The 47,309-nt window shown below is 35.4% G+C and carries 39 protein-coding genes (1 of these 39 cut by a window edge); 30 read left to right on the forward strand and 9 right to left on the reverse strand.

Annotation, left to right across the window (positions count from 1 at the left end):
* Positions 1-678: the 3' end of a formate dehydrogenase subunit alpha gene (gene fdhF, locus BW929_RS05090; protein WP_076544295.1), read on the forward strand. It extends 2,031 nt beyond the left edge of the window; 678 of the gene's 2,709 nt are visible here — the last part of the coding sequence; its start codon lies beyond the left edge, outside the window; it ends in the stop codon at positions 676-678.
* A 62-nt stretch (positions 679-740) separates the two neighbouring features.
* Here the strand turns inward: fdhF and BW929_RS05095 are convergent, their stop codons facing one another.
* Positions 741-1,520, reverse strand: a complete 780-nt coding sequence (locus BW929_RS05095) for an HD domain-containing phosphohydrolase (RefSeq protein ID WP_076544296.1) — start codon at positions 1,518-1,520, stop codon at positions 741-743.
* A 239-nt stretch (positions 1,521-1,759) separates the two neighbouring features.
* Here BW929_RS05095 and BW929_RS05100 point away from each other — a divergent pair, with 239 nt between their 5' ends.
* On the forward strand, positions 1,760-3,034 hold the full coding sequence (locus BW929_RS05100; protein ID WP_076544297.1) for a methyl-accepting chemotaxis protein: 1,275 nt from the start codon (positions 1,760-1,762) through the stop codon (positions 3,032-3,034).
* Positions 3,035-3,210: 176 nt separating this feature from the next.
* Here the strand turns inward: BW929_RS05100 and glgP are convergent, their stop codons facing one another.
* From glgP to BW929_RS05115, 3 genes are all read right to left on the reverse strand, one after another.
* The gene (gene glgP, locus BW929_RS05105; protein ID WP_076544298.1) at positions 3,211-4,821 is read right to left on the reverse strand and encodes an alpha-glucan family phosphorylase; all 1,611 of its coding nucleotides are present in this window, start codon (positions 4,819-4,821) and stop codon (positions 3,211-3,213) included.
* 100 nt (positions 4,822-4,921) lie between these two features.
* Positions 4,922-6,406 (reverse strand): glycosyltransferase, encoded by a 1,485-nt coding sequence (locus BW929_RS05110; protein ID WP_076544299.1) that lies wholly within the window; start codon positions 6,404-6,406, stop codon positions 4,922-4,924.
* On the reverse strand, positions 6,399-7,391 hold the full coding sequence (locus BW929_RS05115) for a carbohydrate kinase family protein (protein WP_076544300.1): 993 nt from the start codon (positions 7,389-7,391) through the stop codon (positions 6,399-6,401). Before BW929_RS05115 ends, BW929_RS05110 begins: the two co-directional genes overlap by 8 nt.
* Before the next feature lie 226 nt (positions 7,392-7,617).
* Here BW929_RS05115 and pulA point away from each other — a divergent pair, with 226 nt between their 5' ends.
* From pulA to BW929_RS05135, 4 genes are all read left to right on the forward strand, one after another.
* Positions 7,618-9,537 (forward strand): type I pullulanase, encoded by a 1,920-nt coding sequence (pulA, locus tag BW929_RS05120; protein ID WP_076544301.1) that lies wholly within the window; start codon positions 7,618-7,620, stop codon positions 9,535-9,537.
* 142 nt (positions 9,538-9,679) lie between these two features.
* Complete coding sequence (locus BW929_RS05125) at positions 9,680-11,581, forward strand: DUF4914 family protein (protein WP_076544302.1); 1,902 nt, start codon at positions 9,680-9,682, stop codon at positions 11,579-11,581.
* A 171-nt stretch (positions 11,582-11,752) separates the two neighbouring features.
* Positions 11,753-13,204 carry a sucrose phosphorylase gene (gene gtfA / locus BW929_RS05130; protein ID WP_143414014.1) on the forward strand — a complete coding sequence of 484 codons (1,452 nt, stop codon included), beginning with the start codon at positions 11,753-11,755 and terminating at the stop codon, positions 13,202-13,204.
* Between the two features lie 124 nt (positions 13,205-13,328).
* Positions 13,329-14,303, forward strand: a complete 975-nt coding sequence (locus BW929_RS05135) for a LacI family DNA-binding transcriptional regulator (protein ID WP_076544303.1) — start codon at positions 13,329-13,331, stop codon at positions 14,301-14,303.
* Positions 14,304-14,369: 66 nt separating this feature from the next.
* On the opposite strand, the gene glgD is transcribed toward BW929_RS05135, so the two are convergent.
* The 3 genes from glgD to glgB are packed head-to-tail and all read right to left on the reverse strand — an operon-like array spanning position 14,370 to position 18,733.
* Positions 14,370-15,524, reverse strand: a complete 1,155-nt coding sequence (glgD, locus tag BW929_RS05140) for a glucose-1-phosphate adenylyltransferase subunit GlgD (RefSeq protein ID WP_233493791.1) — start codon at positions 15,522-15,524, stop codon at positions 14,370-14,372.
* Positions 15,525-16,715, reverse strand: coding sequence for a glucose-1-phosphate adenylyltransferase (locus tag BW929_RS05145; RefSeq protein ID WP_076544304.1), 1,191 nt, complete (start codon positions 16,713-16,715; stop codon positions 15,525-15,527). It abuts the gene before it with no gap.
* Between the two features lie 32 nt (positions 16,716-16,747).
* On the reverse strand, positions 16,748-18,733 hold the full coding sequence (gene glgB / locus BW929_RS05150; RefSeq protein ID WP_076544305.1) for a 1,4-alpha-glucan branching protein GlgB: 1,986 nt from the start codon (positions 18,731-18,733) through the stop codon (positions 16,748-16,750).
* Positions 18,734-19,000: 267 nt separating this feature from the next.
* Here glgB and glgA point away from each other — a divergent pair, with 267 nt between their 5' ends.
* The 22 genes from glgA (at position 19,001) to ric (ending at position 42,540) form a co-directional block, all read left to right on the forward strand.
* Complete coding sequence (gene glgA / locus BW929_RS05155) at positions 19,001-20,782, forward strand: glycogen synthase GlgA (protein ID WP_076544306.1); 1,782 nt, start codon at positions 19,001-19,003, stop codon at positions 20,780-20,782.
* A gap of 196 nt (positions 20,783-20,978) precedes the next feature.
* Positions 20,979-22,202: an L-arabinose isomerase family protein gene (locus BW929_RS05160; protein WP_076544307.1), complete on the forward strand. Its 1,224-nt coding sequence runs from the start codon at positions 20,979-20,981 to the stop codon at positions 22,200-22,202.
* Between the two features lie 25 nt (positions 22,203-22,227).
* Positions 22,228-22,977, forward strand: a complete 750-nt coding sequence (locus BW929_RS05165) for an ABC transporter ATP-binding protein (protein ID WP_076544308.1) — start codon at positions 22,228-22,230, stop codon at positions 22,975-22,977.
* Entirely contained in the window at positions 22,977-23,915 is a 939-nt protein-coding gene (locus BW929_RS05170) for a SufD family Fe-S cluster assembly protein (RefSeq protein WP_076544309.1), read from the forward strand. Before BW929_RS05165 ends, BW929_RS05170 begins: the two co-directional genes overlap by 1 nt.
* Before the next feature lie 147 nt (positions 23,916-24,062).
* Positions 24,063-25,013, forward strand: coding sequence for an ABC transporter substrate-binding protein (locus tag BW929_RS05175; RefSeq protein ID WP_076544310.1), 951 nt, complete (start codon positions 24,063-24,065; stop codon positions 25,011-25,013).
* On the forward strand, positions 24,994-25,746 hold the full coding sequence (locus BW929_RS05180) for an ABC transporter permease (RefSeq protein ID WP_076544311.1): 753 nt from the start codon (positions 24,994-24,996) through the stop codon (positions 25,744-25,746). Before BW929_RS05175 ends, BW929_RS05180 begins: the two co-directional genes overlap by 20 nt.
* Positions 25,739-26,509 carry an ABC transporter ATP-binding protein gene (locus BW929_RS05185; RefSeq protein WP_076544312.1) on the forward strand — a complete coding sequence of 257 codons (771 nt, stop codon included), beginning with the start codon at positions 25,739-25,741 and terminating at the stop codon, positions 26,507-26,509. The genes BW929_RS05180 and BW929_RS05185 overlap by 8 nt, the downstream gene beginning before the upstream one ends.
* Positions 26,510-26,563: 54 nt before the next feature.
* A complete protein-coding gene (locus tag BW929_RS05190) occupies positions 26,564-27,313 on the forward strand; it encodes a patatin-like phospholipase family protein (protein ID WP_076544313.1) in 750 nt (249 codons plus the stop codon).
* Positions 27,314-27,340: 27 nt separating this feature from the next.
* Entirely contained in the window at positions 27,341-28,543 is a 1,203-nt protein-coding gene (locus tag BW929_RS05195; RefSeq protein ID WP_076544314.1) for an SAM-dependent methyltransferase, read from the forward strand.
* A 62-nt stretch (positions 28,544-28,605) separates the two neighbouring features.
* Entirely contained in the window at positions 28,606-30,003 is a 1,398-nt protein-coding gene (lpdA, locus tag BW929_RS05200) for a dihydrolipoyl dehydrogenase (protein WP_076544315.1), read from the forward strand.
* Between the two features lie 180 nt (positions 30,004-30,183).
* Positions 30,184-30,558, forward strand: coding sequence for an encapsulin-associated ferritin-like protein (locus tag BW929_RS05205; RefSeq protein WP_076544316.1), 375 nt, complete (start codon positions 30,184-30,186; stop codon positions 30,556-30,558).
* Positions 30,559-31,359 (forward strand): family 1 encapsulin nanocompartment shell protein, encoded by an 801-nt coding sequence (locus BW929_RS05210; protein ID WP_076544317.1) that lies wholly within the window; start codon positions 30,559-30,561, stop codon positions 31,357-31,359.
* Positions 31,360-31,515: 156 nt separating this feature from the next.
* The gene (locus tag BW929_RS05215) at positions 31,516-32,787 is read left to right on the forward strand and encodes a putative DNA modification/repair radical SAM protein (RefSeq protein WP_076544318.1); all 1,272 of its coding nucleotides are present in this window, start codon (positions 31,516-31,518) and stop codon (positions 32,785-32,787) included.
* A gap of 25 nt (positions 32,788-32,812) precedes the next feature.
* Positions 32,813-33,604 carry a TIGR03915 family putative DNA repair protein gene (locus BW929_RS05220; protein ID WP_076544319.1) on the forward strand — a complete coding sequence of 264 codons (792 nt, stop codon included), beginning with the start codon at positions 32,813-32,815 and terminating at the stop codon, positions 33,602-33,604.
* Between the two features lie 137 nt (positions 33,605-33,741).
* Positions 33,742-34,221 (forward strand): DUF6530 family protein, encoded by a 480-nt coding sequence (locus BW929_RS05225; RefSeq protein ID WP_076544320.1) that lies wholly within the window; start codon positions 33,742-33,744, stop codon positions 34,219-34,221.
* Between the two features lie 10 nt (positions 34,222-34,231).
* Entirely contained in the window at positions 34,232-35,383 is a 1,152-nt protein-coding gene (gene wecB / locus BW929_RS05230) for a non-hydrolyzing UDP-N-acetylglucosamine 2-epimerase (protein ID WP_076544321.1), read from the forward strand.
* 261 nt (positions 35,384-35,644) lie between these two features.
* Positions 35,645-37,321, forward strand: coding sequence for a 2-oxoacid:acceptor oxidoreductase subunit alpha (locus BW929_RS05235; RefSeq protein WP_076544322.1), 1,677 nt, complete (start codon positions 35,645-35,647; stop codon positions 37,319-37,321).
* Positions 37,321-38,172 (forward strand): thiamine pyrophosphate-dependent enzyme, encoded by an 852-nt coding sequence (locus BW929_RS05240; protein WP_076544323.1) that lies wholly within the window; start codon positions 37,321-37,323, stop codon positions 38,170-38,172. Before BW929_RS05235 ends, BW929_RS05240 begins: the two co-directional genes overlap by 1 nt.
* Before the next feature lie 92 nt (positions 38,173-38,264).
* Entirely contained in the window at positions 38,265-38,756 is a 492-nt protein-coding gene (locus tag BW929_RS05245; RefSeq protein WP_076544324.1) for a ferritin-like domain-containing protein, read from the forward strand.
* A gap of 369 nt (positions 38,757-39,125) precedes the next feature.
* Positions 39,126-40,790, forward strand: a complete 1,665-nt coding sequence (hcp, locus tag BW929_RS05250; RefSeq protein WP_407645363.1) for a hydroxylamine reductase — start codon at positions 39,126-39,128, stop codon at positions 40,788-40,790.
* A gap of 258 nt (positions 40,791-41,048) precedes the next feature.
* Entirely contained in the window at positions 41,049-41,819 is a 771-nt protein-coding gene (locus tag BW929_RS05255) for a DUF438 domain-containing protein (RefSeq protein ID WP_076544326.1), read from the forward strand.
* Positions 41,820-41,835: 16 nt separating this feature from the next.
* Positions 41,836-42,540: an iron-sulfur cluster repair di-iron protein gene (gene ric / locus BW929_RS05260; protein WP_084566103.1), complete on the forward strand. Its 705-nt coding sequence runs from the start codon at positions 41,836-41,838 to the stop codon at positions 42,538-42,540.
* 110 nt (positions 42,541-42,650) lie between these two features.
* Here ric and BW929_RS05265 read toward each other — a convergent pair whose 3' ends face one another.
* Positions 42,651-44,279, reverse strand: a complete 1,629-nt coding sequence (locus tag BW929_RS05265; RefSeq protein WP_084566100.1) for a methyl-accepting chemotaxis protein — start codon at positions 44,277-44,279, stop codon at positions 42,651-42,653.
* Positions 44,280-44,429: 150 nt separating this feature from the next.
* Here BW929_RS05265 and BW929_RS05270 point away from each other — a divergent pair, with 150 nt between their 5' ends.
* Positions 44,430-45,272 carry a methyl-accepting chemotaxis protein gene (locus BW929_RS05270; protein WP_076544327.1) on the forward strand — a complete coding sequence of 281 codons (843 nt, stop codon included), beginning with the start codon at positions 44,430-44,432 and terminating at the stop codon, positions 45,270-45,272.
* Between the two features lie 27 nt (positions 45,273-45,299).
* Positions 45,300-45,791 carry an inorganic diphosphatase gene (locus tag BW929_RS05275; RefSeq protein ID WP_076544328.1) on the forward strand — a complete coding sequence of 164 codons (492 nt, stop codon included), beginning with the start codon at positions 45,300-45,302 and terminating at the stop codon, positions 45,789-45,791.
* Positions 45,792-46,152: 361 nt separating this feature from the next.
* Here the strand turns inward: BW929_RS05275 and BW929_RS05280 are convergent, their stop codons facing one another.
* Complete coding sequence (locus BW929_RS05280) at positions 46,153-46,821, reverse strand: Crp/Fnr family transcriptional regulator (RefSeq protein WP_076544329.1); 669 nt, start codon at positions 46,819-46,821, stop codon at positions 46,153-46,155.
* Positions 46,822-47,309: the final 488 nt, after the last annotated feature.

Genomic DNA, 47,309 nt, shown 5'->3' on the forward strand with positions numbered 1-47,309 from the left:
CAAAAGGTTAATCAGGCAATTGAACCTCCTGGAGAGGCCAGAGCTGACTGGAAGATTATTTCCGAAATTTCAACTAGAATGGGTTACCAGATGAATTATGATTCTCCAGCAGAAATTATGGCAGAAATTGCAGAAGTAACTCCGATTTATGGCGGAATCTATGCTGATCGACTGGGAGATAAAGGTCTGCAGTGGCCCTGTAAAGACAGGGAGGATCCTGGAACTAAATTTTTACATCAGGGAGAATTTGCTCGGGGTAAGGGTAAATTTCATCCTGTAACTTATATCCCACCTGCTGAAGAGGTAGATGAAGAATATGATTTTATCATGATGACCGGGAGAATGCTTTATCACTTCCATACTGGAACAATGACCAGAAATTCAGAACCAATTGATAAACATGAACCCGATGCCTATCTGGAAATCAATGAAAAAGATGCTAAAAAGTTAAGAATTAAGGAGGGGGACCGAGTCAGAGTGACTTCTCGCCGGGGTGAGGTAGAAACCAATGTCAGAATAGGAGAAAGAGTTCAGCCGGGCCAAATTTTTATGCCCTTCCATTATGCAGAAAGTCCGGCCAACAGACTGACAAATCCTGTTTTAGATCAGGATGCCAAAATACCGGAACTTAAAGTAACTGCGGTTAAGATTGAGAAAGTAAAAAGCAATAAAATTTGATAAGAAGAAAAATGCCACGCCAATAATACTGGTGTGGCATTTTATTTATAATAATTAAAAGATTAGTTTTTAAATAGCTCAACACAGACTTCAACGATCTCTGGATCATATCTGCGTTCCTTATTTTCAACCAAAATTCTTAAAGCTTCTTTTTGGCTGAAGGCTTTGCGATATGGTCTTTCAGAAAGCATTGCTGTAATTGAATCTGCAGCAGCAATAATTTTTGCTTCTTTTAAAATTTCTTTTTCTTTTAAGCCTGCTGGATAACCAGAACCATCTGGCCTTTCGTGATGCTGTAGAATGATTTCTTTTATTTTGGAATTAAATTTTACATCAGATATAAGCTCATAACTTAATCTGGGGTGGTTTTCAATCAATTTAAACTCAACCGCTGTCAGTTTTTCATTTTTATTAATGATCTCTAAAGGTAAATATATCTCACCAATATCATGCAGTAGAGCAGCAGTATTTAGTAATTCTAAATTCTGAGCAGAAAAAGATAAAAATTTTCCAATCTCAGAAGCTAAAGCTGCTACATTTTGAGAAAAATTTTTCTTATAATAAAATTTTTTTGAATGTATTTTGCTTAGAGCCTGAATTAAAGACTCACTTAAATTATTATTGCTTTTAGCAAAATCGAGATGTGTTAATCCCATTAAATAATCCATTGATACTTCAAAAAAGTTGGCTACTTCAATTAAAAAATTGTTGGAGGGTGTTCTAACCCCTCTTTCATATTGAGCAATTGTTGATCGGGAATAATTAAGCTTAGTGGCTAACTTATCCTGAGTTAAGTTCATTTCTTTTCTTAAAGTCCTTAACCGGTCTTTAAAATCATTCATTTAGATACCTCTCTCCAAATTATACTTTTACTATTTTATAGTAAAATCTCAGTTAATTCAATGCTTAAAATAAATCAAACAAAGAATGTAACAAATTCAATTATACTCTGTTTAGATAGCATAATATGTAATTATTGTAACAATTTTTTAATAAAAATTAATGTAATTAAATTTAAAATATAATATACTATTAATTGCTGTGCAATTATTTTTTAAAAGCTAAAGGGGAGATTAAATAAGTGAAAAAGAAAAGAAAGTTTAGGATAGATGAACTATCTTTAAAAAAACAAATTAAGTTTTCATATCTGATAATGCTGGCTCTGGTATTGTTAATTAGTGCCTATTCAATTTATAATATTTATCGGACTTCTTTAGATACTGCCTTATTAACAGTGCCCATTTCACTGGCCATTATTGCCGTAGTTATTTCATTGGTAGTTATTAAACTGGTTACAAATCAAATCAATTATCGACTTAGTGAAATCAAAGAGGCAACCGGTAACAGCAAGCTGGCCCTGGAAGATATAGCGGCTGCTTCTGAAGAAATTGCTGCCAGCAATGAAGATTTAGATGAGCAATTATCAAAAAGTATTAAATCGGTTAAAAGGGTAAATAAGGCAAATAATCAGACCAGTATTGAATTTAAAGATATTTATAATAATTTAAGTGAGACAACCACAGCAGTAGAAGAAATAGCAAAAGCAAATGAAGAATTAACAGAAGTAATTGAAAATTTAGCTGAAAATTCGCTTGGAATTCGAGATGAAGCTGCCAGAAGCAGGAATGAAATGAAAGAAACAAATCAGTTAATTCATCAGGGTAATTTGATTTTAAAGAAAACGCTTGCAGCTACTGAAACTTTACAGGAGAAAATTGATGATATAGATTCTATTTCAGATACTATTCTTGAAATTTCTAACCAGACCAATCTTTTAGCATTAAATGCTGCTATTGAAGCAGCAAGAGCAGGAGAAGCCGGCAGAGGCTTTTCAGTTGTGGCAGAAGAGATACGACAGCTTGCCGAAAAAAGTAATGGAGCTACAACTGAGGTTCAAAATATTCTGGATGAAATAACTGTTAATGCCAATCAAGTTAAGAGTTTTCTGCGAGTTGATAAAAATAAACAGAATAAAAACAAAAAGGAAACTGTAGAATTTGTTTTCAATGAGGTAACAGAAAATGCTGCTGAAGTATATAAGGCTATGGATTCAATGTATCAGTTATCTGAAGAACAGGCAGCAGCAACAGAAGAAGCAGGAGCTTCAATTCAGGAAGTTTCAGCTAATTCAGAAGAGGTATCAGCGCAAAATGAAGAAGTGTTAAATAGTTTCGAAATAGCTTCAGATAAATTCGATATTAACATTGAGGAAAGTAATAAACTGGATATTATTCTTGATGAGATAGAAGAAGCAAGCAGGGATTTTGCCGCTGGAGTAGAAGAACAGGCCGGTGGGACTGAAGAAGTTTTAGCAATGTTAGAAGATTTGGTAGAGCAGAGTAACTATTTTGGTTAAAAATATCTCCAAATAAATATAAATAAAAAAAGAATTGGCACTTTAACCGGAGCAGACTTGAATATAAATAATAAGCGATCGCAGTTTCCATGTCTGACTGAAAGGAGTTAGAAACTGCAGCTTATTATTTATTAATGAAAGTCGTCGTGCAGGTTATGGCCAATTCTTTTTATTATTTATTTATTATACATTTCCCCATAATATCTCTCCAGCATTTTCTTAGCGGAGAATCTTTCATAGGTAGTATCAATACTTTCTGCCATCATATCTTTCCAGCGATCCTTGTTACCATAAAAAGTTGGAACAACTTCGTTGAATAGAACTCTGTAGAGGGCATAAAGATCACTTTCATCCTGACCTTCACCTACATAGCCATCTCCAAACTGCCAGCCATTGATTCCGTGTTCACAACCTTCAACCCACCAGCCGTCAAGAATACTCAAGTTTAAACCACCATTCATGGCAGCTTTCATACCGGAAGTACCACTGGCTTCAAGTGGTTTGCGGGGATTGTTTAACCAGATATCAACACCACGAGTCATATAACGGGCAATTTCCATATTGTAGTCTTCTAAGAAAACTACACTGTTAGGAAATTCTTTCGCTTTTTTAACCAGATTGGCCACAATTTCTTTGCCATTGTCATCAGTTGGATGTGCTTTGCCGGAGAAGACCAGCTGAATCTCTCCAGATTCTAAATAAGGATCAATAATATCTGATTTTTTGAAAATTAAATTAGGTCTCTTATAAGCTGTTGCCCTGCGAGCAAAGCCAATAATTAACTTATCAGGATCAAGTTCTGCCCCATTTCTTTCTTTGACAAAGTCAACAAGTTCTTGTTTCATTGTCTGATGAGTACTATAAATTCCTTCTTGATCTCCCATATTTTCAATAATTCTATCATCTACCCAGGTACCTCTGTGGACTCCATTAGTGATTGAAATGATAGGTGATTTACCGGCAACATCTTTCCACATTTCGCGAGATGTCTGTCCGTGTAGTTTAGCAACTCCATTAGAAATTCTAGCCAGACGTAAACCAGCCACTGTCATACTAAAGGGGCTGTCACCAATTTCTTTCATTTGTTCTCTACTTAGTCCATTAAAAGCACTCATTTTCTTGAGGCTGTCAAGACTGTGAGATTCATTTCCTTCCTTAACTGGGGTGTGAGTGGTAAAGACAATATCATCTTTAACATCATCCCAGGCTGTATGGAAGTCCATACCTGTTTCCATTTTTTCTTTAATCAATTCTGTTCCTGCTAAGGCTGCATGTCCTTCATTAAAATGATAAATATCAATATTTAAGCCGAGTTTTCGAATTGCTTTAACTCCACCAATACCGAGTGCTATTTCCTGAGCAATTCTTCTCTCGTTAAAACCATCGTAAAGACCATCAGTAATTGTCTGATACTTTCTGTTTTCAGGTAGATTTGCATCAAGTAGATAAAGAGTAGCATTATCAAATCTATCCAGTTTCCAGATTTTTAAAGTTACCTCCTGATCTCTAATTGTGACGGTAACAGTTTCTCCAGTATCTTCAGCGTAATCATAAATTTCTTTATTTACAGGATGCTGATCCTCAGGTCTACCTTCATCATTTATTACCTGTTTTGAATAACCTTTGCGCCATAAAAGTCCAATTCCTGTTACAGGATAAGAAAATTCCTTTGCTGCTTTTAGAATGTCTCCTGCTAAAATTCCAAGTCCACCTGCATAGATCCGCATGTTTTCATCTAAACCGTATTCCATACAGAAATAAGCTGTGTGCGGCTTATTATTGTTCATTAATAAATCACTCCCTATTAATAATTGCTCAAACGATTGCACAAATTTTATAATAATATCTATTCCTATTTGTTCATTATATCAAATTTTCAGCAAATGTCTATTTTTTAAATACTTTTTCTTTAAACTCTTCCAGCAGTTTATGTTCATTATCACTATCAGGTAAAAAATAATAGGCTGGAATTTCGCTGTGGATTACAGGTATTTCATAGCTTAATCCTTTTTCCATGGCTTTTAGATATCTTTTAGCAGTCTGTTCCCAGGTATAAGTTGTCTCAACTCTTTCGCGTGCTTTAAGCTGATAATCACGCCAGACTCCATGTCGGCCAACAATTTTATTAAGGCCCCGGGCAATATCCTGGGGATCTTCAGGATCAATTAGAATTCCAAATTCGTCATCTGCCATAATTTCACTCTGACCTCCATTTTTAGTAACAACGGCTGGTAATCCGGCTGCCATTGCCTCAACTGGAGCCAGACCAAATGGCTCATAAAATGAGGTTAGAGAGAAGACGGACTCTTTTTCTGACAAATAACCATAGCATTCTGCCAGTTCTTTTTGACTGCTTAGAGGAAACATTGAAACCTTACCCTGAAGCTTATTATTTTTAATAACATTCATTATTTGATCTAAAATTTCTTTTTCTTCTCCAGCAGCAGAGCTGTAATCTTCAAATGGATTTTCAATTCCGCGGAGAGTAATAACCAGATTAGATTTTTTTTGTAATTCCTGATCTCCGGCAAAGGCTTTGACTAAAGCGAGATGATTTTTCTTCTGATCAAGACGGCTGGCACAGATAATAGCCGGTTTATCAACTCTATTTGCTTCCAAATCTCGCTCAAGGTACTGATCTATCATCCTGGCAGTAGCTTCAGAATAACTGCCATCAAAAACATCAGTATTTACTCCAGGAGGAATAACCGAAAACTTTTTATCGTTTTCTATGTTCACAGCTCCCTGATAATAGGAGTGGGAATATTGTTCCATTCTTTCCTGTGAGGTACTTACAATAATTTGATTGGAAAATTTCATGGATAGTCTCTCAGCAATAATTCGACTGTGAAATTTAAAGCGCTCAATTAATTCTTCGCAGTTTTCTTTTGTAAAATTAAGTTTATCCATTTTTTGAGCTCCTAGTGAGTGACCGGTGAAGGAAAATGGAGTTTCCATTTTTTCTTTCAGCAGCACACCAGCCAGCCCTCCATCACCATAATGGGTTGTAAAAAAATCGGGAAAGGCACCTTCTTCATCATAAAATTCGGCGATAGCATCGACATATTTTTTTAAATGTGGCCACAATTTTTCCTTGGCCAGAAATTTATCTCCGCCAAAAGGAAGTCTAATTATTCTTAAATTTTCACAACCCGGATAGCTGTCATAGAGTTTGCTAAATTCAGGCCATTCTGGATCATTAATCTGACGAGTAATTATATCTACTTTAACCCCCATATTAGCAAGGGCCATACTTACTTCTTTAACATAAACAAGCTGACCTCCAAAATCAGGATGTTCTGTCCAGTAACTGTCATTTTGATCGAAATTACCCTGAGGGTTTAAAAATGCTACATGTTTAATTTCACTCATTAAAATTACCTCCTTCAATTGGCTGAATATCGTAAAAAGATATTATTTCTCTTAATGGTGGAACTGAAGAAAGAGCACCTACTCCCTGAATTTTAAATGCGGCCACTGCATTTCCAAGTCTGGCTGATTCTTTAACTGGCAGGCCTTTAAGAATACCGGTCAAAAATCCTGCCCAAAATGAGTCTCCAGCACCTGTAACATCTATAACTTTTTCGGAAAAAACAGGTATATGGAGAGCTTTATTACTTCCATCTGAAAGAATTACTCCATCTTTACCCAGACTTAAAATGACAATCTTTGCTCCATCATTGTGGTATTTTTTTATATAGTTTTCTGGATGGTCTTGACCATAAAGGTGATAGGCGTCGTCTAGAGATGGTTTGATTACATCAGCTTGAGCAATTAATTCTCTGATGATTTTACTTCCTTTGCTTCCTTCCGGCCAGAGGTTAGCCCTGAAACTGGGATCAAAGGCAAAAAATTTATCTTTTTTTATAGCATATTCAATAGCTTTAATAGCAGTTGAACGAGCCGGATTTTTAGAGAGAATAAAACTGCCTGTAAAAAAGATTGAAGAGTTGTTAATTTTGTTATATATGCTGTCACTTATCTGTAGATTAATATCTGCTCCTCGATAAGCAAGCCAGGAAGGAGTTTCCTTACTTTTATTAACAAATATGATTGGTGTACCCTCTTCCTGATCATACTGCATACAGTCCAGATTGATGCCTTCATTTTCTAAAATTTCTGTCAAATATTCGCCAAACTCATCTTTACCAATACGACTAATAAAAGCAGTTCTATTTTCGAGGCGCTGCATATTTACTAATACATTGGCCGGGGAACCACCAAAGTAACGAGTAAAATTAACACATTCTTTAAGCGGTGCTTCTTCCCTGGATATCATATCCAGCAAAACCTCTCCATAAGCAGTTATATCAAAGTCATTTTCTGCAAAACTTAAACTGTCATGAATTGTTAACAATCGCCTCACCTCACATTTTTAATTTTAAAGCTACTCTTAAATATTATTTCTACATAAATTTTAAATAACCTGTTTTTTATAATAATTAATCTCAGCTGAGAGCAGGAATAGTAATAAAGATAAAGAATTATAATTAATACAGAGAACTATTTTGTCTGACATTAATTGATCAATAATCTTAATGCTATCTGATAAAAATACCTTATTAGTAGTGGAGTTGATTTTTATGTTTAATCAAAATTTAAATATTAAACCAGCTAAATTATACTATGCTGGAGATGATCTGGGCTTAACGTTTTCTCAGGACAGTATAAATTATAAGATCTGGTCTCCTCCTGCTCAGTCAGCTGTAATAGAAATTTATGCTGATGACAGGGGCTTAAATAAAATGGCTGAATATAAAATGCAGCCTGCCCTCAGTGATACCTGGGAAACTAAATTGCCTCATAAATTTTATGGAAAATATTATCAGCTGCGGCTAAAAGTTCACCGCAGAGAATATAATTTTGTTGATCCCTGGGCGAAAGCAGTTGGAACCAACAGTGAGTATGGACTGATAGTTGATCCTTCCCGAGTTTATCCTCCAACCTGGACTCATGACAAAAAAGTGGAGTTGGAAGACCCTGTTGATGCGGTTATTTATGAACTTCATGTTAAAGATTTTTCAGCTTCAAAAGAAAGTGGTATCAGACACCAGGGTAAATATACTGCTTTTACTGAAAGACACAGTATTAATCGAGAAGGAATGCTGACCGGAATCGCTCATCTCAAGGAACTTGGAGTTACTCATGTACATTTACTGCCTGTGTATGATTTTGCATCTGTAGATGATACAGACCCTGATGATTATAACTGGGGTTATGATCCTTTATATTATATGGTGCCAGAAGGTTCCTATGCTTCTGATCCTGCCAATGAAAGTCGAATTTATGAATTTAAAAAGATGGTCAAAACCCTTCATTCTTATGGAATTGGAGTGGTAATGGATGTAGTCTATAATCATACCTATCATACCCAAAATTCTCCTTTTCAAAAGATTTTTCCTAACTATTTTTACAGGTTTACAGAGGATGGTAAATTTGCTAATGCATCAGGATGTGGAAATGAGATTGCTACTGAACGGGAAATGATGCGTAAATATATAGTTGATTCTTTGTTATACTGGAGCCGGGAATATCATATTGACGGCTTTCGCTTTGATCTGATGTCATCGATCGATCGAGAAACAATGCTGCTGGCAGAACATAAGCTGCGCAAAGAAAATCCGTCAGTTTTAATCTATGGAGAACCCTGGACAGCTCTGGAACCACAGCTGCAGCGCTATCAACAAATTCGCAAGGGGGATCAGCGGGGAACAGGGATTTCAGTTTTTAATGACAATTTCCGCAATGCTCTTAAAGGTGATAGTGATGGCACTGGCAGGGGTTTTATTCAGGGTGAGATTGGTCTGGAAAGAGAAATTGACGAAGGCGTTATTGGAGCAATTGGTTTGGAAGAAAGACGTTTATATGGTTTTACACTGCAGCCGGGAGAAAGCATTAATTATCTTGATTCTCATGATAATTTAACTCTCTGGGATAAATTGGCCCGTTCCTGTCCAGGGGCTAACGAAGAACAGCGACAAAAGATGCATAAACTGGGACAGGTAATCTTGTTAACATCACAGGGAGTGCCTTTTATGCAGGCGGGAACCGAATTTTTACGGACTAAATTTGGAGACAAAAATAGTTTTAATTCTGGAATTGAGATTAATGAATTAAAATGGGAAAGGAAAACAACTTATCGAGATCATTTTAATTATGTTAAGGGTCTGATTAATCTGCGCAGCCACCACCCGGCTTTTAGAATTCGTAATAGAACAGAAATTAAAGAAAAACTGCATTTTATTGATTCTCCATTTGCTACAGTTGGTTATGGTATCTTTAATAATGCTAATGAAGATGCCTGGAGTACAATTCTGGTTTTGTTAAATCCTTCTCATGAATGGAAGCAGTTTTATTTGCCAGAAGACAGGACCTGGGCAATTGTAGTTGATGATAAGGAAGCTGGAACAGAGCCAATAAGATTTTTTTATTCTCATGAAGTAATGGTACCTCCAATTACAGGAATGGTAATCTATGCAGCAGATTTAGTTACAGGTTATTAAATGCTTGTAGCTTTTCTCTTCTTGTGATAAAATTAGTACTAAGTATTTGAGTAGGGAAGTGTTTGCACTAAATTGTGGCAAATTTTACTTATTTACAAAATTTAAAAAATTTATTACAAAGAAGGGAGTATTAGAGTAAAGAATGATTAAAGATGAGAATTTAAAGAACGTTGAGTTACCAAAAGAAGTTGAGGAACTACTGGAGGCCTGTCCTAAATACACAGTTGCTCATAATGAACAGCAGCTGGTCGAGTTGTCAGTTAGAGATGCTAAAAATGGCTGTCAGGAAGTAAAGTATGATATACCTGATCAGGGTGAGGTGGTGGAGGCTGTAGTTTGTAAGGTCCGAAATGGTATTTCCGCCAATTATCCTGAACCTTATATGCGCCGTCGTGATCCTAACTGTATGCTGATTGCGGATGATAAACCAACAGATAAAGAAAGATATGAAAATCGATATGGAGAAAGTTTTGAAAAGAATATGCGCGGAGAGACTTTTGAGTGGTTGAAGACACAGGAGTTAGCTTTATTCTTTTTTGAAACAGGACCTAATGGACTGGGTGTGAAGGCACTGGCACTGGTGCCAGCAAATGCCGGTTTTTTTGCGTTTGGTCTTTCATTGCTGCAGGGAATTGTTGATACCCGTGAGTTAGAGGAAGTATTTAAGCCTACCTCTCATATCTATGTTGCACCACCGTTTAGACATACTCATTTTGACGGTGAACAGGTTGTTGTACATCGTAGATTGGACAGTAAATACGAAATGTTTGCCTATAATCTTTATCCCGGACCCAGTGCTAAAAAGGGAGTTTATGGTATGCTGATCAATCAGGGAGAAAAAGAAGAATGGGTAACTTTACACTGCTCTGCAGTTCAGGTTGTGACTCCATATGGTAATACTGTCAATATTTCTCACGAAGGTGCCAGTGGTGGTGGTAAAAGTGAGATGCTGGAAGATATGCACCGTGAAAGAAGCGGACGTCTGCTCTTTGGTCAAAACTTAATGACAGATGAGAAATTCCACATTACTCTACCACAGGGTTGTGGTTTAAGACCAATGACTGATGATATGGCAATCTGTCACAATTCACTGCAAAAAGATAATGGTAAATTAACTTTAATGGATGCAGAAAATTCCTGGTTTGTAAGAGTTGACCATATTGATAAATATGGTACTGAACCTAACCTGGAAGCAATTAGTGCTAATCCAGATAAACCATTATTATTTTTAAATATTGATGCTGCGCCAAATAGTACTGCTTTAATCTGGGAGCATATAGAAGATGAACCGGGTAAATCATGTCCTAACCCAAGGGTAACAATACCGCGTGATATTATCCCGGATGTTTTAAAAGAACCACTTTCTATTGATGTCCGCAGTTTTGGGGTGAGAGTTCCTCCCTGTACTAAGGAAAATCCTACTTATGGAATTATGGGCTTATTTCATGTTCTTCCACCAGCACTTGCCTGGTTATGGAGATTAGTTGCTCCAAGGGGACACGGAAACCCAAGTATTATTACAGGTGATGGAATGAGTTCCGAAGGTGTAGGTTCTTACTGGCCATTTGCTACCGGTAAAAAAGTAGATCAGGCTAATTTGTTACTGGAGCAGATTATGGACACTCCAAAAGTAAAATATATATTAATACCTAATCAGCATATTGGAGCCTGGAAAGTAGGATTTATGCCAGAATGGATAACTAGAGAGTATTTAGCCCGTCGTGGAGGAGCCTGGTTTACTGAAGATCAATTGAAACTGGCCAGAATGCCGCTTTTGGGTTATTCTCTGCAGGAATTACTGGTCGAAGGGCAGCATATAGAAAAAGAATTTTTACAGGTTCATCGTCAGCCTGAAGTTGGCGAAAAAGCTTATGATATTGGAGGAAAAATTCTTTCTGATTTCTTTAAAAAGTGTATTAAACAGTATCTAGAACCCGGACTGGATCCAGTTGGTAGAAAAATCATTGAGACAGCTCTTAATGATGGTGGGGTAGAAGACTACTGTGATTTAATTGAAGGTGAACCAATAATCAGGCAAATTTAGAAATATTATTTATAGTTTTCTATTTAATCAAGATTAAAAAAGCTTAAAAATATAGAGGGAGGGACTACCTCCTTCTTTTTTTATAAAATATGTTAAGCGCTTGACATATAAATTGAGAGATAATAAAATATAAATATAATTTATAAACAAAAAATTTCTGGAGGGATTAAATTGGCAACCAAAAATGAAATAATGTTAATTACATATGCAGATAGTATGGGCAAAAATTTAAAAGATTTAAAAGAAGTTCTTGATAAACATTTTCAGGAGGCAGTTGGAGGAGTTCATATTTTACCTTTTTTTCCGTCCTCTGCAGATAGAGGTTTTGCACCTCTTACTTACAGGGAAGTTGATCCTGACTTTGGTGATTGGAATGATATTAAAGCTCTGTCAGAAGATTATTATCTAATGTTTGATTTTATGGTTAATCATATTTCAAAACAGTCTGAGTACTTTAAAGATTTTCAGCAGTATAAGGATGACTCTAAATATGCTGATTTTTTTATTCGTTATCAGGATTTCTGGGAAGATGGTGAGCCAACAGAGGAAGAAGTTGATTTAATTTATAAACGTAAACCCCGTGCTCCCTATATTGATGTTGAGTTTGCAGATGGTACAGAAGAAAAAATCTGGTGTACATTTGCGGAAGAACAGCTGGATTTAAATATGGAATCTGATGTAGTTAAGGAATTTATCAAAAATAGTCTGGAGTTTTTAGCTGCTCAAGGTGCTTCAATTATTAGACTGGATGCTTTTGCTTATGCAGTTAAAAAGGCTGGTACAAGCTGTTTTTTTATTGAACCTGATATCTGGGAAATCTTGGACTACTGTAAAGATATCCTGGCTGAAAAAGATGTTGAGATTTTGCCTGAAATTCACGAACATCATTCGATTCAGCTTAAAATTGCAGAAAAAGGCCATCCAGTTTATGATTTTTCTCTACCAATGCTATTACTACATTCAATTTATAGTTCGACTTCCAAAAGACTAAAAGAGTGGCTTAAAAAATCACCGGACAATCAATATACCACTCTGGATACACATGATGGTATAGGTGTAGTTGATGTTAAGGATTTAATGACAGATCAGGAAATAGAAGCAACCAGAGAGATGCTTTATAAACAGGGATCTAATGTTAAAAAGGTTTATAGCAGTGAGGCCTATGATAATCTGGATATTTATCAGATTAATTGTAGTTATTACTCAGCTCTGGGCAATAATGATGATGCATATCTTTTAGCAAGAGCAGTACAGTTTTTCGCTCCCGGTATTCCCCAGGTATATTATGTAGGAATGCTGGCTGGCAAAAATGATATTGAACTTCTGGAAGAAACAAAGGTAGGTCGGAATATCAATCGTCATTATTATTCAAAAGCAGAAATTGAAAATGAAGTTAAAAGACCTGTAGTGGAAAAGCTGATTAGTTTGATGGAATTTAGGAACTCCTATCCAGCTTTTAATGGAAATTATACTATCCATAATTCTGAATCGGAAGAAGAATTAAAAATTAGCTGGCAGAAGGAAGAAGCGAAAGCAATTTTAAATGTAGATTTTAGCAGCAATAGTTTTGAAATAGACTATTTTAATCCTCAAAAAGATAAAATGGAAAGCTTAAAGCTATAAATATATACCTTTGATCTTTAATTTAAAGAGTTTAAAATTAAATGATTGGAATTTGACTGTTTAAAAATTTAAATTAATAAAGAATATTTATTTTTGATTTTTTAAATCCAGGAGGTATTAAACTATGACTACACAAAAAGATGTGGCGGAAAAAGCTGGTGTAACAGTGACCACAGTCTCCCGGGTTATTAATAATCGTGGCTATATAGCAGATGAGACTCGAGAAAAAGTTTATCAGGTAATGGAGGAATTAAATTACAGACCTAACGCAGTAGCCAGGTCACTTTCAAAAAGGAAATCTGATATTTTGGGAGTGATTCTGCCGGCAGTTTATCATCCTTTTTTTAGTAGCCTATTGTCATATTTAGAAAATTATGCCCACCAAAATGGTTATAAAATAATGCTTTGTAACTCTCAAATGGAGGCCGAAAAAGAAAAAAATTATATAAATATGCTGCGAGCTCAGCAGGTTGATGGTATTTTTCTGGCAAGTCATACTTTAGATATTGCTAAAGAAATTAAGGTAGACTTACCTGTGCTAACTTTTGACCGGCAGATCGAAGGAATTCCCTATATCTGTTCGGATAATTTTAAAGGAGGCAGACTGGCAGCAGAACATTTGCTGGCAGAGGGGGCTGAAGAATTAGTTTATATTGGAGGTAGTTTGGAACTGGACTTACTTTCCAACCAGCGTTTTAAGGGCTTTAAAGAAACAGTAAACAGAAAAGGCCTAAAAGTAAAAAAGTATCAGTGTCAGTTAAATAGTTTTGATCGTCAGGAGTATAAAAAGTTAGCAAGAGAAATTTTTAGAAATAAAAGAAAAATTGATGGTATTTTTGCCAGCAGTGATTTGATTGCTGCAGCAGTAATCAAAGAGGCTGAAAATAATGGGATCAGGGTGCCTGATGATTTAAAAGTTATTGGTTATGATGATCTTGAGCTGGCCCGGCTGTTCAGGCCAGAAATCACAACCATCCGGCAGCCTACAGCGGCTATTGCTCGCAGAGGTATAGAACTGCTATTAAAGGCAGTAGAAGGTGAGGAAGTAGAAACAGAAAATATTCTGGATGTCGAGTTAATTAAAAGGGAGTCAGCCTAAATGATATTAAACAGGCAGGGAATTAGCTAATTCCCTGCCTTAATATAATTTATAGATATAATAAGCTTAGACTATGGTGTTTTTCGCAATTATCATGGGCAAGTTAGTATCGCCTTTAAGAGATTTGTCAGCAGTTATCTGAACACCTTTATCTAAAATCACATTTTCCAGATAAGCATTTTCGCCAATCTCTGATTTCTGCATAATAATAGAGTTTTTAATAACTGCACCTGGATGAACTTTAACTCCTCTAAATAAAACGCTATTTTTAACTTCACCTTTAATTGAGCAGCCATTTGCAGCCAGAATATTCCGGGCGTTGACACCATTTTTATAGCCAGTGGGAGCCTCATCTTTAGGTTTGGTATAGATTGGCCCATTTTTAAGGAAAAGATCCTGCCAGACATTTGGTTTTAAAAGTTCCAGATTACTTTTATAGTAACCATTGATTGAGTTAATTACAGCTGCGTAGGAACGGAAAGGATAGCCATAGACTTTTAAATTGTTTAAGTTGCCTATTATTGCATTTTTGACAAAATCCCATTCTCCCTTAGAAATACATTCGTCAATTATATCAAGCAGTAGTTCTTTTTTCATAATATAGCGTTGTAAGGATATTTTTTTATAGAAATTTTTTTTGGGATTAACCTTCATGTCAATTATACGATCATTATCATCAGTATTGATTACTGTATAAGTTGTATCCCGACGGAAAACTTCAAGCTGACGATAGATTATTGTAATATCATTATCATTTTCTATATGATATTTAAAAGCGTCTCTGTAGTCAATATTGGCAACTACATTGGGACTTCCTATAATAACATATTCCTGATTGCTGCGCTTAATATAATCAATGTTACTGGCAAAATTCTGCAGGTCACCTTTATAGGCCCGGTTAGCCTGATAAATATGCGCAGGAGGTAGGATAAAGAGACCATTTCTTTTGCGGTCTAAATCCCAGGCTTTGCCAAAACCAATATGGTCCATTAGAGAACGATATTTAGTCTGCAAAAGCAGCCCAACATTGGTAATCCCCGAATTAACCATATTTGACAAAGGGAAATCAATTAATCGGTAGCGGGCTCCAAAAGGAACAGAAGCCAGAGAACGATGTCCAGTTAACTTATCCAGAAAAGATTCATCAAGTGCGTTATTAATAATTGCCATTACATTATTCATATTTGCTCCGCCTTTTTTATAGATCGGTGTCATCATCATTTATCCCACCACCATTCCTGCTTTTATATTTGAAGCTTCCGGGATGACCTCATCATCACCAATAACTGTTATTTTTAGTTCATTACTTTTTTTATCATCTGTTTCCAGGCCAATTTTTGAATTTTTTTCGACAATTACATTTCGACCTACGATTGAATTTTTAATTTTAGCACCACTTCGGATTCTGGTATTGGGTAGAATAACTGAATCTTCAACTACAGCATCCTGAGCCACTTTAACTCCGAAAAAGAGAACCGAGTTTTTAACTGTACCCATAATCTGAGTTCCTTTGTTAATCATTGAATTATCTACTTCAGCATCTTCGGATAGATATTGTGGAGGACGATTGGGATTAACACTGTAAATAATCCAGTTGCGATCCTGAAGATCCAGAATTGGCTTTTCTCCTAAAAGATCCATATGAGCCTGCCAGTAACTTTCAATGGTTCCTACATCTTTCCAGTAACCTTTAAAAGTATAGGCGTAGAAATTGAGATTGTCAGCCATCATTTTTGGGATAATATTATGACCAAAATCGCCGGCTGAATCATCATTTTCTTCGGCTTCCTCAATTAAATACTTTCGCAAATATTCCCAGTTAAAAATATAGATTCCCATAGAGGCCAGATTGTTTTTAGCGTTTTCTGGTTTTTCCTGAAATTCAATTATTTTTTGATCTTCATTGGTATTCATTATTCCAAAGCGATGGGTTTCTTCCCAGGGAACCTCCAGAACTCCTATTGAAACATCAGCATTTTTTGTTTTATGATAGTTTAACATTTCTGCATAATCCATTTTGTAGATATGGTCTCCGGAGAGGATTAGTACATATTCTGGATCATAAATATCTATAAATTCTATATTCTGATAAATTGCATCTGCAGTCCCCTTATACCAGGAACCACCGCCTTCCTTAACATAAGGAGGAAGTACAGTAACTCCACCATTGTGACGATCAAGATCCCAGGAACTCCCACTGCCGATATAACTGTTTAAAACCAGTGGTTTATACTGGGTCAAAACACCGACAGTAGTTATTCCAGAATTGGTACAATTACTAAGAGGAAAGTCGATTAATCTATATTCAGCACCAAAGGGTACAGCAGGTTTGGCAATGTTTTTTGTTAACACTCCGAGTCTGGTCCCTTTGCCACCGGCAAGCAGCATGGCCAGCATTTCTTCTTTTGGCATATTGATTACCTCCTTTAAAAATTGAAAATAAACTATTCCTGTGTGGCTTTTTCTATTCTGGAACCCTTACTATTTTCTGTTGATTTTTTAAGACTTTTAGTTTTCTTATTTTTGTTCTTTTTGTTTTCTTCTTTGTATTTTAAGTAAATTCCAGCCAGAGGTGGCAGATTAATGCTGATTGAATAATCAAAACCATGAAAAGGAATTTCTTCAGTTTTAACTCTAGCTGCAGTTTCATAATCCGAACCACCAAAAACTTTTTGATCACTATTTAAAAGTAATTCATATTCACCGGGACCCGGAACTCCTATTCGATAATTATCTCTGGGCACAGGAGTAAAGTTCAGGACAATCACCAGCTGTTGAGTTTCGTTTTCAGCGCTTCTGATAAAACTGATTACACTCTGTTCATAATCATCTGCCTCAATCCAGCGAAAACCTTCATGTTCATGGTCAAGTTCCCAGAGCGCCTTTTCTTTACGATAAACCTGATTTAACTCCTGCATAAACTCCTGAGTTAACTGATGTTTTTCATAGTCCAGCAGCAGCCAGTCCAGGCTTTGTTTATAATTCCATTCAATAAACTGACCAAATTCCCCACCCATAAAGAGAAGTTTTTTACCGGGGTGAGCATACATATAAGTAAAAAGAAGTCTCAGATTAGCAAATTTTTGCCAGTAGTCTCCTGGCATTTTATCCAGCAGTGACTTTTTGCCGTGGACAACTTCGTCATGGGATAGAGGCAGTACATAATTTTCACTTTGACTGTACATGCTCGAAAAAGTTAATTTATTATGTTCCCATTTTCTGTAGACTGGATCATGTTCCATATAATCCAAAGTATCGTTCATCCAGCCCATATTCCATTTAAAGTTAAATCCAAGTCCGCCATCATGGACTGGAGCTGTAACCAGGGGCCAGGCACTTGATTCTTCCGCAATCATTAAAATACCAGGATAACGTTCAAACATTTCACTATTTAATTCCTTGATAAATTCTATGGCTTCCAGGTTTTCAAAACCACCATACTCGTTAGCAGCCCACTGACCATCTTCTTTTTCATAATTTAAATAAAGCATATTACTTACTGCATCAACTCTTAATCCATCTATATGGAATTTATTCAGCCAGTAATTGGCACTGGAGATCAAAAAACTCCAGACTTCATTTTGAGCAAAGTCAAAGTTTAAAGTATCCCACTGAATATTTTCGGCTCGTCTGGGATCAGAACTTTCATAGAGATGAGAACCGTCAAATAAACGCAGTCCATGATCATCTTTACAGAAATGACTCGGAACCCAGTCCATAATCACACCAATATCATTTTGATGCAGTTGGTCAACAAAATACATAAAATCTTCAGGACTTCCGTATCGGGAAGTTAAGGCAAAATAACCCGTGGTTTGATATCCCCAGGAACCAGGGAAAGGATATTCTGTTAATGGCATTAATTCTACATGGGTAAAACCCATCTCGTTAATATATGGTACCAGTTCATCAGCTATATCTCTGTAGTTCATTAATTCACCATCATCCTGTTTCCAGGAACCGGGATGCATTTCATAGATGCTTAGTGGCTCTTTAAGATGATTAGAATTTTTTCGTTTTTTAAGCCATTTATTGTCCTGCCAGTTGAAAGTTTCAGTTTCATAAATTTGAGAAGCTGTTTTTGGAGGTGTTTCCTGTCTTCTGGCATAAGGATCGGTTTTAACTCTAATTACCCCCCTATAGCCTCTAATCCAGTATTTATAGTACATTTTATTTTCTGCTTCTTCAATAAAAGTGGTCCAGATACCGGAGTCTTTAATTTTTTTCATTGGGTTTTTATGTTTGTCCCAGTCATTGAAATCTCCTACTACACTTACTTCTTCAGCATTTGGTGCCCAGACTGTAAAACGAACACCTTTTTTTCCATTTTCATTAGTAATATGTGACCCTAAAAAATTATAGCTCTCATAGTGTCTGCCCTGATGAAATAAATATCTATCATAATCACCAGGATAATTATTTTTAGGCATTAAACTCCCCCCCTAAAATCTTGATAAAAAATTTATTTAAAAATTTTATAAATCTACTGTTGTATTGTATTTATTCTCTATTTCCGTTAAATTTCCTTTAATTAATCAGTTGATAGATCTCAAATTATGACTCTTTTCTGAAAAAACGATTTAGTTGACATTATTCTTGACATTTATTAAACTAAGGTTAACAAATATAATTTAGTTGATTTTGTAAATGAGTAGAAAGTAGATAGAATTGTTTTTATAATCACAGGAGGTGGCTCCATGAAAAAAGGTAAAAAGAAGATTTTGTTTGTTGCTTCAGAAGCGGATCCATTTATTAAAACTGGGGGCTTAGCTGATGTTGCTGGTTCTTTACCACAGGCACTAAGAGAAGAGGGGCATGATGTTAGACTGGTGATTCCACAGTACAGACAGATTCCAGAAGAATACAAAGAAAGAATGGAATCAGTCTGCCATTTTCGGACAAAACTAGCCTGGAGAGATACATATTTAGGTGTTAACAGACTTGAGGAAGATGGAGTTCCAGTTTATTTTATTGATAATAAATATTATTTTGATCGAGATTCAATTTATGAAAATGATGACAAACATGAGCAGTTTGCTTTTTTCTCCCAGGCGGTTTTAGATATGCTGCCTGTAATTGATTTTAAACCGGATATTATTCATGCTAATGACTGGCAGACAGGACCATTACCACTGCTTTTTGCAGATCGATACCGTCAGCAGAGCTATTATCAGGATATTAAAACTGTATTTACTATTCATAATTTAAAATATCAGGGACAGTTTGCAGGTCATTCAGCTGGAGATGTTTTGGGAGTGGCACCACATCACTGGGAAAGTGGTAATATCAGGCATAATGGTCTGCTTAATTATATGAAAACCGGGATTATGTATGCCGACCATATCACAACGGTAAGTGAAAGTTATGCTCGAGAAATTCAGACTTCGTATTTTGGTGAAGGGTTGGATTATGCCTTAAGAATGCGAGCTGATGATCTGAGTGGAATTTTAAATGGGATTAGTTATGAAAAATTTGATCCTAAAACAAATAAAAATCTAGCTGTTCGCTTTTCTAAAGGAGAAATTGACAAAAAGCTGGCCAATAAAATTCATATTCAGCAGAAACTTGGTCTGGAAGTCAATGCTGATAAACCCTTGATTGGTTTTATTTCGAGAATGGTTGAACAGAAAGGTCTGGATTTGGTTAGAGCTGTTTTTGATGAAATCATGGCAACTGGGGCTCAGTTTTTAATTCTGGGTACCGGTCAGAGAGAATACGAAGAATTTTTTAAGGCTAAACAGCATAAATATCCTGATAACCTTTCAGTAAATATTAAGTATGATGCTCAGCTTGCTGATCAAATTTATGCAGGTAGTGATCTGTTTTTAATGCCTTCCAGGTTTGAGCCCTGTGGCTTAAGTCAGCTAATCAGTTTTCGTTACGGCACTATTCCAATTGTAAGAGAAACAGGTGGTTTAAATGATACTGTAGTTTCTTATAATGAAGAAACCGGTGAGGGAACAGGATTTAGCTTCAGCAATTACAATGCTCATGACATGCTCCATACAATTGAAAGAGCAGTTTCTTTTTATGAACAGAAAGGAGTCTGGAATAAACTGGTCAATAGAGTAATGGACCTAAATTACAGCTGGCATAATTCAGCTAAAAAATATTCCAAACTCTATAATAATCTGACTGAAGAAAAAGCTAAGCGACCTAAACAGAAAGATAAGTCTGAAATGAAAATAAAAGTTTATCAGCCTGAAAACGCTGAAAAACTTAAAGTTAAATCGAAAGCTAAGAAAACGGAGGCTCCCAGCAAGAAAACTGCTTCCAAAAAGAAAAGAAAAAAAGTTAATATTAATCAGGCTGCAGCGGCAGAACTGGCTGAACTTCCGGGGATTGGAAATGCCTATGCAGAGAGAATAGTTGCCTATCGGGAGGAAAATGGAGATTTCAAAAAGAAATCTGAGTTAACAATGGTTAAGGGAATTGGTAAGAAAAAATATCAAAAAATATCTTCATTACTGACTCTTTAGCCAAGATAACAGTTAAAAAAGCAACCTGGCCGTCTTAAATGGCGGTCTTTTTTTGCTGAAATTTGATAAAAAAATCACAATTTGATAGAAATTTTCATTTTTGTTTGCTTATAGCTTTTAGATTAAATATAATAGATATAGAGTAAAGTTAGAACTTAATTTAAAATATATTTTGAAATTAGTTGGAGGTAATAAAATGAAAATTGCACTGGTTTCTATTGTGTCTGAGATTCATGATGAAGATAGAATTAATGAGACTCTAAAAGAAAGTTATCAAATTTTAAACAAAAATTTTGAGCTGGAGGAGATAAAGGCTGACGAAATTCCTTTCACTGATTTTAGTGAATATGATTTAACTATTAATTTTATTAAATCAGGGGGTTCGGAAAGTATCTTTGCAGAAAATGTTGAATATTTACCTCAGCCTGCTTATTTACTGGCAACTGAACTTCATAATTCGCTCCCTGCTTCACTGGAGATACTTAGTTTTTTGAATGCAGAGGGTCTGGATGGAAAAATACTGCATGGAGAAATGGAAGATCTGATTGTAGAAATTGAAGAGCTGGCAGCCTATAAGAAGGTTCGAGATAGAATTGCTGAGGCAAGGCTGGGTGTTATCGGTCAGCCTTCAGACTGGTTGATTGGCAGTAAGGTTGATTATCAGCATGCGGCTCATCACTGGGGGACTGAATTTATAGACATTGAACTGGAAGAAATCTATCAGGAGCTTGAGCGGGTGGACTCTGCTAAGGCAAAAAGAATTGCAGCTGATTTTTTAGAAAATGCTGCTGAAATTGTAGAAAGTAATGAATCAGATCTGGTGGAGGCTGCAAAAATTTATCTGGCTTTAAAAGAAGTAATTACAGAAAATGATTTAGATGCTCTGACTATTCGCTGTTTTGATATAGTAATGGAGTTAAATACTACCGGCTGTCTGGCACTGGCACTTTTAAATAATGAAGGACTTGTTGCTGGATGTGAAGGTGATGTACCGGCTGCATTTACTATGTTTTTAGCCTATCAGTTAACCGGACAAATGCCTTTTATGGCCAATCCGGCAGCAATAGATAAAAAGAAGGATGAGATACAATTTGCTCACTGTACTGTAGCTACTAATATTAGTAAGGATTATATAATTAGATCTCATTTTGAAACTGGTATTGGGGTTGGAATTCAGGGGATTTTAGCCGAGGGTCCGGTTACAGTATTTAAAATTGGGGGCGCCGGCCTGGAACAATATTTTGTAGCCGAAGGAGAAATTATAGAAAATATGGATTCTCCTAATGCCTGCAGAACACAGCTTAAGATTTCTTTACCCCAGAGTTCAGATTATTTCTTAAATGATGCTATTGGTAATCATCATTTGATTATTCCGGGTAAGCATGCAGATAAAATCAATGAGTTTTTAGGTATGGAATAACATTTAAATTCACAGGAGGAATATAATGTCGAAATTATTAGAAGTTAAAGATCTGCATCTGAAAATTGAAGATGCAGAAATTTTAAAAGGAATGGAATTTTCTCTGGAAAAGGGAGAGGTATTTGCTTTAATTGGGCCAAATGGCTGTGGGAAATCTACTCTGGCCTATACACTAATGGGGATTAATAATTACCATCCTCAAAAAGGGGAAATGATTTATAAGGGTGAAAAAATAAATGAGCTGGCGATTAATGAGAGAGCTAAAAAGGGGATTACCTTGGCCTGGCAGGAACCAGCTCGTTATCAGGGAGTAACTGTCCGAGAATTTCTATCACTTGGTTTAAAAAGCCAGAGAGAAGAAGTAACTGAAGAAAAATTAAAAGAAGCTTTAAATAAGGTAGCAATTAATCCAGCTCAGTATTTAAACCGTTTTGTTGATAAGAGTTTGAGTGGTGGGGAAAGAAAAAGAATTGAGCTTGCTTCCTTAATTTTAATGCATCCTGAACTGATTATTTTAGATGAGCCGGACTCGGGTGTGGATATTGTTGCTTTAAATAACATTGCTGAGATGATTAATTATTTTAAGGATTCTGGCAGTGGTATTCTTTTAATAACTCATTCTGAAGAAATGCTGGAGTATGCAGATCGAGCTGCCTTAGTTTGTGAAGGGGAGATTATCCGTCAGGGTAATCCAGCAGATATCAGTGAATATTTTAAGTCATTTTGTTTTCCCTGTGCTAAAGAAGAAGATTGTGAGACGGAGGTGGCCAGTTAATGAATGATTACCAAATGATGGTTGACGCCTACAAAGAAGCGGGTGGGGATGATGTTTTTGCGGACAGTGAAGTAGCCCATCTGGTTTTGGAAAGAGACAAAATTTTAGGAATGCATGCCGTTGAAGGCCTGGAAGTGGAAGCAGATAAAATTAGTAATGATACAGTTAAAGTAAAAGTTACTATTAAAGAAGGTTATAAAATTAAAAATCCTGTTCACATGTGTTTTGGGGTTTTGCCTAAAGAAGGACGCCAAAAAATCGAGATGAAGGTAGAAGTACAAAAAGATGCTCAGGTAGAAGTTAGAGCTGATTGTGTTTTTCCTAATGCTGTTCAGGTCGAGCATATTATGGATGCAGTGATTAATATAGCAGCCGGAGGTAGTTATATTTATAAGGAGCATCATTTTCATGGGGATAATGGTGGGGTAGAGGTAATAGCAAAATCTGATATTAATGTTGAGTCCTACGGAAAACTTGTAACTAAATTTGATTTACTTAAAGGCAGAGTTGGTAAAATAGATTTTGATTATGAGGCGAATATCGCAGAACATGGAACAGTAGAAATGCTGGCTCGAATTAGTGGGCAGCAGGATGATCTGGTTAAAATTCGAGAAGCAGCCCACTTAAAAGGAGAGTCGGCCCGGGGAATTTTAGATTCCAAAATAGCTCTTAAGGATCAGGCTGAAGCTGAAATCTATAATGAATTAACTGCAGATGCTGCTGAAGCAATGGGTCATGTTGATTGTACAGAAATTATTAAAGATCAGGCAATTGCCCGCGCGATTCCAATAGTAGATGTGCGGCATCCGGAGGCAAAAGTTACCCATGAGGCAGCAATTGGTAGTGTGGACAGTACTCAGCTGCAGACACTGATGGCTCGAGGCTTAGATGAAGAAGAAGCTTCTGAGGTTATTATTCAGGGTTTACTTAACGATTAACGTAAAGGTGCCGTGTACCACCCGGTTTGTGTCGCAATTAGTCGAAAAAAGGGTGTTTTAGACCAAAAACAACAAAAGCCGGGTGGTACGGTACGTGCACATAAATGAACACAAATAAAAAGAAACAGGCATAAGGGAGGAATAATTATGTTAAAGAGAAAGAAATCATTAACATTAATTTTACTTTTAAGTATAATGGTCCTGGCAGTTCTACCTGCTGCAGCAAAGGAGATAAATATTCAGGCTCCTACTGTTCCGGCAGCACTTCCGTTTTTATGGATGCAGGAGAAGGCCGAATTACCGGAAGCTGTTGATTTAAAGATTAATCTTTCTTCTGATCATCAGCGAGGAATTTCCTTGCTAGCTCAGAATGATATTGATTTTTTAATAACTGGCTCTAATCTGGGAGCTAATGCCTATAATCGTGGCATTGATTTAAAAATGTTAAATATTAATACCTGGGGAATCGATTATCTTCTAACAGATGGTTTTAAGGCAGATAACTGGCAGGATTTAAAAGGAAAAGATCTTGTATTACCACTTCAGGGAGGTCCTTTAGATTTTCTGGCCCGCTATCTGGCAGCTGAAAATGGAGTCGACCCTGAGACAGAAATTAATCTGGTTTATCGGCCCCTGCCTGGTGCTGCTCAATTATTTATGGCAGGAGAATTTGATGCTATTATTTTACCTGAACCACTGGTAACAGTAAGCCTGGCTAAACGTAAGAGTGCAGAAATCTCAATGGATATTCAAAAAGAATGGGCTAAAATTCATGGAGATGATCGAATTCCTTTTGTAGCTCTGTTCGTAAATGGAAAATTTGCCAGTGAATACCCCCAGTTTACAGATATTATCGACGGTTATTATAAACAGGGCATAAATTGGGTTAATAATAATCCAGAAGCTGCAGCTCAGCTTGCCTCCCGACATTTTGGGATGCCAGCACCTATATTAAAAAAATCTTACAGCAGAATTAATCTGAATATATATCCTGACTCAGAAAGCAGTGAGCTAACGGAACTTTATTTTGGAGAAATGCTGAAAATGTATCCGGACTTAATAGGTGGAAGTATGCCCGATGAAGAATTTTATTATTAAACCATTCTGGTTTTTATTAATAATTATTTTTCTAATCTGGGACAGGGGAGCAGCTGGACTTAACAGCCTCATCCTGCCCTCGATTGGAGATAGCTATCAGGCTTTAAAAGAAATAGCGATTTCTGGTATTTTAGTTAAGAGCTTTTTAATAACTTTAAGAAGAACAATAATTGCTTATGGTAGTGCCGTGGTGGTCGGAATTATTCTGGCACTTTTACTGCATCGATTTTCTTTAATGCGGCAAACATTTCGACCTTTAATTACAATTATTCAGGCTACACCACCGGTTGTCTGGGTTTCTCTTGCGGTTGTCTGGTTTGGAGTTGCTGATGATCTAACTCCTATATTTTTAATTTTTATTGTTTCACTGCCTGTTATTTTTGTTAATATTTTTCAGGGGCTTGAAGAGATGAATACTGATCTAATCGAAATGGCAGAGGCTTATTCTACTCCTCGGTTTAGAATTTTAAAAGAAATCTATTTACCATCATTACTGCCGGCATTGGTTTCCGCTTTGAGTATAGCTTTTGCATTTGCCTGGAAGTCTTCAGTTTTTGCAGAATTTATTGCTTCCTCAAGTGGGATTGGGTATCAGCTCAGTCGTGCAAATTCGTTGATGGCGACTGATCGTTTATTTGCCTGGACAATTATTTTGATATTATTTATGCTATTTGTAGAATATTATCTTTTAGAGAAATTAAAAGATTATGTCAGCAGGTGGAAAAATGACTGAAAAAAATAAGATTTTAGAGCTTAAAAGTATCAATAAGTCCTATCAGAAATTAAGGGTTTTAAAAGATTTCAATTTAGAAGTCAATCAGGGCGAAATTTGCTGTCTTCTTGGTCCTTCTGGCAGTGGTAAAACAACTATTTTTCGTATTGCCTCAGGTCTCGAATCAGCAGACTCAGGCAGAGTAGAAAAAAATAATGATCCCCGTTTTGCCTATGTTTTTCAAAACCCGAGACTCCTGCCCTGGAAAACAGCTGTTGAAAATTTAATTTTTGTTCAAAAAAATTATGGTCTGGAAAACGAAACAAAATTAAGAGATTTACTTTTTAATTTATCAGGACTGGAAGATTTTAAAGATGCTTATCCTCATGAATTATCAGGAGGAATGCAGCAGCGTCTGGAGTTAATTAGAGCTTTTGCAGTAAAACCTGATTTAGTATTTCTGGATGAACCTTTTAAGTCTCTGGACATGAAAACAAAAGTTAATTTAAGAAAATTGATCAGTTTAATTCAGGCTGAGAGCGGTATTACAATTTTCCTGATCACACATGATCCCGAAGAAGCTCTTTTGCTTGCTGATCGAATTTATATTCTTGCCGCTGAGGCTGAAGGAATAAAAAAAGAGATAAAAATTGAAAAACCTAGAGAAAAAAGAAAAATTGCTGATCCACAACTTTATCAGCAGCTGGAAAATATAATGGATATTTTTACTGATCTAGTTTCCGATTTGAATTATGCAGTTGAAGATATTAGAAGTTTATTTTAATAATTATATTTGTTATCTCCTTCTAAAATAGAAATAAAAAGAAAGGATGATTTTATGCCACCAACTGTCGGAATTGCCCTGTCCGGGGGAGGAGTTAAGGGGTTTGCTCATCTGGGAGTACTTAAAGCACTGGAAGAAAAAGGAATTAAACCAGACTTGCTGGCCGGGGTCAGTGCTGGAGCAATAGTCGGTTCCTTTATTGCAGCAGGTAAAAGACCCGAAGAGGCGATGGAACTAATTAATGAAAGTGATTTTTTTGATTTTGCTAAATTGAGTATTCCTAATCGTGGAATTTTTACACTGGATAATATGACAGAAAACTTAGAAAAATCACTTGGTGTTAGAAGCTTTGCAGATTTAAAAATCCCTTTTTATGTTGGGGCTGCAAATCTAGAAAAAGCTAGAATGGAATATTTTAATCAGGGAGATTTGATTAAAATAATTCAGGCCTCTTCTTCAATTCCAGTACTTTTTTCTCCGGTTGAAATTAATGGAGATCTTTATGTTGATGGAGGTTTGTTTGAAAATTTACCGGTTAATCCACTGCTCAATAAATGTGACAAAATAATAGCAGTTAATGTGATGCCAGTAAAATTGGAAGAAAAAATTGAAAGTATAACAGATATCGCGGTTAGAACTTTTCAACTAAAAACAGTTGCAAATGCAATGGAGCTCAGAAAAAAGGCAGATGTTTATATTGAACCGACCGGGATTGAGGAGTATAATATTTTAAATACAAAGTACAGTCAGGAATTATATGAACTTGGTTATGATTATTGCAAAAATATGGAGATTGATATCTAACTCAAAAACTGCACAGGAGGTATAAAAATGCTGACAAAGAAAATTCTGAATGCTGTTTTTAAACGAGTTGAAGGTCAAAAGTTTGAAATTGAATACTGGGATGGAGAGACAAAGGTTTTTAATCCGGAATTTAAGGAACAGTCTGCTTTTAAAATTATTTTTGCAGAGAAACTAAGTTTAAATGAAATTAGAAAAAGTCCTCAGCTTAAACTTGCTGAAGCTTATATGGAAGAAAAAATTAATTTTGAGGGCGATATCAAAAAGTTGATTAAAACAGCAGGTGATAATGTTTTTGAACTAATGGAGGAGATTGAAAAGCATAAAATAGATCGAGTGCTTGATTTCCAAACTTCTGAGTCTCCCGAAGAAGAAGAAGAGGGAGTTAGAGAACATTATGATATAGGCAATGATTTCTTTAAGCTCTGGCAGGATGATACTATGACCTATTCCTGTGCTTATTTTAAAAATGAAAATGATGAACTTAAAGAGGCACAGCTGCAAAAAATTGATCATGTCTTAAAAAAATTAAATTTAAAATCTGGGGAAAGATTACTTGATATTGGCTGTGGCTGGGGATCGCTTGCCCTGCGAGCCGCGGATAAATATGGGGTAGAGGTTATGGGAATTACTCTGAGTAAAGAACAGGAAATTGAAGCCAAAAAAAGAGCTGCTGAAGCCGGTCTGGCTGACAGAGTGGAAATCAGAAGACAGGATTATCGGAAACTGGCAGAAGAGGATCAAAAATTTGATAAAATAGTAAGTGTGGGTATGTTTGAGCATGTCGGTAAAGAAAATATTCCGCTTTATTTTGAGGCGGTTGATAAGATGTTAAAAAACAGAGGGCTTTCACTGGTGCATTCTATTACCCATTTAAAAGAACAGCCAGCACATCCGTGGCTGCAGAAGTATATTTTCCCCTGGGGCTATATCCCTTCTTTGAGGGAAATTGTCTGGCAGTTACCTGAAAACAATTTTCATCTTTTGGATGTTGAAGATATCGGATATCATTATTCTCTGACTGCAGAAAGATGGCTGGATAATTATGAAGAAGTTGAAAATGAGGTTAAAGAAAAATTTGATGAAAATTTTTATAGAATGTGGCGAACATTTTTAATGGGAGTCGTATTTACTTTTAGATATGCTTCAACTTCTGTTCATCAGCTGCTCTTTTCTAAAGGGAAAAATATTGATTTACCGCTGACCAGAGATTATATTTATCAGGAAGATTAATTAAGATAACTATCTATCAGACTACGGACTATTTTCAATAATTAATATAAGGAGCTGAAAAAATGGCAGAAAAAAAATATAAAATTGCAATTATTGGAGGCGGACCTGGTGGTTATACTGCTGCTTTAAGGGCCGGCCAGCTGGGAGCGGACACTGTTTTGATTGAGAAAGAAGCTCTGGGAGGGACCTGTTTAAACTGGGGATGTATCCCGACTAAGTCTTTTGTCCGTTCGGCTGAAGTATTTGCTGATATTAAGAATGCAGCTGATTATGGTATTAAAGTCGAAAATGCAGAACTTGATTTTCCAGCAGTAGTAAAAAGAAAAGATAAAATAGTAAAACGCCTGGTGCGAGGAATTGATCATCTACTGAAGAAAAGTGGAATAGATAGGATAGATGGTCTGGCATCTTTTATTGATCAAAATACAATTAGAATCGAAAAAGATACTGAGATATTTGAAATTAAAGCTGAAAATATTATAATTGCTACCGGGTCAAAAGCAGCTTCGCTTCCAATTTCGGGAGCTGGGCTGGAAGGCATTTTGGACAGCCGGGCTGCTCTTGATCTAGAAAAGTTACCGGAGTCAATGGTTATTGTCGGTGGTGGAATTATTGGTATGGAATTTGCATTTATCTTTCGTAATTTTGGGGTTGATGTAACTGTTATTGAATATTTAGATCAGCTGATAAATGGAGTTGATACTGAGATTGCTGCAGAGCTTAACCGTTCTGCCAGGCGACGACGGATTAGTGTTAAAACTTCTGCGGAAGTAAAAGAAATTAAAAAATTAGATGCTGGTTATGAGGTCGTTTATCAGCAAAAAGAAAAGAAAAAATCTGCTAAAGCAGAAAAAGTACTGATGGCTGTTGGCCGCAGACCATATACGGATGGACTTCAACTCGAAAATGTTGGTATTGAAACTATTTCTGAAAGAAATGCTGTTCAGGTCAATAATAAAATGGAAACTAATATTGAAGGAATTTATGCTATTGGAGATGTTACAGATAAAATACTCCTTGCACATGTTGCTTCTCACCAGGGTGTTGTAGCAGTAGAAAATATTATGGGAATGAATAAAAAAATGAACTATAAAGCTGTACCAGGGGCTATTTTTACTTCTCCTGAAGTGGGAACCGTTGGTTTGAGTGAAAAAGAGGCAAAAGCTAAAGGTATTGATTATGAAATTGGAAGTTTTCCGTTTGCAGCCAGTGGTAAAGTAATGGCTATGGGGGAGAGAGAGGGTAAAATTAAGTTAATTACAGAAAAAGATAAAGGCAGGATTATTGGAGCAGCAATTATTGGGATTGAAGCCAGTGATTTAATTGCCGAACTGACTCTGGCGGTAAATTTAGGTTTAACCGCAGAAAACTTAAGAGAAACAATCCATGCTCATCCGACAACAGCAGAGGTTGTTCACGAAGCTGCTCTGGATCTTGGAGAAGGTTCACTTAATGCCTGATTAAAATTGGATTAGAAGTTAAAGTCTGCTCTTATGATTACTATTCTGCAGTCTTAATTGACATTTTTCGACAGAGTAAAAATTTGACTTATACAGTGGAAAAATATATAATTAATTTGAGAATGAATATCAATTTATAATTTAGATTAATGTGTTAAAAATTAAAGGGAGGTCAGATTTATGAGCGAATATCATGAACCAGCGGAAAAATTATCTGAAGAAGCGATTGATTATCATCGTATTATTAAGAGTGTAATCGAAGAGTTAGAAGCAGTTGATTGGTATAACCAGCGGGCTGAGGCAACTAGTGATCCCGATGTACAGGCAATTGTGGAACATAATCGTGATGAAGAAATCGAACATGCCTGCATGGGCCTGGAATGGCTGCGTCGAAATAATCCTGTCTGGGACGAAATGTTAAGAACTTTCCTTTTTCAAACAGCAAAGATAACTGAAATAGAAGAAGAGGGTGAAACTGAAGATGGAGGAGAAGCTGAAGAAGCTCCTGCTTCCAGTAAATCACTTGGTTTAGGCAATATGAGAGGAGGAGAATAAATGGATATTTTAAAACGCTCACTGGCACCATTTGCGGAAGAAGCATGGAATTTTTTAGATGAAGAAGCAACTGATGTACTGAGTCAGAAATTGAAAGCTCGAAAAGAGGTTGATTTCCTGGGACCCAAAGGTTTAGAACTTTCTTCAATTAATACCGGTCGTTTTAGTCCCGTAGGTATTGAAGATGTTGAAGGAGTAACTTATTCTACTAGAGAGGTCCTCCCTTTAGTGGAATTGAAAGTTCCATTTACAATGAAACTCAGCGAAATCGAAGCCTTAGCCCGGGGAGCAGAAGATGTTGATACAGATAATCTGATTGATGCTGCCTCTAAACTGGCAAAGGCAGAAAATAAGGCAGTATTTTATGGTCTAGATGAAGTTAATATTGAAGGTATTGTCGAAGCATCAGAATATGAAGAAGTTAGTGTTTCCGGAGGTGAAAAAGAGTTAATTTCTGGACTCTTAAGAGCGCTGACTTTATTTGAAGAAAAGAGTGTTGGAGGCACTAAACGTTTACTTCTTGGTCCTGAACTTTATTCTCTACTATATGAATTGGATGATAAGGGTTATCCACTTAAACGTAAGGTTGAAGAAATGGTTGATAATGGTGCTGTTTTAGTACCTGATCTGGGCAACAGAGGATTATTGATTTCTGAGCGTGGTGGAGATTTTGAACTGACAGTTGGCCAGGATATTTCTTTAGGTTTTGAAGATAGAAATGATGATGAGGTAGAATTATTCTTTTTAGAAACCTTTACCTTTAGAGTAAATGGGCCTGAAGCTGCTGTGGTATTAAAATAGACTTAAACTTGAATAGTTTAAATTAAAAACCGTTCACTGGATAAATTCAGTGGGCGGTATTTTTTTGTCTTTTTGCAAACGTTTGTTTGAATTATTTGCTATTTTGTATTATAATATAATTAAATAAATTTTTTGAATCAAAGGAATGTGAAAATAATGGAGCTTCAAAAAAAGCTTGAAATTTTAAGTGATGCAGCTAAATATGATGTTTCCTGTTCTTCAAGCGGCAGCAGTGGTCGGGGAGATAGTTCAGGTCTTGGTAATACTAAAGCCAGTGGTATCTGCCACAGTTGGACAGATGATGGTCGCTGTGTTTCACTGCTTAAAATTTTATTTACAAATTATTGTCTTTATGACTGTCAATACTGTGTTAATAGGGTCAGCAATGACCGTTCACGGGCTTCATTTACGCCGGAAGAGGTGGCCCAGTTAACCGTTGATTTTTATAAGCGTAATTATATTGAAGGTCTTTTTTTAAGTTCGGCTGTTAATAGAAGTCCAGACTGGACAATGGAACAACTGCTCACAACTGTTCAGCTGCTGAGAAATAAACATAATTATCAGGGCTATATTCATTTAAAGGCAATTCCTGGAGCAGATTTTAAATTGATTTATCAGGCAGGACTGCTGGTGGATCGAATGAGTGTAAATATTGAGCTTCCCAGTGAAGGCAGTCTGGAAAAGCTGGCTCCTCAAAAAAAGAAGGCTGGAATTCTTGCTCCAATGAAAGGGATTGGTGCTGGTATAGAAAATAATATTATTGAACGTAAAAAATATAAGCAAAAAGAGAAGTTTGTGCCGGCAGGTCAGTCAACTCAATTAATTGTTGGTGCCAGTCCAGAATCAGATAGACAGATTATTTCTCTGTCAGAAGGATTATATGATCACTTTAATTTAAAAAGAGTTTATTATTCTGCCTACTTACCAGTTAATAATTCTTCTCTGCTGCCAGCTTTACCCGGGCCACCACTAAAGCGCGAGCATCGACTTTATCAGGCGGACTGGCTTTTAAGATTTTATGGTTTTAAAGCCGGCGAATTATTAACACCCGGCAGAGAAAATTTTGATCTGAAAATTGATCCTAAAGCAGATTGGGCTCTAAATAATTTAGATAAATTTCCAGTAGAAGTTAACACAGCCGATTATGAGATGCTGCTTAGAGTACCGGGAATTGGACCCCGCTCGGCTGCCAAGATTGTTAAAGCCAGAAGAGAAAAAAAATTGACCCATTATAATTTAAAAAAGATGAGAATTGTTTTAAAAAGAGCAAATTTCTTTATCACCTGTAATGGAAAATATGCAGCAGCTGTTCCTTTTGAGAGTGAAGTTATTTACAGTCGATTGGCTGAAAAAGAAGCTGAGCAGATGTCGTTATTTAATTCAACCAAAAGCGAGGCAAAAGAATGGGATTTTAATTTAGTAAAATAAATTTTTTGAATGAGGTATGGTAAATATGAGTTCCAATAATTATGAGAAAAAGGTCTATATTTATGATGGCAGTTATCAGGGCTTAATGACAGCACTTTATCTGGCTTTTAAGCAGAGAGAGGCTCCGATAAAAATTTTATCTCAAACAGATTTCAGAGATGATTTATTTTATCAAACAAAAACAATTATAACAGATATTGATAAAGCTGCTTTTTTCTCAGAACAAATAAAAAATCACATTTCAGTACAGGCTCTTAATAATATTTTTCATGCCTATCTTTCGGAAACAGAAAAATTAGAATTATATATTTTTCGTTATCTGTTTATGGGTTTTAAAGTGGGTGAGAAAGTGGATCAATATCTGACTAAAAATTATGTGCGACAGGTACAGGATTTGGCTCATAAAGTCAGACACGAAAGTCATCGCTTAAAGGGATTGATTCGTCTCCAGGAAGCTGCCGGGGGCAAATATTATGCAGCAGTTGAGCCTGATTATAAAACTTTAGTTCTGCTGGCCCCTCATTTTAAAAATAGGTTTTCAACCATGAACTGGATAATTCATGATTTAAAAAGAGAAGAGGCAGTTATCTATTCAGCAGAGGATAAAGAATGGCTTTTAATTGATTTAGAAAAAGATTTTAAACCTGAACTTTCTCAAAAAGAAACAGAGGTTCAGGATCTCTGGCGGGCCTTCTTTTCTGCAGTCAGTATTAAAAATCGTAGAAATCGCAAAGTACAGCAGCAGTTTATGCCGCAAAAATACTGGAAACATTTGATTGAGAGACCGGGCAGCAGTCAAAATCATAGATTGGAATAAAATTATTTAACTGAAGTGATTAACTACTTCAGTTTTTTTATTTTTTAAAAGTATTGACAAAAAGAAAAAAAAGATCTATACTTAACTAGTAAATTAGTAAATTACTAAATTAGTAAAAACAATAGGAGGTAAATAGAATGAAAATACCAACCAGTTTAAAACACAAGCCGGTAATAGTCTGCGAAAATTATGAAAATATTGATGGCAGAAAAGCTTATGATTCTGATGCTAAAGGACTTTCTTTAGGCCTGGCTCAGTGGAATGATCGAGGAAAAGTAGATATTTCCGCCAAAGTCTGGCGGCATACAGGAAATAAATGGTCCAGACAGTCTGAAGAATTACCCCTACATCGAGTGCTTGATCTTGCAATTTTAGTTGCCAGAACTTCCAAACATTTTAGGGAGGCCTATCGTTATGATAATTTATATGACAAAGAAAATCCACAATTGGATAGAGTGGGGCTTCAGGGTGATGCAATGACAGTTGCAGTAGCAGAAGATAATCCGAATCTTGATGAAGACATTAAATTATTTGATGATGCTCTAAAAAATGATGGTGAACTTATTGGAGAAAGACTGGCAGTGCTCGCCAGACTTTTAAAGGAAATGGGTTATTAGGGGGCTAACAATGAAGAAAAAAATAATGGCAGTTTTCGGAACCAGGCCAGAGGCTATTAAGATGGCCCCTCTGCTCAAAGCCCTCCAGGCAAAAGAAAATTATGAACTGATTATTACAGTAACAGCTCAGCACCGAGAAATGCTGGATCAGGTAATGAGCCTTTTTAAACTAAAAGCAGATTATGACTTAGATATTATGCGGGATAGACAGACATTAAGTGGTCTTTCTGCCCGAATAATTAAAAAACTTGATGGAATTTTGAGTCAGGAAAACCCTGACCTTCTGCTGGTTCATGGAGATACTTCTTCAACTTTCATTGGCGCTCTCACCGCTTTTTATAATCAAGTTGATATTGCTCATATAGAAGCAGGCTTGAGAACTCATAATAAATACTCTCCCTTCCCGGAAGAGATGAACCGCCAGTTAACGGGGGTACTTGCTGATCTTAATTTTGCACCTACTTTAAGGGCTAGAAAAAATTTACTGCTTGAAAACACTTCAGAAAGTAAAATTTTTGTAACAGGGAATACTGTTATTGATGCCTTACTTTCTGTAGTAGATAAAAATTATATTTTTGAAAATGAGTTACTAAAAAACTTTGATTATAAAAACAAGAAACTTATTTTACTGACAGCTCACCGAAGAGAAAATTTAGGACAGCCAATGGAAAACATTTTTAAGGCTGTTAGGGATCTAACAGAACAGATTAGTAATTTAGAAGTTATATTTCCTGTGCATTTAAACCCTGTAATTAGAGAATTATCGAAAAAAATGCTGGCAGATAATAAGCAGATACATTTAATTGAACCCTTAGATTATTTACCTTTCGCCAACCTGATGGCAAGGGTCGATCTGGTACTTACTGATTCAGGTGGGATTCAGGAAGAAGCTCCTTCTTTAGCCAAACCTGTTTTAGTTTTAAGAGATACCACCGAAAGACCAGAGGCTGTAGAAGCGGGAACAGTTATTAAAATTGGTACAGAATATAATGATATTTATCAGCAGAGTTTAAAACTTTTAACTGATAGTAAAGAATATAATAAATATGCAGCAGCTGTAAATCCTTATGGAGATGGCAAGGCCGTAAAAAGAATAATTCAGGCACTGGATTATCACTTTAATTACAGCAGTAAAAGACCGGCTGATTTTAGATGTAATTAAATCAATAATTCAAATCAAATATTAGATTTTTTGGAGGGCTTCCTATTAAAATAATTTTAACAGGGAGCTTTCTGCTGTCAGTAATAATAATCATTTTTAGTATTTGATAAATCTAAATTTTGATAAAATGGAGGCAAAATATTTCCAGTCATAAGCAGGACTTACCAGCTTTCTCTTGAATAATATATATTAGACAGAGAGTATCAATTAATTTTTGTCTAAAAAGATAAGATTTTGGAATTTGCAAAGGAGGTAATAAGATTGGATTTTAACATTGTAATTGCTGGCGAAGCAGGTCAGGGTTTAAAAACAGTAGAAGCAATGCTGACCAAAACTTTTTCTCGTCATGGTTATTACTTATTCAGTACTAAAGACTATATGTCACGTGTTAGAGGTGGCCATAACTTTATGCAGATTAGAATAAGTGATGAAAAAGTTGAAGGACCTGATGAGGGAATAGATTTACTTTTAGCTCTAAATGAAGAAAGTGTTGAGATTCACAATTCAGAAATGAACGAAGATGGAACAATTCTATCTGAAGTTGAATCTGATAAAGATGAAATGGTATATATTGATGCCAAAGGACTGGCAAAAGAGGTTAATCCTCGTGCAGTCAATACAGTTTTTGTTGGTGCAGCCTTTAAAATTATGGGGCTTCCAACAGATCAGGCTGAAGAGGCAGTAAAAGAACACTTTGCTAAAAAAGAATCAGTGGTGGATGATAATCTGGAATTGTTAAAACAGGGTTATCAGGCAGTAGATCAATTATATAATCTTAAGGACCTCGGTGAAAAAGAAGATAGAATGGTGATTGATGGTAACAGTGCAGTCGGTTTGGGGGCATTACTTGGAGGCTTAAGTTACTATACTGCTTATCCAATGTCACCTTCAACAGGAATTTTGCACTATGTAGCCAGTAAACAGGAAGAATTAGGAATAGTTGTCGAGCAGTCTGAAGATGAGATTGCCTCGATTAATATGGCTCTTGGTGGAACCTATGCCGGGATGCGCTCAATGACAGGAACCTCAGGTGGTGGATTGGCTTTAATGGCTGAAGGAGTTGGTCTGGCTGGAATTACAGAGACACCAATTGTAATTGCAGATGTTCAGCGTCCGGGTCCAGCAACAGGATTACCAACCAGAACCGGTCAGGGAGACCTTCTCTTTGCAGTTAATATTGCTCAGGACGAGTTTCCTCTGATGGTTTTAGCTCCTAAGGATCAGGAAGATGCAGTTTATCAGACTTTTAGAGCAATGAATCTGGCTGATAAATATCAAATTCCTGTTATTATTCTTTCAGATCAGTTTATTGGTGATGGTTCAAAAACTATTCCAGTAATTGACACCTCAGATATGAAAATTGAAAGACATTTAGTTGATCCGGCAGAGGTTGAAGGGGAATACAAGCGCTATAAATTTACTGAAGATGGAATTTCACCTCGCGCTTATCCGGGCCAGCTTAAAGATAATATAGTTTTATTAGATAGTGATGAGCATGATGAATATGCTCATATTGTTGAAGATGCTGAAACTAGAGATAAGATGGTTGCAAAGCGAAATAAGAAGATGGAAAAATTAGCTGCAGAAGATCTGCTGGAACCAGAATATACTGGTCCAGAATCTCCTGAATATATTTTGGTCGGCTGGGGTTCAACTGCTGGTCCACTAAGAGAAGGTAGAAAAATACTGGCTGATGAATTTGAAATTGGACATCTTGCTTTTAATGATGTCTGGCCACTGCCCACAGAGACTTTAGAAGAACTGGCATCCACAGAGGCTAAACTTGTATTTGTAGAAAATAATGCCGGGGCTCAATTTGACAGACTGGTACGCAGTGAGACAGGAATCAAGGCCGATTATAATATCTTAAAAGATGATGGAAGACCTTTCTCAGGTCAGGAAATTTATAGACGTTTTAAAGAAGAGGTGAGTAAATAATGGTAGATAAAAATATTTATCAAGCTGACCGCGAAACTGCCTGGTGTCCAGGTTGTGGTAACTTTCCTTTAAGAACAGCTCTGGCAGATGCTTTAGCTGAGCTGGATTTAAAACCGGAAGAAATTACAATGTACACCGGTATTGGACAGGCAGCAAAGATGCCTCATTATATTAAAGTTAATGGTTTTAATGGACTTCACGGACGTTCTTTACCGCCTTCGATTGGAATGCGGGTGGCCAATCCTGAGATGACAGTGATTGTAGAATCAGGTGATGGCTGTAGTTATGGAGAAGGTGGAAATCATATTCTGCATAATATAAGACGTAATCCAGATATTATTCATCTTGTTCATGATAACCAGATTTATGGACTAACAAAGGGACAGGCTTCACCAACAAGTTTGGAAGAATTAAGAACACCGGTTCAGACTCATGGAGTTAATGCTGAGCCTCTTAATCCAGTGGAATTTGCAGTTGGAATGAAGGCTAGTTTTGTTGCTCGCAGTAGTGTGGGAGATCGTGAGCACCTTAAAGAAATGATTAAGGAAGCAAAAAAACATAAGGGTTATGCCTTAATTGATATTTTTCAGCCTTGTGTTTCCTTTAATAAGATTAATACTTATCAGTGGTACAATAAGAGGGTCTATAAATTAGAAGATCATGATCCAACAGACCATGCAGCGGCAATGAAGGTAGCTCAGGAATTTGGAGATAAAATTCCAATTGGGATTATCTATAGAGAAGAAAAACCTACTTTTAGAGATCGAATTCCCTATCTTAAAGATAAAGCATTAGTTGACCGTGATGTTGAAGTTGAGGATCTAAAATTCTTAATTGATGAGTTTAAATAAGATTCTAATTCAATTTGGATTAAAACAAATAATAAATTAATAGTTTATAGAATTAAAATTGGATAGCAATTATATTAAGGAGGCATTTAATTATGAATATTTATGATTTTGCAATTGATTTTGAGATTGAAAACCGTGAGTTTTACGAAGACTGTGCTGCTAATACAAACCACGAAGAACTAAAAAGAGTATTTTTAGAACTGGCAGAAGAAGAAAAGAAACACGAAAATATTGTGCGTCAGTTAAAGGAAAATAAAGAGGTTGATGAAGTAGAGTCTGGCATTTTACCAAAGGCAAAAGAAGCTTTTGACAAAATTGCTGAAGATATGCCTACAGGTGAAGATGTAATGCCAGAAGAACAGGTTGATGTTTACAAAAAGGCTATTGAGTTAGAAAAAAAGAGTTATGATTTCTATACCGAAAAAGCTGAAGAATCAGATTCTGAGATAGTCAAAAAGACCTTTAAACGACTGGCAGAAGAGGAAAAGAAACACGAAAGAATTATGGATAACATAACTGAAATGGTAGATCGTCCAAATACATGGTTGGAAGATGCTGAGTGGTATCACTTAGAAGACTATTAAACTCAACTATTGTAAATAAAAAATAACTAAATAATTATTTCAATAATACCTGCAGCTGGAATTTAAATAGATTTTGCATTATAGAATTATCATTTATTGAGATTACCTATATTGGATTGAGTAAATTTGATTTCAATTGGATAGTCAGATAGATAATTGTAAGTGTGAGTGTAAGTAATTCCAGCCGCAGGTGTTTTTATTTAAGGGAAAAATTATTTTTCTGTGACTTATATCATAGAAGAATATATTTAAAGTTATATAATAATACTTGAGTAAAGCACTTGAAATTCAAATTTATTACTAGCTGCAGAAAAATATATTATATACTGCAGAATATATTTATTTCAAAAGGAGGAATAATTTATGTCTATGTTTTGTTATCAGTGTCAGGAAACAGCTAAGAATGAAGGCTGTACTGTAAGAGGTGTCTGTGGTAAAGATGCAGATGTTGCAAATTTACAGGATTTATTAGTATTTGTTTTAAAAGGAATTTCTGTTTATGCAGAAAAAGCTAAAGCAGAGGGTGTTGACCTCTCAGATAAAACTGCTCCATTTATTATGGAAGGATTGTTTGCCACAATTACTAATGCTAACTTTGATGCTGAGAGATTTGAAGATTTAATTGATGAAGCTTTTGCTTTAAGAGATGAAGTTAAAGCTGAATTTGAAAAAGCGTATAAAGAAAATCACGGCGAAGAATTTAGTGGAGAACTACCTGAACATGCTACCTGGTACAGCGACGATGTAAGCGATTATTATGATAAGGGTACTGATGTTGGAGTTCTGGAAACTGAAGATGTTGATGTTAGATCTTTACGTGAGCTTGCTACATATGGTCTTAAGGGTATTGCTGCTTACGGCGATCATGCCAGAGTATTAGGAAAGCATAAAGAAGAAATTGATAGATTTACTCAAAAATGTCTTGCTGCTACAACAGATGACAGTATGAGTGTTGATGATTTAGTAGGATTAGTTATGGAAACTGGTGAGATGGCTGTAGAAACTATGGCTCTCCTAGATGAAGCTAATACTTCTACTTATGGTCATCCAGAACCAACTGATGTAAATATTGGTGTCCGCAATAACCCTGGTATTCTAATCAGTGGTCATGATCTAAAAGATATGGAAGAGTTATTAGAGCAGACAGAAGGAACTGGAGTAGATGTATATACTCACAGTGAAATGTTACCTGCTAATTCCTATCCAGCCTTTAAAAAGTACGATCACTTTGTTGGTAACTATGGTAATTCATGGTGGCACCAGGATAAAGAATTTGAATCATTTAATGGTCCAATCTTAATGACAACAAATTGTATTACACCTGTTAAAGATTCATATAAGGACCGCATCTTTACTACTGGTATGGCAGGATATCCTGAGGTTACTCATATTCCTGACCGTAAAGAGGGAGAAAGCAAAGATTTTTCTGAGCTAATCGAATTAGCTAAGACCTGTGATTCTCCAGTTCAGCTAGAAGAAGGTACAATCCCTGGTGGCTATGCTCGTAATACTGTGATGAGCGTTGCTGACAAGGTGATTGAGGCTGTAGAAAACGGAGATATTGGCCGTTTTGTAGTAATGGGTGGTTGTGATGGCCGCTTTAAGGATAGAGAATACTTTACTGATGTAGCTAAAGAATTACCTGAAGATGCAGTAATACTAACTTCTGGTTGTGCTAAGTATCGTTACAATAAACTTGATCTGGGAGATATAGGTGGAATTCCAAGAGTATTAGATGCAGGTCAGTGTAATGACTCTTATTCCTTAGCTTATATTGCTCTCCAGCTTAAAGAAGCTATGGGTGTAGATGATATCAATGATCTACCAATCTCTTATGATATAGCCTGGTATGAACAGAAAGCTGTAGCGGTATTACTTGCACTGCTCTCCTTAGGAATTAAAGGAATTCGTCTTGGACCAACACTACCAGCATTTGTATCAGAAAATGTACTTAATGTATTAGTTGATAAGTTTGATATTAAGCCAACTGGTAATGCAAAAGAAGATGTTGCTGCAATTATGGCTGGTGAGTAAAATATTTACAGGTATCTGATACCTGGACATAAATATAAATACATCTATTGAAGATCTGCCCAGATTATGGGCAGGTCTTTTTTTTAGGTACAATTTTTCGCTCTAATTTTAGCAGTCATTAGCAGTCAGCAGAATTATTTTTTTAATTTAAACTACTTATGTGATATATGTCATAGTACTCCGGGCAAATTAATGGCATAATTAAAACATAGTAAATTACTCAAGTTTAAATATAATTAATATAAGGAGGCAGTAAAAATGGCTGCAGAAACAAGAAAAGAAGAATTAAAAAAGATTTTAGAAAGATTAAATAGTGGTGAGGCGACAGTTGAGGTTAAAAAAGAGGCACAGGAATTAATCGAAAGCATCAGTGCAAAAGAATTATCTGAAGCTGAACAGGAGTTAATAGATGAAGGTTTAGAGGAAACAGAACTCAGACATTTATGTACTGCTCATATTGAAGCAATGGCAGAAGAACTAAAAGCTCTTAAAACCAATGTGCCTGTTGGCCATCCTTTAAGTACTTTAATCTCTGAACATGAAGAAATCTTAAAAATATTAGATCGCTTGGATCAAGTTAATAAAGAAATACAAAAAATGGAAGAATTCGAGGCGGATAATCCATTATTCAGCGAATTAAAAGAAATAGGAGCTAAACTATTGGATACAGAAAAACATCATACCCGGGAGGAAGAGACTCTTTTCCCTGAAGTTGATAAAAGCGGAGTTACTGGTCCAACCAGAATCATGAGGATGGAGCATGATGATCTCTGGCCTCATAAGGAAGAAATAATGAATCTGGCTGAAAATGCTGCTGAGATGAAATTTGATCGTTTTAAAGCAGAATTAAAAATGCATTCAGAATATGTAGTTGTAACTTTAAGAGACCATATTTTTAAAGAAAATAATATTCTTTATCCAACAGCTAAAGATGTGATTTCAGATAGTATGTGGGAAGAAATAAAAGCTAAGAGTGATCAGATTGGCTACTGCAGTTTTACTCCTGAAAAAGAAATCAATGCTAAATAAAAAAAGAGGTGTTAAAATGTTTAAATTAAATGATACAGTGGGTAATATTGTAACTGAATTTCCGGGTGCAGCAGAAATATTAAAGGAACACAAAATTGACTTTTGCTGTGGAGGAGATCGGGAACTGGGGCTGGCTGTAAAGGAAGATTCAAATGACAATTTAGAGGCTGAAAAAATACTAAAAAAGATTAATCAAAATTACTCACAAAAAAAAGATGATTATCAAAAGATAGAAGATCCTAAAAATCTTTCTCAATCTCAACTGATAGATTATATAGTAAATAATCATCATAGTTTTTTGCAGCAGTACTTACCTCGTCTTTCTGAGCTGACTAAAAAAATTCTGCGAGCTCATCGTGAAAATCATGGTGAAGTTTTAAAGAAGGTTCACCGCTTATTTAGTACTTTAAAAATGGAATTAGAAGAACATTTAATTAAAGAAGAGGAAGAAATATTTCCCCTAATTAAAGAATACTCTGAGCAGGAAAATGATATAAAGAATAAAGAAACTCTGAATGCCATCCTGGAATTGGAATCCGAACATGATACAGCTGGTGAGATAATCAAGGAATTGAGAGAAGTTACAGCTGATTATCAGCTGCCCAAAGATGCCTGTAATTCATTTAAGCTAACTTACAATCTGCTTAAAGATTTAGAATCAGATTTATTTCAACATATTCATCTGGAAAATAATATTTTATTTGCCCGTCTAGAAAATTAAAACTTCTAAAGTTATAAAAAAGTATAAGCTAATAATAAACCCCCCTGCCTTAATTAAATAGTTAGCAGGGGGTGATTAATTTAAACTAATAAATCAACAAATTTATAATTTTATTCTACTTTAAAGTTAGAAATCATATTCTTAAGATTATCTGACATCTCTGATAATCGGTGGGCAGCAGATACTATTTCTTCAGTGGAGGCAATTTGTTCCTCACTGGAAGCGGCAACTTCTTCTGCATTGCTGGCAGCTTCGTCACTGACTGCGGCAACATTATTAATCATATTATTAACATCTGAACTCACTGCTGCCATTTCTCCAGTTTCGATATCAATTTCAGTAATTAAACTGCTTAATTGAGTGACTGCTTTTTCGATATTATTAAATATTGCTCCAGTATCTTCTATTACTTCTACACTATTATTAACTGCATCTTCAGTTCCATCCATTTTCTGAACAGCATTATTTACCCCGGCCTGAATTTTATCTATCAACTTAGAAATATTGTCTGTAGCTTCGGCAGATTCTTCAGCAAGCTGTCTAATTTCATCTGCTACTACCGAAAAACCTCGCCCAGCTTCCCCAGCTCGAGCAGCTTCAATAGCTGCATTTAAAGCAAGTAAATTTGTCTGTTGTGATATATTATTAATTAATTGAACGATATTTCCGATTTCTTCTGATAAATCACCGAGATTATTAATTGTAGAACCGATTTCTGCAGAATTATCTTTTACTTTATTGACCTGTTTAATTGAACTCTGCATTGAATCAGTACCATTTTTAACATTTTTAATAACTTGATTAGACGAATTATCCATTGCTTTTGATTTTTCCCTGGTAGTTTCTATTTTGGAGATTAGTTGATTGACACTTTTACTGGTCTCAGAAATTTGGGCTGACTGCTCTTCGGCTCCTGAGGCAACATTTTCTATTGCTCCTCCCACCTGTTCGGCAGCTCTTTCTACTTCCTGCCCGGAAGCGGCAAGTTCTTCACTTTGAGCACTTAGCTCACTGACTTCCATCTGAATTTCTCCCACCAAATCTTTTTGAGCAGCAGCAGTTTTATTATAAGCGCTGGCTAATTTACCAAGTTCATCCGTGCTCTCTATATCTAGCCTGTAGGTTAAATCTCCTGCAGCCATTTTGTTCATTCCAATTAATATTTTATTTATATTTTTAGAAATATAACGAGAAATAAATAAAATTATTAGTGTAAAAATAATAGCAGCTATAATTAAAAAGACAATTAGAGTATTAGAAATATTTCCAATAATATTTTCTAACTCATTCCTGACCCCATTGACCTGATTATTAATTATACCTTCATAAGTACCGGCCCCAATAAAAAAATCAGTATTATTTATTGGTGCAACATAACTTATCTTATTTTCATCTTCTCCCGTATTTGGATTTGCATAAATATAATCAACAAAACCGCCTCCACTTTCAGCTGTTTCAGCCAGAGAACGCAAGATATACTTGCCATTAGCATCCTGCAGATCCCATCTGTTATTACCTACAACTTCTGGCGATGGAGGAAGAGAGATTGTATTACCATCATAATCATAAATAAAGAAATATCCTACTTCTCCAAATCCAATATTTTTATTATAATTTCTAATTAGTTCCTGTAAATCCTGCTTACTTAAATCATTATTTGAATTATTTAACTCACCCAAAAATTGTGAAGCCGTTTCTGTAGCATTTTTAATTCTTTCTTTTTCTAAATCAAATAATATTGATAACTATTATAAATTATAAATATTTTAAATTATAATTAAAAATATAATTTGCAGTCAATATTTACGGATTGAAAAGCAGGATTACTTATATTGATCTAGAAATAATATAAGTGAAGTAATCATATTTAAAAACGGGGGAATTTTTTTATGCTTAAGATTGGGATTATTGGAGCAGGAGCTGGTGGTGCTTCTATATTAGAAACATTTTTGGATATAGATGATGTAGATGTAATAGGTATTTGTGATAATAATAGTAATGCCCCAGGAATAAAAAGAGCAAGAGAAAATGGGGTACCAGTATATGATGATTTTAATGATCTGCTGCAGCTAAATAAAGAGAAAGTTATTTTGGAAGTGACAGGAAATGACATAATTTCGGAGAAAGTTAAAGAAGCTGCAGATGAGAAAACTAAAATAATTGATTCTGAAACTTCTTTAATTCTTTTTAAAATCGTAAATTCCAGAGAAGAAATGTTAAAAAGAATGGAAGTTGAAGCTGATAAACTCTGTAATCTGGCTGTGGATATTGGTGGAACTATTGAAGAAATTAGTGATAGTAATAGTGAAAATATTGAAGAATTAGATCAGACTGCCTCTAAACTGCAGCAGGCATCAGAAAATAGCAAAGCTAATCTTGAAAAGACAAATGAAATAGTTAAATTTATCAAAACTGTTTCTGATCAAACAAAAATGTTGGGCCTGAATGCTGCAATTGAAGCAGCCCGAGCTGATGTTAAAGCTAATGGTTTTAATGTGGTAGCTGATGAAATTAGAAAATTGGCAGATGAAACAGGAGCTTCAGTTAAAGAAATAACCGGGTTTATTGAAAAGTTAAATGAGTCAACCGAAAATACTAAGATAAATATAGATAAAATGAATCAGAAAGTTGATCAGTTTACTGAAAATGAAAAAATTATGACTGAGAAATTACATAATGCAGCTGATCAGATTACAAAAATGGCAGAAAGTTTATCTGAACTTATTGATTAAAAAGTTAATTTAAATGGAGGAAATAAAATGAGTGGTAATTTAATTGATGTTTTTGTTGAGATTCCAAAAGGAAGTAATAATAAGTATGAGTATGATAAAGAGAAAGGTAAATTTAGATTAGATCGGGTAATGTATTCACCTGTATATTATCCAGCGGATTATGGATATTTAGAAGAAACTCTGGCTGATGATGGAGATCCACTTGATGCAATGGTTTTAACTACTTTTCCAACTTTTCCTGGTTGTATAATTACTGCAAGAGTAATTGGGATGTTTATTATGGAAGATGAAAAAGGTAGGGATGAAAAAATATTTACGGTTCCTGAACATGATCCAAGATTTAAAAATACAAATACTCTTTATGATCTTGAGGAACATCTGCTCAAGGAATACGAACACTTCTTTTCTGTATATAAAAATTTAGAAGAGAAGGAAGTAAAAATTATTGGCTGGGCGGGAATTGAAGAGGCTCTGCAGGTAATTGAAGAGTCCAAAGCTGCTTATCAGAGAAATAACTAAAATTGCTTATTTTTAAGTAAATTAACTAATTGAAAGAAACATGTCTATATGAAACTGACAGGAATATATTTTTAATTAAAAAATCCTGAGCCATTAATACTGGCTCAGGATTTTCTTATTCTTTAACTGTAAATATCGTTTTTTAATTAATTATTTTTCGCTGTTAAATATAATTCTATTAACTGAGGGGCTAAAACTATTCCCATCATAGTTAATACTATTAGTAAATCTCTCATTGTATTAACCCTCCTTCTTCTTATATTCTTATAGTCTTATAAAAGGTTATTAACAACATTATATAGTATTATTTGTTTATGTCAAGTAAAATAGTTAACAATAATGGTTATTATTAAGTTTTTATTTAGGTATATAACTTAATTTGATCAAGTTTATAAATAATAATTTTTTTGCGAGAGGTTTTAATTAGATCTTCACTTTCAAACTGCCCCAGGACGCGGGAGACAGTTTCCCGACTGCTGCCAATCATGCTGGCCAGTTCCTGTTGAGTTAAAGAAATATCTAAAATAACTCTATCTTTATTTTTTTTACCATACTTTTCAGCCAGAAAGATAAGAAGTCCTGCAACTCTAGCAGAACTATCTTTTAAGGCCAGGTCCCTAACATTTTGTTGAGCTCGACGCAGGCGTCCACTCATTTCTCTAAGCAGTTTAACTCCAATAGAGGGATGGTTTAAAATAAGACTTTCTAATTCTGATTGATCAAATACAATTACTTCAGTATCAGTCATTGTTATAGCTGAAGCAGGATAATTACCTTTATCAAAGGCAACTATTTCTGCAATTATATCATGGTCACTAAAAATATTCAGGATCTGTTCATCACCATTTTTTATCATTTTAGTTAGTTTAACCTGTCCATTTTTAATAATAAAGAATTTATCTCCAGCTTCACCTTCAAAAAAAATATATTCTCCTTTTTTAAATTCTGTTTCACTGGCAATCTCGTCAATTAAATTTAATTCTTCTTCTGTAAGCAGACTAAAAAAAGGTATTTCTTTTACTACACTCATTTATTTTCCCACCTCAAATTTATTCTATATATTCTATAATAAGCAATATTTTTTTAAAAATCAAGTAAACTGCTCAACTTTGAAAAATATTTTAACTTTATGTGATTTATAACTCAGAAAATTTTAGCCGGTACTGGTATAATTAAACTTGAATTCGGCAAGTAAAAATACCGAATCCAGTTATGATAGTCTTTAAACAGTAAATCTAGTTCAAATTTTTTTGAATAAAAAAATAGAATCTCCTCTTGGTTTTATGGTAAAATGTTTTTAGGACAAAAAACCATACCAAAACCAAAAAGGAGATTCTGATATGAGTTTACCACAAAACAACAATAAAATAAATAGTTTTAACAAATTAAATATTCCAGCTAAATTTGATAGTGATACTGTGTCTAGTTGTCCAGCCTTTTCTTATCTGGAAGCTGCTAAATCCTGTATAGATTTTAAATCTTTAATTTCAGATAATATTAGCTATCAAAAAGCAGCTA

This window comes from Halanaerobium kushneri (genome assembly GCF_900156285.1).
In the GTDB taxonomy this organism is placed as follows: domain Bacteria; phylum Bacillota; class Halanaerobiia; order Halanaerobiales; family Halanaerobiaceae; genus Halanaerobium; species Halanaerobium kushneri.

What these genes read in the sequence shown, in the direction of transcription:
- BW929_RS05175 (WP_076544310.1), top strand. Translation starts at nt 24,063, where the DNA reads ATGTTAAAGAGAAAGAAATCATTAACATTAATTTTACTTTTAAGTATA.
- BW929_RS05180 (WP_076544311.1), top strand. Translation starts at nt 24,994, where the DNA reads ATGAAGAATTTTATTATTAAACCATTCTGGTTTTTATTAATAATTATT.
- BW929_RS05145 (WP_076544304.1), bottom strand. Translation starts at nt 16,715, where the DNA reads ATGCCAAAAGAAGAAATGCTGGCCATGCTGCTTGCCGGTGGCAAAGGG.
- pulA (WP_076544301.1), top strand. Translation starts at nt 7,618, where the DNA reads ATGTTTAATCAAAATTTAAATATTAAACCAGCTAAATTATACTATGCT.
- BW929_RS05185 (WP_076544312.1), top strand. Translation starts at nt 25,739, where the DNA reads ATGACTGAAAAAAATAAGATTTTAGAGCTTAAAAGTATCAATAAGTCC.
- BW929_RS05255 (WP_076544326.1), top strand. Translation starts at nt 41,049, where the DNA reads ATGGCTGCAGAAACAAGAAAAGAAGAATTAAAAAAGATTTTAGAAAGA.
- hcp (WP_407645363.1), top strand. Translation starts at nt 39,126, where the DNA reads ATGTTTTGTTATCAGTGTCAGGAAACAGCTAAGAATGAAGGCTGTACT.
- BW929_RS05220 (WP_076544319.1), top strand. Translation starts at nt 32,813, where the DNA reads ATGAGTTCCAATAATTATGAGAAAAAGGTCTATATTTATGATGGCAGT.
- BW929_RS05240 (WP_076544323.1), top strand. Translation starts at nt 37,321, where the DNA reads ATGGTAGATAAAAATATTTATCAAGCTGACCGCGAAACTGCCTGGTGT.
- BW929_RS05160 (WP_076544307.1), top strand. Translation starts at nt 20,979, where the DNA reads ATGAAAATTGCACTGGTTTCTATTGTGTCTGAGATTCATGATGAAGAT.
- BW929_RS05165 (WP_076544308.1), top strand. Translation starts at nt 22,228, where the DNA reads ATGTCGAAATTATTAGAAGTTAAAGATCTGCATCTGAAAATTGAAGAT.
- wecB (WP_076544321.1), top strand. Translation starts at nt 34,232, where the DNA reads ATGAAGAAAAAAATAATGGCAGTTTTCGGAACCAGGCCAGAGGCTATT.
- BW929_RS05170 (WP_076544309.1), top strand. Translation starts at nt 22,977, where the DNA reads ATGAATGATTACCAAATGATGGTTGACGCCTACAAAGAAGCGGGTGGG.
- BW929_RS05190 (WP_076544313.1), top strand. Translation starts at nt 26,564, where the DNA reads ATGCCACCAACTGTCGGAATTGCCCTGTCCGGGGGAGGAGTTAAGGGG.
- BW929_RS05125 (WP_076544302.1), top strand. Translation starts at nt 9,680, where the DNA reads ATGATTAAAGATGAGAATTTAAAGAACGTTGAGTTACCAAAAGAAGTT.
- BW929_RS05275 (WP_076544328.1), top strand. Translation starts at nt 45,300, where the DNA reads ATGAGTGGTAATTTAATTGATGTTTTTGTTGAGATTCCAAAAGGAAGT.
- lpdA (WP_076544315.1), top strand. Translation starts at nt 28,606, where the DNA reads ATGGCAGAAAAAAAATATAAAATTGCAATTATTGGAGGCGGACCTGGT.
- ric (WP_084566103.1), top strand. Translation starts at nt 41,836, where the DNA reads ATGTTTAAATTAAATGATACAGTGGGTAATATTGTAACTGAATTTCCG.
- BW929_RS05110 (WP_076544299.1), bottom strand. Translation starts at nt 6,406, where the DNA reads ATGAGTGAAATTAAACATGTAGCATTTTTAAACCCTCAGGGTAATTTC.
- BW929_RS05135 (WP_076544303.1), top strand. Translation starts at nt 13,329, where the DNA reads ATGACTACACAAAAAGATGTGGCGGAAAAAGCTGGTGTAACAGTGACC.
- glgB (WP_076544305.1), bottom strand. Translation starts at nt 18,733, where the DNA reads ATGCCTAAAAATAATTATCCTGGTGATTATGATAGATATTTATTTCAT.
- glgD (WP_233493791.1), bottom strand. Translation starts at nt 15,524, where the DNA reads ATGATGATGACACCGATCTATAAAAAAGGCGGAGCAAATATGAATAAT.
- BW929_RS05225 (WP_076544320.1), top strand. Translation starts at nt 33,742, where the DNA reads ATGAAAATACCAACCAGTTTAAAACACAAGCCGGTAATAGTCTGCGAA.
- BW929_RS05215 (WP_076544318.1), top strand. Translation starts at nt 31,516, where the DNA reads ATGGAGCTTCAAAAAAAGCTTGAAATTTTAAGTGATGCAGCTAAATAT.
- BW929_RS05195 (WP_076544314.1), top strand. Translation starts at nt 27,341, where the DNA reads ATGCTGACAAAGAAAATTCTGAATGCTGTTTTTAAACGAGTTGAAGGT.
- BW929_RS05095 (WP_076544296.1), bottom strand. Translation starts at nt 1,520, where the DNA reads ATGAATGATTTTAAAGACCGGTTAAGGACTTTAAGAAAAGAAATGAAC.
- BW929_RS05280 (WP_076544329.1), bottom strand. Translation starts at nt 46,821, where the DNA reads ATGAGTGTAGTAAAAGAAATACCTTTTTTTAGTCTGCTTACAGAAGAA.
- BW929_RS05205 (WP_076544316.1), top strand. Translation starts at nt 30,184, where the DNA reads ATGAGCGAATATCATGAACCAGCGGAAAAATTATCTGAAGAAGCGATT.
- BW929_RS05210 (WP_076544317.1), top strand. Translation starts at nt 30,559, where the DNA reads ATGGATATTTTAAAACGCTCACTGGCACCATTTGCGGAAGAAGCATGG.
- glgP (WP_076544298.1), bottom strand. Translation starts at nt 4,821, where the DNA reads ATGAACAATAATAAGCCGCACACAGCTTATTTCTGTATGGAATACGGT.
- glgA (WP_076544306.1), top strand. Translation starts at nt 19,001, where the DNA reads ATGAAAAAAGGTAAAAAGAAGATTTTGTTTGTTGCTTCAGAAGCGGAT.
- BW929_RS05245 (WP_076544324.1), top strand. Translation starts at nt 38,265, where the DNA reads ATGAATATTTATGATTTTGCAATTGATTTTGAGATTGAAAACCGTGAG.
- BW929_RS05270 (WP_076544327.1), top strand. Translation starts at nt 44,430, where the DNA reads ATGCTTAAGATTGGGATTATTGGAGCAGGAGCTGGTGGTGCTTCTATA.